Source organism: Neolewinella litorea, from assembly GCF_004803465.1.
GTDB lineage: Bacteria > Bacteroidota > Bacteroidia > Chitinophagales > Saprospiraceae > Neolewinella > Neolewinella litorea.
On record NZ_SRSF01000003.1, the window covers coordinates 401,465 to 459,135 of the forward strand.

At 61.2% G+C, this 57,671-nt stretch carries 47 protein-coding genes and 1 pseudogene (2 of these 48 running past the window's edge); 17 read left to right on the top strand and 31 right to left on the bottom strand.

Annotation, left to right across the window (positions count from 1 at the left end):
• The 3 genes from ileS to E4021_RS10135 form a co-directional block, all read right to left on the bottom strand.
• Positions 1-777, bottom strand: partial view of an isoleucine--tRNA ligase gene (gene ileS / locus E4021_RS10125; protein WP_136458999.1) — the 5' portion only. 2,496 nt of this gene lie to the left of the window's left edge; the window shows 777 of its 3,273 coding nt (coding positions 1-777); it begins with the start codon at positions 775-777; its stop codon lies off the left edge, out of view.
• 385 nt (positions 778-1,162) lie between these two features.
• On the bottom strand, positions 1,163-3,610 hold the full coding sequence (locus tag E4021_RS10130; RefSeq protein WP_136459001.1) for a helix-turn-helix domain-containing protein: 2,448 nt from the start codon (positions 3,608-3,610) through the stop codon (positions 1,163-1,165).
• Positions 3,611-3,803: 193 nt separating this feature from the next.
• A complete protein-coding gene (locus E4021_RS10135; RefSeq protein ID WP_246050270.1) occupies positions 3,804-4,283 on the bottom strand; it encodes an OsmC family protein in 480 nt (159 codons plus the stop codon).
• 153 nt (positions 4,284-4,436) lie between these two features.
• Between E4021_RS10135 and rsgA the strand changes: the two genes are divergently transcribed.
• The 3 genes from rsgA to E4021_RS10150 are packed head-to-tail and all read left to right on the top strand — an operon-like array spanning position 4,437 to position 7,883.
• Complete coding sequence (gene rsgA / locus E4021_RS10140) at positions 4,437-5,411, top strand: ribosome small subunit-dependent GTPase A (protein ID WP_211096998.1); 975 nt, start codon at positions 4,437-4,439, stop codon at positions 5,409-5,411.
• Positions 5,411-6,334: a class I SAM-dependent methyltransferase gene (locus tag E4021_RS10145; RefSeq protein ID WP_136459005.1), complete on the top strand. Its 924-nt coding sequence runs from the start codon at positions 5,411-5,413 to the stop codon at positions 6,332-6,334. Before rsgA ends, E4021_RS10145 begins: the two co-directional genes overlap by 1 nt.
• 49 nt (positions 6,335-6,383) lie before the next feature.
• Positions 6,384-7,883 (top strand): glycosyltransferase family 39 protein, encoded by a 1,500-nt coding sequence (locus E4021_RS10150; protein ID WP_136459007.1) that lies wholly within the window; start codon positions 6,384-6,386, stop codon positions 7,881-7,883.
• Here E4021_RS10150 and E4021_RS10155 read toward each other — a convergent pair.
• The gene (locus E4021_RS10155; protein ID WP_136459009.1) at positions 7,880-9,832 is read right to left on the bottom strand and encodes a Na+/H+ antiporter NhaC family protein; all 1,953 of its coding nucleotides are present in this window, start codon (positions 9,830-9,832) and stop codon (positions 7,880-7,882) included. The two genes, E4021_RS10150 and E4021_RS10155, sit on opposite strands and share 4 nt — an antisense overlap.
• 118 nt (positions 9,833-9,950) lie before the next feature.
• Here E4021_RS10155 and E4021_RS10160 point away from each other — a divergent pair, with 118 nt between their 5' ends.
• The gene (locus tag E4021_RS10160; protein WP_136459011.1) at positions 9,951-12,185 is read left to right on the top strand and encodes a T9SS type A sorting domain-containing protein; all 2,235 of its coding nucleotides are present in this window, start codon (positions 9,951-9,953) and stop codon (positions 12,183-12,185) included.
• A 71-nt stretch (positions 12,186-12,256) separates the two neighbouring features.
• On the top strand, positions 12,257-12,748 hold the full coding sequence (locus E4021_RS10165; RefSeq protein ID WP_136459013.1) for a DUF4112 domain-containing protein: 492 nt from the start codon (positions 12,257-12,259) through the stop codon (positions 12,746-12,748).
• Here E4021_RS10165 and cmk read toward each other — a convergent pair.
• From cmk to tesB, 6 genes are all read right to left on the bottom strand, one after another.
• Entirely contained in the window at positions 12,729-13,412 is a 684-nt protein-coding gene (gene cmk / locus E4021_RS10170) for a (d)CMP kinase (RefSeq protein WP_136459015.1), read from the bottom strand. The two genes, E4021_RS10165 and cmk, sit on opposite strands and share 20 nt — an antisense overlap.
• Positions 13,413-13,548: 136 nt before the next feature.
• Entirely contained in the window at positions 13,549-13,770 is a 222-nt protein-coding gene (locus E4021_RS10175; protein ID WP_068220307.1) for a DUF2795 domain-containing protein, read from the bottom strand.
• 136 nt (positions 13,771-13,906) lie between these two features.
• Positions 13,907-15,112 (bottom strand): hypothetical protein, encoded by a 1,206-nt coding sequence (locus E4021_RS10180; RefSeq protein WP_136459017.1) that lies wholly within the window; start codon positions 15,110-15,112, stop codon positions 13,907-13,909.
• 210 nt (positions 15,113-15,322) lie between these two features.
• Positions 15,323-17,236 carry an ABC-F family ATP-binding cassette domain-containing protein gene (locus E4021_RS10185; protein WP_136459019.1) on the bottom strand — a complete coding sequence of 638 codons (1,914 nt, stop codon included), beginning with the start codon at positions 17,234-17,236 and terminating at the stop codon, positions 15,323-15,325.
• A gap of 175 nt (positions 17,237-17,411) precedes the next feature.
• Positions 17,412-18,059, bottom strand: coding sequence for a hypothetical protein (locus E4021_RS10190; RefSeq protein ID WP_136459021.1), 648 nt, complete (start codon positions 18,057-18,059; stop codon positions 17,412-17,414).
• Between the two features lie 74 nt (positions 18,060-18,133).
• Positions 18,134-18,994, bottom strand: coding sequence for an acyl-CoA thioesterase II (gene tesB, locus E4021_RS10195; protein WP_136459023.1), 861 nt, complete (start codon positions 18,992-18,994; stop codon positions 18,134-18,136).
• A gap of 158 nt (positions 18,995-19,152) precedes the next feature.
• Between tesB and E4021_RS10200 the strand changes: the two genes are divergently transcribed.
• A complete protein-coding gene (locus E4021_RS10200) occupies positions 19,153-20,346 on the top strand; it encodes an acetyl-CoA C-acyltransferase (protein ID WP_136459025.1) in 1,194 nt (397 codons plus the stop codon).
• 221 nt (positions 20,347-20,567) lie between these two features.
• Positions 20,568-20,840, top strand: a pseudogene (locus E4021_RS18395) (GxxExxY protein).
• A gap of 147 nt (positions 20,841-20,987) precedes the next feature.
• On the opposite strand, the gene E4021_RS10210 reads toward E4021_RS18395, so the two are convergent.
• From E4021_RS10210 to E4021_RS10225, 4 genes are all read right to left on the bottom strand, one after another.
• Entirely contained in the window at positions 20,988-21,581 is a 594-nt protein-coding gene (locus tag E4021_RS10210) for a 1-acyl-sn-glycerol-3-phosphate acyltransferase (RefSeq protein WP_246050271.1), read from the bottom strand.
• Positions 21,582-21,593: 12 nt separating this feature from the next.
• Entirely contained in the window at positions 21,594-22,082 is a 489-nt protein-coding gene (locus tag E4021_RS10215) for an asparaginase domain-containing protein (RefSeq protein ID WP_136459027.1), read from the bottom strand.
• A gap of 126 nt (positions 22,083-22,208) precedes the next feature.
• Positions 22,209-23,486 carry an enoyl-CoA delta isomerase 1 gene (locus E4021_RS10220; protein WP_136459029.1) on the bottom strand — a complete coding sequence of 426 codons (1,278 nt, stop codon included), beginning with the start codon at positions 23,484-23,486 and terminating at the stop codon, positions 22,209-22,211.
• A 224-nt stretch (positions 23,487-23,710) separates the two neighbouring features.
• Positions 23,711-26,503, bottom strand: coding sequence for a T9SS type A sorting domain-containing protein (locus E4021_RS10225; RefSeq protein ID WP_136459031.1), 2,793 nt, complete (start codon positions 26,501-26,503; stop codon positions 23,711-23,713).
• A 205-nt stretch (positions 26,504-26,708) separates the two neighbouring features.
• Between E4021_RS10225 and dcd the strand changes: the two genes are divergently transcribed.
• Entirely contained in the window at positions 26,709-27,245 is a 537-nt protein-coding gene (gene dcd / locus E4021_RS10230) for a dCTP deaminase (protein ID WP_136459033.1), read from the top strand.
• 21 nt (positions 27,246-27,266) lie between these two features.
• The gene (gene prmC / locus E4021_RS10235; protein WP_136459035.1) at positions 27,267-28,124 is read left to right on the top strand and encodes a peptide chain release factor N(5)-glutamine methyltransferase; all 858 of its coding nucleotides are present in this window, start codon (positions 27,267-27,269) and stop codon (positions 28,122-28,124) included.
• Here prmC and E4021_RS10240 read toward each other — a convergent pair.
• The 7 genes from E4021_RS10240 to rsfS form a co-directional block, all read right to left on the bottom strand.
• Entirely contained in the window at positions 28,121-29,389 is a 1,269-nt protein-coding gene (locus E4021_RS10240; RefSeq protein ID WP_136459037.1) for a hypothetical protein, read from the bottom strand. The genes prmC and E4021_RS10240 overlap by 4 nt on opposite strands.
• A 230-nt stretch (positions 29,390-29,619) precedes the next feature.
• Positions 29,620-31,356, bottom strand: coding sequence for a bifunctional isocitrate dehydrogenase kinase/phosphatase (gene aceK / locus E4021_RS10245; RefSeq protein ID WP_136459039.1), 1,737 nt, complete (start codon positions 31,354-31,356; stop codon positions 29,620-29,622).
• A gap of 23 nt (positions 31,357-31,379) precedes the next feature.
• Entirely contained in the window at positions 31,380-32,225 is an 846-nt protein-coding gene (locus E4021_RS10250; RefSeq protein ID WP_136459041.1) for an MBL fold metallo-hydrolase, read from the bottom strand.
• 18 nt (positions 32,226-32,243) lie between these two features.
• Positions 32,244-33,587 (bottom strand): L-fucose:H+ symporter permease, encoded by a 1,344-nt coding sequence (gene fucP / locus E4021_RS10255; RefSeq protein ID WP_136459043.1) that lies wholly within the window; start codon positions 33,585-33,587, stop codon positions 32,244-32,246.
• A 40-nt stretch (positions 33,588-33,627) separates the two neighbouring features.
• The gene (locus E4021_RS10260) at positions 33,628-36,204 is read right to left on the bottom strand and encodes a sigma 54-interacting transcriptional regulator (protein ID WP_136459045.1); all 2,577 of its coding nucleotides are present in this window, start codon (positions 36,202-36,204) and stop codon (positions 33,628-33,630) included.
• 116 nt (positions 36,205-36,320) lie between these two features.
• Positions 36,321-38,315, bottom strand: coding sequence for an ATP-dependent zinc metalloprotease FtsH (gene ftsH / locus E4021_RS10265; protein ID WP_136459047.1), 1,995 nt, complete (start codon positions 38,313-38,315; stop codon positions 36,321-36,323).
• Between the two features lie 64 nt (positions 38,316-38,379).
• The gene (gene rsfS, locus E4021_RS10270; protein WP_246050272.1) at positions 38,380-38,772 is read right to left on the bottom strand and encodes a ribosome silencing factor; all 393 of its coding nucleotides are present in this window, start codon (positions 38,770-38,772) and stop codon (positions 38,380-38,382) included.
• An 83-nt stretch (positions 38,773-38,855) separates the two neighbouring features.
• On the opposite strand from rsfS, the gene E4021_RS10275 reads away from it, so the two are divergent.
• Complete coding sequence (locus E4021_RS10275; RefSeq protein WP_136459049.1) at positions 38,856-39,620, top strand: biotin--[acetyl-CoA-carboxylase] ligase; 765 nt, start codon at positions 38,856-38,858, stop codon at positions 39,618-39,620.
• A 3-nt stretch (positions 39,621-39,623) separates the two neighbouring features.
• On the opposite strand, the gene E4021_RS10280 is transcribed toward E4021_RS10275, so the two are convergent.
• Positions 39,624-42,368 carry a S9 family peptidase gene (locus E4021_RS10280; protein ID WP_136459051.1) on the bottom strand — a complete coding sequence of 915 codons (2,745 nt, stop codon included), beginning with the start codon at positions 42,366-42,368 and terminating at the stop codon, positions 39,624-39,626.
• A 77-nt stretch (positions 42,369-42,445) separates the two neighbouring features.
• On the opposite strand from E4021_RS10280, the gene E4021_RS10285 reads away from it, so the two are divergent.
• Positions 42,446-43,798 carry a gluconokinase gene (locus tag E4021_RS10285; RefSeq protein WP_168797552.1) on the top strand — a complete coding sequence of 451 codons (1,353 nt, stop codon included), beginning with the start codon at positions 42,446-42,448 and terminating at the stop codon, positions 43,796-43,798.
• Here E4021_RS10285 and E4021_RS10290 read toward each other — a convergent pair.
• The 3 genes from E4021_RS10290 to pyrE are packed head-to-tail and all read right to left on the bottom strand — an operon-like array spanning position 43,784 to position 46,375.
• Entirely contained in the window at positions 43,784-44,596 is an 813-nt protein-coding gene (locus tag E4021_RS10290; RefSeq protein ID WP_136459055.1) for a UbiA prenyltransferase family protein, read from the bottom strand. The genes E4021_RS10285 and E4021_RS10290 overlap by 15 nt on opposite strands.
• An 11-nt stretch (positions 44,597-44,607) precedes the next feature.
• Positions 44,608-45,693 carry a M28 family peptidase gene (locus E4021_RS10295; RefSeq protein WP_136459057.1) on the bottom strand — a complete coding sequence of 362 codons (1,086 nt, stop codon included), beginning with the start codon at positions 45,691-45,693 and terminating at the stop codon, positions 44,608-44,610.
• A 34-nt stretch (positions 45,694-45,727) separates the two neighbouring features.
• A complete protein-coding gene (gene pyrE, locus E4021_RS10300; protein WP_136459059.1) occupies positions 45,728-46,375 on the bottom strand; it encodes an orotate phosphoribosyltransferase in 648 nt (215 codons plus the stop codon).
• 20 nt (positions 46,376-46,395) lie between these two features.
• On the opposite strand from pyrE, the gene E4021_RS10305 reads away from it, so the two are divergent.
• The 3 genes from E4021_RS10305 (at position 46,396) to obgE (ending at position 48,745) form a co-directional block, all read left to right on the top strand.
• Positions 46,396-47,019 carry an NUDIX hydrolase gene (locus E4021_RS10305; protein ID WP_168797553.1) on the top strand — a complete coding sequence of 208 codons (624 nt, stop codon included), beginning with the start codon at positions 46,396-46,398 and terminating at the stop codon, positions 47,017-47,019.
• Between the two features lie 130 nt (positions 47,020-47,149).
• The gene (locus tag E4021_RS10310) at positions 47,150-47,671 is read left to right on the top strand and encodes an adenylate kinase (protein ID WP_246050273.1); all 522 of its coding nucleotides are present in this window, start codon (positions 47,150-47,152) and stop codon (positions 47,669-47,671) included.
• Positions 47,672-47,707: 36 nt separating this feature from the next.
• Positions 47,708-48,745 (top strand): GTPase ObgE, encoded by a 1,038-nt coding sequence (gene obgE, locus E4021_RS10315; protein WP_136459065.1) that lies wholly within the window; start codon positions 47,708-47,710, stop codon positions 48,743-48,745.
• Positions 48,746-48,762: 17 nt separating this feature from the next.
• On the opposite strand, the gene E4021_RS10320 is transcribed toward obgE, so the two are convergent.
• Complete coding sequence (locus E4021_RS10320; RefSeq protein ID WP_136459067.1) at positions 48,763-50,127, bottom strand: SPOR domain-containing protein; 1,365 nt, start codon at positions 50,125-50,127, stop codon at positions 48,763-48,765.
• Positions 50,128-50,407: 280 nt separating this feature from the next.
• Here E4021_RS10320 and E4021_RS10325 point away from each other — a divergent pair, with 280 nt between their 5' ends.
• A complete protein-coding gene (locus E4021_RS10325) occupies positions 50,408-51,823 on the top strand; it encodes a tetratricopeptide repeat protein (RefSeq protein WP_136459069.1) in 1,416 nt (471 codons plus the stop codon).
• On the opposite strand, the gene E4021_RS10330 is transcribed toward E4021_RS10325, so the two are convergent.
• Together E4021_RS10330 and E4021_RS10335 are read right to left on the bottom strand one after the other, a co-directional pair.
• On the bottom strand, positions 51,800-52,303 hold the full coding sequence (locus tag E4021_RS10330) for a TrmH family RNA methyltransferase (RefSeq protein WP_136459071.1): 504 nt from the start codon (positions 52,301-52,303) through the stop codon (positions 51,800-51,802). The genes E4021_RS10325 and E4021_RS10330 overlap by 24 nt on opposite strands.
• A gap of 10 nt (positions 52,304-52,313) precedes the next feature.
• Entirely contained in the window at positions 52,314-52,775 is a 462-nt protein-coding gene (locus tag E4021_RS10335; protein WP_136459073.1) for an FKBP-type peptidyl-prolyl cis-trans isomerase, read from the bottom strand.
• Between the two features lie 296 nt (positions 52,776-53,071).
• Between E4021_RS10335 and E4021_RS10340 the strand changes: the two genes are divergently transcribed.
• On the top strand, positions 53,072-54,439 hold the full coding sequence (locus E4021_RS10340; protein WP_136459075.1) for an ADP-ribosylglycohydrolase family protein: 1,368 nt from the start codon (positions 53,072-53,074) through the stop codon (positions 54,437-54,439).
• A 3-nt stretch (positions 54,440-54,442) separates the two neighbouring features.
• Here the strand turns inward: E4021_RS10340 and guaB are convergent, their stop codons facing one another.
• The gene (guaB, locus tag E4021_RS10345; RefSeq protein WP_136459077.1) at positions 54,443-55,924 is read right to left on the bottom strand and encodes an IMP dehydrogenase; all 1,482 of its coding nucleotides are present in this window, start codon (positions 55,922-55,924) and stop codon (positions 54,443-54,445) included.
• 200 nt (positions 55,925-56,124) lie between these two features.
• Between guaB and E4021_RS10350 the strand changes: the two genes are divergently transcribed.
• Complete coding sequence (locus E4021_RS10350) at positions 56,125-56,601, top strand: hypothetical protein (RefSeq protein ID WP_211097000.1); 477 nt, start codon at positions 56,125-56,127, stop codon at positions 56,599-56,601.
• Between the two features lie 6 nt (positions 56,602-56,607).
• On the opposite strand, the gene E4021_RS10355 is transcribed toward E4021_RS10350, so the two are convergent.
• A complete protein-coding gene (locus E4021_RS10355) occupies positions 56,608-57,306 on the bottom strand; it encodes a ComF family protein (RefSeq protein WP_136459079.1) in 699 nt (232 codons plus the stop codon).
• A gap of 1 nt (position 57,307) precedes the next feature.
• A protein-coding gene (locus E4021_RS10360; protein ID WP_136459081.1) for a hypothetical protein crosses the window boundary here: on the bottom strand, positions 57,308-57,671 show its 3' portion. Its footprint extends 407 nt past the window's final position; only the last 364 of its 771 coding nucleotides appear in the window; its start codon lies off the right edge, out of view — the gene reads right to left on this strand; the stop codon is at positions 57,308-57,310.

Here is a 57,671-nt window from a genome sequence, read left to right on the forward strand (position 1 = left end):
GGTTCTGACCCGGACATAATCGATGTCGGGACCCACGGCCAGGGCGGTATTGCTGGGCAGCGTCCAGGGGGTGGTCGTCCAGGCGATGAGGTAGAGGGGGGCGTCAGAGCTTACCACTTCCTTGCCGCTGCCGGCTACGACCTTGAACATGGCCACCACGGTGGTGTCCGTAACGTCCTGGTAGGCTCCCGGCATATTGAGCTCGTGGGAGCTCAGTCCGGTGCCCGCGGCGGGGCTGTAGGGCTGGATGGTGTAGCCTTTGTAGATGAGCCCCTTGTCGTAGATCTGCTTGAGGAGCCACCACACCGACTCCATGTATTCCCGCTCGTAGGTGATGTAGGGGTTGTCGAGGTCCACCCAGTAGCCCATCCTGCGGGTGATGTCATCCCAGCGGTCCTTATAGCGCATGACCGTTTCCCGGCAGGCCTGGTTGTAGTCGTCGACGCTGATCTTGGTGCCGATGTGATCCTTGGTGATGCCGAGTTCCGATTCCACCTTCAGTTCGATCGGTAGACCGTGGGTATCCCAGCCCCCCTTCCGCTCCACGCGCTTGCCCTGCAGGGTCTGATACCGGCAGAAGACGTCCTTGATGGTGCGGGCCATCACGTGGTGGATACCCGGCTGCCCGTTGGCGCTGGGCGGGCCTTCGTAGAAGACGAAGGTGTTGTCGGTGGGTCGCTCCTCGATACTGCGCCGGAAAATATCGTGTTCCTCCCAGAAGGCTAGGATGGCTTTGTCGATGGCGGGCAGGTCGAGATTTTTATACTCCTGGTACATAGGGAGGGAAGATTGCGGGGCAAAAATAGAAAAGCTCCGATGGTGGCGGTCCGTCGGAGCTTTTGGTACGTCAGTGACGACGGTATTCCTACGGACAGCCGGGGCCGTCGATCAGTATACCACCGATAATGCTGCGTACAAACATGGTTGCAAAGGTAACGAATTGACACCGGCCCCGGTTGCCCCCGCCAGGGGATGCAGATTATTGTGAGATAGGTGGAAAAAAACTTGTCCGTTTCCTTGGTAGTGATTAAATTTATTTTACCTTAACGGTAGTGAAAGGCGGTAGATTATCCTGCTGTCTTTCCAGAGAATTAGTTTTCATTTGGTTTTTTGGGGTTATTGGGAGGCAACTTGTTGCCTCTTTTTTTTGGCCCGAACCAATCTATCCCGGCCCCGCCACCTTCCCGGCGTCGCGGGCCGCCCGGGCAATCCGGATCTCTCCGTAGTCGAAGGCCTGCTCAAAGTGATCGTACACCTCCCGCATGGGTTGATCCTCCGGAGCCCCCGCCAGGTAGGTCACCAGCTGCTCCAGACGGTCTTCCGACACGACGGCCGCCGCAGGCAGCTCTCCCTCCTCGATCCAGTAGGCCAGGTGGCCGTAGATGGTGCCTTCCGACAACTTGCGGACGGCCGCAATTTCCGTGACCGATTTTCCTTCCCGGAACAGCCGCAGGGTCGTGTCCCGCGTGTGTTCTTTCGGCCCTGCCGGAAGCGGAGCCGCACCGCGGTCCGCCCCTTCCGGCAACTGGCTAACGTACCTTTCCACGATCTCCAGGATTTCGTCGCCGTAGGATTCCAGCGACAGCGGTCCGAAGCCGGGAACGGCCAGCAAGGCACGCTTGTCGGCCGGCAGGAAATTACTGATCCCGAGCAGCACGGTATTGTGCAGTACCCTGTAGGGGGGCAGGTCAGCGGACTGGGCAGTAGCGGACCGCCACGCGGCTAGTTGGCTGTACAGATCCGGGTGCGCCGTCTCGGTGATCGCCGGTGCCGCCGGCCGCCGGGTCTTTTGCTGCTTCTCGAAGTCGAGGGTGGCATCCGCCTTGGCGCGTAGGTAGCTTTCCGCCCGGAATCCATCCCGCGCTACCCCGAAGGCACGCAGCTTGACGGAGAGCTCGAGACCGGCCTCTTTAAGCCGGTCGGAAATGGCATCGTACACCTTCTGGTTGTCGGACATGAAGGAAAGCTGGCCTAGTTCGGCGTAGACGGATTCCAGGTGCGGAAGCAGGTATTCGCCTGCCTTGCGGAGGCGTTTGGCGAGCTCCTCATTGTCTGCGGGTAGTTCCTCCGCCTGTGCGTAGTTCTCCAGCTGGGCACTGAAGGTGCGGCACAACTGGGCCACTTCCCTTTCCAGTTGGGTACGCAGGGCGCGCAGTTGTGTCAGCCCTTCCCCCTGGATGGACCGCTCGTGCTCGAAGAGCCCCCGCTCCAGTTGGGCCAGCCGCTGGTCCATGCCCGTGAAGTCGAAGAGCTCGCGCAGGCAATTCAGTTGGTAACGGCGCCGGTCTTCCCGTAAATCCGCTTCGGTGGGGGCCTGCTCTTCGGCCCTGGTGGAGTAATCCTTCACCACGCGGTCGGTCTTCACGCTGTGGTCGCCGATCCGGCTGCGCAACACGATTCCCTCGAAGGTTTTGCACCGACTCAGTGCCACATAGACCTGTCCGTGGGCGAAGGCGTCCGCCGCGTCGATGATCACGCGCTCGAAGGTGAGTCCCTGGCTCTTGTGGATGGTGATGGCCCAGGCCAGCCGCAGGGGGTGCTGCGTGTAGGTGCCGATCACCTCGTCGTTTACCTCCTTGGTTTTGGTGTTGAGCTCGTACTTGCGGTTTTCCCAATCCACCGGCAATACGGTGATCGCCTCCTCGTCGTCCGGACACTGCACGGTAATGCGATCACCCTCGATGGCGGTGATGCGGCCGATCTTGCCGTTGAAGTAGCGGTGTTCGACGGTGTCGTTCTTGTTGAACATCACCTGGGCACCCACCCGAAAATGCAGGGTGGGGTCGTTGGGATACATCGAAGCCGGGAAGTTGCCCGATACTTCCGCTTCAAAGGTGTGGAGGGGCCAGGGCAGGGTGCCCAGCTGGCGATCGTTGATGGCGTTGGCCGTACGGTTGTGCGACGTTAGCGTGATGTAATCGTCGCCGGAAGCGGGGGCGAAGTCGGGGCCCCGGTAGCGGGAATTCAGTTGCGCCAGGGTCTCCTGGTCGAGGCGGTCGTGGCGTACCCGGTTCAACAGTTCGATGAAGACGGCGTCCGACTGCCGGTATATGTGCTTCAACTGGATGGTGACCACCCCCGCCCGACGCAGTTCGACGCTGCCGAAAAAGTAGGGCGTTTCGTAGTCAGTTCGCATCTGGTTCCATTCCTCGTCGCGCACTACGGGGGGCAGTTGGTGCAGGTCGCCGATCATAAGCAACTGCACACCACCGAAGGGGCGGGAGTCGGCCCGGTACTTCCGCAGTACCGCGCTCAGGGCATCCAGCACGTCCGCCCGCACCATACTGATCTCATCGATCACCAGCAGGTCCAGGCTCCGCAGCACATCAGCTTTTTTGCGGTTCAGGCGGTGGGTTCGCATTTCGGCCTCGATGCGGGCCGGCGTGAGCACCCCGAAAGGCAACTGAAACTGGCTGTGGATCGTGACGCCCCGGGCGTTGATGGCCGCTACGCCCGTAGGGGCTACCACGACCTTGCGCTTCGGCACCGAATCGCGTATGCCGTGCAGGAAAGTGGTCTTTCCCGTTCCGGCCTTGCCGGTGAGGAAAATGTGGCGGTCGGTTTGGCTGACGTACTGGTGGGCGAGTTCCAGCTCCGGATTGGTAGACATGGTTGAGGTAGGTTTGGCCCGCAAGTAAGGGCGGCGGAGCGCAGGTGCAGCGTCTATAAACGTATATACTCGAATATATACGTTTATAGACGGATAACTAGTTGCAAGATGCTGTAAATCAGCTACTTGTATTTTGCGCTGGAACCCGCAATTTACGATATTAGGGCGCGCCTGCATGGCCACCCTTCCGAATTTAATGGTCCGACGCCGTCGTTTCAGGCTCGTAGGTGAGGGGCACGCGAACCGAGTTGGCGATGTAGCACTTTGCGCCTACTTCCTGGTGCAGTCGGTTGGCCAGGTCGATCTTGGCGGAATCCGCGATGCGCACGCGCGGGCGCAGGGTCACCTGGGTGAATCGCCCCGGCCCTTCGTCCGTCTCCAGCATGGTACCCTCGGCGCGGTCTTCGTAGTCGAGCACCACCACGCCGTTCACCGAGGCCAAGTGGAGGTACCACAGCATATGGCAGGAAGAAAGACTGGATACGAACATCTCCTCGGGGTTGTAGCGCCGCTTGTCGCCCCGAAAGTTGGGGTCGCTGGACCCCTGGATCTCGGTAGCTTTCCCCGGGGCCAGGATCAGGTGGTCGCGGGAGTAGGCGCGGTAGTCCAGCGTGCCGCTGCCGCGGTTGCCGGTCCAGCGGGTGTTGATCGAATAGCGGTGCAGTTTACTCACGGAAGGAAATTGAAGGGGTGGACACATACCGCGAGGGGGGCGCGGAGCACCTAAGATAACGCCTGCGCGGCAAGCTGGGCGTCCAGCATGTCGCGGCTCCGAATTTGTGGCGGCAGGCAACTTTCCATTCTTTTCGCGACTTTTATCCTTCACATGATCGCAGGCACCGTCACCAAATCTACCGGCAGCTGGTACAACGTACGGCTAGACGCTCCGACCCCGGAAGGGGACCGCGAGTTGCGCTGCCGCGTGGCCGGCAAATTCCGCCTGGATGAGCTGAACCTGACCAACCCCATCGCCGTCGGCGACCGGGTACGCGTAGAAGTGGAAACCAATAACGACGAAGAGACGGGGGCCATCCGGGAGATCGACGATCGCCGCAACTACGTCGTCCGTCAGAGTCCCCGCCGCAAGCACGACCTGCACCTGATCGCCAGCAACGTCGACCAGGCCGTACTCATCACCACGATCATCGATCCCGGCGTGAAATTGGGGTTCATCGATCGCTTCCTGCTCATGACGGAGCCCTTCGGTATACCGACCATTATCGTGGTCAACAAGGCCGACATTTACGAAGCGGAAGATATGGAAACCTACGAGGTCATTCGCGACCTCTACACCGACATCGGCTACACGGTCGAACTGGTAAGTGCTACCACCGGACAGGGAATCGCCGAGCTGCGCGAGCGAATGGAGGGAAAGCGGAACCTGCTCAGCGGGCAAAGTGGGGTAGGGAAGTCCACCCTGGTCAATGCCATCGAACCCGGACTGGACCTGCGCACCGGCGAACTCTCGGACTATACCGGCAAGGGGCAGCATACGACCACCTTCGCCGAATTGTTCCAGCTCAGCTTCGGCGGCGAACTGATTGACACCCCCGGCATCAAGACCCTGGGCTTTAATTACTTGAAACCCCAGGACGTGGCCCACAACTTCCGTGAAATCTTCGCCACCAGCGAGGATTGCCGCTTTGGCGGGTCCTGCCTGCACCGCACCGAACCCGGTTGCGCGGTCAAGGAATCGGTGGAAGAGGGTGACGACCGCGTGACCGAGCTGCGGTACTATTCCTACCTCCAGATCCTGGAAGAAGTGGAAAGCCAGAACTACTGGGAAAGGCGCAAGGTATAATGGCGAAGTGGTGGATGAAGGCCGTGGTCCAGAAGGCAATCTCCTTTCTGCCGCAGCGCGAACGCGTTAATTTCTGGTTCCAACGCTACGTCACCCGCGGCGTCGACCTCACCGACGAGCACTTCGGTTACAAGCTGGACGCCGCCCGCGACCACCTGGCCTACTACCGAAAGTACGGTGCCGCACCGCCCGCACAAGCTACGGCCCTCGAACTCGGCACCGGCTGGTACCCCATCGTGCCTACCCTGCTTTTCCTGGCGGGTTTCTCCCGCATCGTGTCCCTCGACATCCGCAACTGGCTCAGCCGCGACCGCCAACACCTGGCCCTGACCCGCATCCTGGATTACCACGATCGCGGCCTGCTGGCCGACTACCTGGAAAGGGTGGAGCCCGGGCGACTGGCGGTGCTGCGGCAGATTGTCGCTTCACCCGACCGGCTGACGGTCGCCGAGGTCAACGACCGCCTGCACCTGGAAGCCCGCATCATGGACGCTACGCGGCTGGACTTTCCGGACGACAGCTTTGACCTCATTTGCTCCAACAACACCTTCGAACACATTTACCCCGACGTGTTGCGCAACATCCTGCGCGAGTTCAGGCGGGTGGTGAAGCCCGACGGCGTGATGAGCCACTTTATCGACCTCTCGGACCACTTCGCCCACCTCGACCCCGACATTACCATCTACAACTTTTTACAGTTCAGCCGCGAGAACTGGGCGCTGGTCGACAACGACATACAGCCCCAGAACCGCCTGCGGTGGCCGGACTACCGGCGGATGTACGCCGAGCTGGACATTCCCGTCCGCGAAGAAGCGGTGCGCCCCGGCGACCTCAGTGCCCTGGCGACCGTCAACGTTCACCCCGATATCGGAAACTACTCCCCCGAGCAACTCGCCATCAGTCACGGCTACCTCGTCAGCTGAACAGCTTCGCAACCTTCCGGGGCACCCGGGCCGGTGCTACCTTTACGCCATGCGTCTGCCCAAACGACCCGCGGTACTGGCCGGCTTTTTACTCAGTCTTCTGGTGAGTATCGGCCTGCACTGGACCATCTTCCCGCTCGAGATCCAGGGCCGGCACAACTGGCGCCAATCGCAGACGATGTGGAACGTGCGCAATTTCCTGCACTACGACAACGACATCCTGAATGCCCGCGTCAGCCACTTCAACGGGTCCCACGATAACCTCCTCCGCTATGAATTCCCCGTCATGCAGTGGAGCATGGCCCAGGTCCAGCGCCTCACCGGCGAAAGTGTACTGGTGGCGCGCACCACGGTCTGGCTCATTGGCGTATTCGGACTGGTCGGATTTTACCTGCTGCTACGGACCATGGCCTTTTCCGCCGGCCTTTCCCTGGTCGGCACCGTATTCCTGCAGTTCTGTCCCCTCTTCTATTTCTATACCCTCAACGTGCTTCCTGATTTGCTGGCCCTCTCGGCGGGCATCTGGTACCTCTACCTGACCTTTGCCTGGTTCCGAGACCGGCGGTGGCCGCAACTCCTCGGAGGGCTTGCGTTTCTTCTGCTGGCAACCCTGGCCAAGTTGCCCTACGCCATGTTCGGCATCATCGGCGTCATGTACACCCTCGGTAACCTCTGGCGGGCGGGTCGCTTCCAGCCGCGGGTCATTGGCCTTGCCGCCCTGCATCTGTTGTTTCTCCTGCCGGCCATGCTCTGGTACCGCTGGGTAATGCCCGGCTGGGGGAGCAACCCGGTCCTCTACGGCATCTTCGGCAGCGCGAACAGCCGGGCGGAAAACCTTAAGATCCTGGACCATTTCCTGGAGCAGTACATCCCCTACGACCTGCTTTCCCCCCCGGTCTGGGGCCTGCTCTTGCTCGGTATCTTTCTGCCGGCTACCCGGAGCGGTGGCGTGCCCTTCCTGCGGTACGTTTGGGGGCTCTGCGGGGTCACCCTGCTTTACGTGGCCCTGCAGTGGAACACCATTACCGTGGTACACGACTATTATCTGCTACCGCTATTACCCTGGCTGTACATTTTCATCACGGCCGGCGCGGCTCGTATCTGGCGGTGGACCGCGGGTGCCGGTTTTCGCCCCCTGGGTGCCGGGCTGATCGGGCTGGCGGTGCTGGCGTCCCCCTACTACGCGCATCAACTCAGGCAACCGTTGTGGGAGGCACCCACCGGCGCGTACTATAATGTGATGAAGGATGCCTACCGCTACCAGGAGGCCCTGCAGGAGGCGGTGGACGACGATGAGATCGTGATTGCCATTAACGACATTTCGGCCCATATTTTCACCTGGTTGATCCGTAAACGGGGTTACGTCTTCCACAGCAACGGACTGCAGCCGGAGTGGATCGACGACCTGCACGAGAACCACGGCGTGAACTACCTCTATTCGAATTCCCGCAAATTCGACCAGGACTCCGCCGTGCAAACCCGCTTTGATTCCCTGCTGCTGAAAGCCGGAGACATTCACGTGTACCGGATCGCGGATCTCGAGGACTAGAGATCCATCTCCATCGTTTTTCCGACCGTGCGGACCACGAACCAGAGCAGGATAAGGCCCGCAGCCATCAGCGACAGGCAGACGAACCAACCGCCGCCAAGCAGGGTAGATAGGAAACCGCAGGCCAGGGCCACCGAGCCGACGGTGAGGGCGTAGGGCAATTGCGTGCGCACGTGATCGATGTGGTTGCAGTCCGAAGCCAAGCTCGAAAGGATGGTGGTATCCGAGATCGGCGAGCAGTGGTCACCAAGTACGCTGGCCGCCAGTACGGTACTGATGACGTTGTAGAACAGGCCCGCCGCAGCCGGTTCGTCCCAGCCGGAAATCATGGCGACCGTCCACGTCAGCGGAATGGCGATCGGGTAAAGAATAGCCATGGTACTCCAGCTGGATCCCGTGGAGAAGCTGATCAGGGCCGCCAGCACGAAAATGACCGGCTGCAGGAAGTAGGGATTGAGGGCATCACCCAACAGTTCGACCAGGAAAGTGGCCGTGTGCAATTCCTCCGTGGTCAGGGCCAGGGCCCACGCCAGGGTAAGAATCATCACCGCCGAGAACATCGACTTGAAGCCGGAAGTAAGGGAGCCCACGGTCTGCTCCACGCTCATGATCTTCTGCCCGATAGTGAGCGCCATGGCGACCAGCACGCCGCTCATGCTGGCCCAGAGCAATGCCACATAGCTGTCGGCCGCGCCGATGATCAGGCCCAGCTTTACGAAGAAATTGCCATCCAGGGAGGCCCATACCGCGCCCCAGTCGCTCGTTCCCGGTGGGTTCTCCATGCCCTGGTGGAGGCTGGTCAGGCCCGTGTCCACCAGGCCGATGATCGTCATTACTACCACGGTCAGCACCGGGATGGCCGCGTTGCGGGCCCGCAGCGGCGCGCCGCGGACGGGCTCGAGATCCTCCTGTTCGCTGCCGGCGTCTTCCTCCGTGCTGGTGGCCTTTACCACGCCGGTGGTGCGTGCGCGCGTTTCGGCGGTGAGCATGGGGCCGAAGTCCCGGCGCTGGTAGATGAGGTACAGGATAAAGGCGAGCGTGAGCACCGGGTAGTAGCTGTACTTCAGCGATTCAATGAATACCGCATACGGCGTGCTGTCGGCGAAGTGTTCCACCTGCGCGATGCCGTCGCCGATGTAGCCCAACTCCGCTCCGATCCAGGTAGTAATGAAGGCCACCGAGGCGACCGGGGCGGCGGTCGAGTCGACGATGTAAGCCAGCTTTTCGCGGCTGATGCGGAACTTGTCGGTCACCGAGCGCATCGTATTGCCCACGATGAGGGTGTTGGCGTAGTCGTCGAAGAAGATGGCCACCCCCAGGAGCCACGTCACGAACTGCCCGCGGCGCGGATTGGTAGCGTACTTCGACATGCGGTGCACCACCCCGGCCATACCGCCGTTGCGGCTGATGATGGCGACCATGCCGCCGATCATGAGGCTGAACACGACCACCGAAAGGTGACCGCTGTCGTTCAGCGAGTCGATCAGGTAGGTATCGACGACCGCGAGCAGCGCCTTGATGATGCCCAGGAAAAACTCGAAACGGAGCCCACCGGCGATGAAGGCCCCCACCCAGATGCCCGCGAACAGCGAGATGATCACTTCCTTGAAGATGAGCGCCATCCCGATGGCGATCAGCGGGGGCAGGATCGACAGCCACAGCGGAATGCGCCGCAGCTGATCGGGACCCTCCTGTGCGCTCAGGTGGTAGAGTTCCGTCTGATCACCCGAGTGGAGGAGCTGAATCCCCGGTTCTACGGTCAGCAACAGACCGTCGCCGGCGGGAGTAGCCGACACCGCTTCGCCGTTCACCGTGAATACGGCACCCGCGTCCGCGCCCTGAACGAAAAGGCTGCCTTCCCGGGTACTTACGCGATACTGGGCGTCAAGGCCCGAAATGGTAAAACAGCACAACAGGAGTAAGGCAACAAGGCGGTTCGGGGCGGGCATACGGGGGTCTTGACGCGCCAATATACGCCGAGCGCCCCCTACCTCCGAAATCGGCCCCCGGGCCGCCGCCGGACAAACATTACCCGACCGCCGGCGTACCTTGGCTAACGCACTGCCCATGATCCGACCCCTGCTTTTTGCCGCCCTGCTTATCGGCTGCCTGCCGCTCACGGCCCAGTTTAGCCTGGAACCCGCCCAACCGGTCGTCTCCCGCGCCGACGGAACCCCGCTGCCGCTGGCCTGGCTGGGCGGCCTGAACGCCCCGCAGTGGATGACCACCGACCTGGACGGCGATGGCGTAGCTGATCTCTACCTCTTCGACCGGGCGGGCGACGCGCAGATCGCCCTGCGGGGCACCGGAGCCGGCCAGTACCGGCCCGCCCCGGAGCTGACCGGCGGCTTTCCCACCGACCTGAACGCCTGGGTCATTCTGCGCGACTACGACGGCGACGGCAACGACGACCTCTTCACGTATTCCGCCGCCTTCGGCGGATTGCGGATCTACCGCGGCCGGCGCTCCGCGGAAGGCCTGCTTACGTTCGACAACGCCCCAACCTATTCGGGTCTGCGCTACCCCTTCGGGAACGGAACGGTACCCATCTTCGTCACTTCCATTGATTATCCGGCAGTTGACGACCTGGACGGCGACGGCGACCTAGATATCCTGACCTTCAGCGTAGCGGGGGGCTACGTGGAGTACTTCCGCAACCAGAGCGTGGAGCGGGGATTCGGGCGGGATACGCTCCTCTTTACCCTGGAGGACGAATGCTGGGGCGGCTTCTTCGAAAGTGGCCTTACCTCAGCCCTGGACCTGGCCGCCCGCCCGGGCGAGTGCGCCCGCAGTCAGCTGCCCGGTATGCCGGTGGAGCCGCGCCACTCCGGTTCCACCATCCTTACGCTCGACTACGACGGCGACGGGCTCAAGGACATTATGCTCGGCGACATCTCCTTCGAATACCTCGTGCTCGGGCGAAACACGGGTACCCCCGAGGAGGCCTTCATCAGCAGCCAGGATCCGACCTGGAACTCCGACGGGACGGTGGCGAATATCCCCTTCTTCCCGGCCGCCTACCACCTGGATATCGATCAGGACGGGGTGCGCGACATCGTGGCCAGCCCGAGCCAGACGCTCAACGCCGAGGACGTCAATGTGGGCTGGTACTACCGTAACCGCGGCACCGACGCGGCCCCCGACTTCGCCTTTCAGGACAGCCAGTTGCTGGTCAGGGAAAGCCTGGATTTCGGCAGCGGGAGTCGGCCCGCCATATTCGACTACGACGCCGACGGGCGACCGGACCTGGTGGTCGGAAACACCGAGAATTACAGCTCCGACGGGCGCATCAACAGCCGCCTGCGGCTGATCCGCAACGTGACGCCCCCGGGCGGATCACCGGCGTTCATCCTGGCCGACGACGATTACCTGGGACTTAGCCGCTTTCAATCGACGACTTCCGCCTTTACTCCGGTCTTCGGCGACCTCGACGGCGACGGCGACGCGGACGCGATCATCGGCGAGCGCAGCGGACAACTCATTTACCTGGAAAATACGGCCGGTGCCGGACGGCCAGCGGCCTTTGCCGAGCCGGTATTTGGATACATGGAACTTGACGCCGGACAAGTGGCCGTGCCGGACATAGTTGACCTTGACCGCGACGGCCGGTCCGATCTGGTGGTGGGCGGCTACGACGGGCGCATCCGCTTTTACCGCAACGTCGGTACGCCCACCAACCCCTTTTTTGATCCCGATACCGGTGCCCCCGGTAATGCCCTGCAATTGGGAGGCGTAAATACAAACCGCCCCGGCTTCTCTACCGGTTATCCCAGTCCGCTCGTGCTAACCTACCCGGACCGCTTCCTGCTCGTGACGGGCAACCGGGCCGGCACCCTGGAGGCGTACAGTTTTACCGATTATACGCTTCCGTTCACACCCTTGAACGACACCGTGGCCGGATTGGACGTGGGCAGCTTTTCGGTGCCGGCGGCGGGCGACCTGGATGCCGACGGGTCTTTGGAGTTCATCCTCGGCAACGAGCGGGGCGGCCTTACTTACTACCGCTCCGACCTGCCGGCGGAGGCCCCCACGACCGGACTATTTACGCCGTTGGAACCCACTTTCACCTTCCGTGCTTTTCCTAATCCGGCTTCGGGTACGGTCCGGCTTGCGGATTTGCCGGGGGCGCGGGTGCAAAACTTGCTGGTACTGACCGCGACCGGCCGGATCGTGCTCCATGAGCGGATCGACGGGCGGCGCGAGCATCGCATGGACCTGACAGACTTGCCACCGGGGATTTACGCAGTCAGGCTGGAAACGGCGGGGGAAGTGGGCATAATTCGACTGGTGCTGACCTATTGAGCCGGTAGTCGGGCGAACCTCCGCAGGCCGATTGCACTTGATGTTGCAGACCAGTACCCCTCAAGCGGACCATGCACCAACCAGACCATCCCATCCTTACCGAAGCCCAACGCAGCGTACCCCAATTGCAGTGGGTGGATACCTTCAGCCGCGTACTTGACACCAAATTTCGCATTCCCGGAACGGGGGTGCGTTTCGGGCTCGACTTCATCCTGGGGCTGGTACCCGGGGCGGGCGATATCCTTTCGCTGGGCATGTCGGGTACGCTCGTCGCTACCATGGCGCGTCACGGTGCCAGTCCGCGACTGGTAGCCCGTATGCTCGTCAACGTGGTGCTGGATGCTTTCGTCGGCTCCGTGCCGGTACTCGGCAACATCTTCGACCTCTTCTATAAAGCCAATTACCGAAATGCGGAGTTGATGCGGGAGTACTACGAGGAGGGCCGCCACCGGGGCAGCGTGTGGCCGGTGGTGCTGGCGGTGATCGTGTCGATCCTGATTTTGATGATCCTTTTGGTGTGGGTAACCTTTAAGATCTTCGAATTTATCTTCTCGCTGTTCTGAGTTGCTGCACGAGTTCCTCGCCGCGTTCTACCAATTCTTCGAGGCCGAGGTGGGTATTGTCTAGCAAAACCGCGTCGTCGGCCATGCGCAACGGGCTGTCGGCACGGTGGCTGTCGATGTAGTCGCGTTCTTCCAGGTTGGCGGCTACTTCCTCGCGCTGCACTTCCTGCCCGTCCGCCAGCAACTCACTTAGGCGGCGATCGATGCGGGTTTCCAAATCGGCGGTGACGAACAGCTTGAGGTCGGCGTCGGGGAATACCACGGTTCCAATGTCGCGTCCGTCGAGAATCACCCCGCCATCGGCACCCATGCGGCGCTGTTGCTCGACCATCGCGCGGCGCACTTTGGACAGGGCGGCTACCTGGGAAACCATTTTGCTGACCGATAAGCCGCGGATCTGGTGCTCCACGTCTTCACCGTTCAACAGCACGTGATTGTCTTCCGGCCGGAAGGCGATGGTAATTTGCCGGAGGGCTTCCGTCACCGCCGCGTCGTCTTCCAGGTTGACCTCATCGCGCTGGAGGTGCAGGGTCACGGCGCGGTACATGGCACCGGTATCGATGTAGCTGTATCCGAGCCGGCGGGCGAGGGCGCGGGCCAGGGTGGATTTACCACAGGCGCTATAGCCGTCGATGGCGATGGTAAGGGGGGAAGAGTGGGCCACGGCAGGCAAATTTTAAACGTAACGGGCGATTGGGCGGGGCTATAATACACACGACGCCGGTAACCCTAGGTTGCCGGCGTCGTGTCGGTTGGAATCTGGAGCTTGGGCACCCACGCAGGGGCGGGCGGGCAGAGTCCTAGTATTCGTCCTCGTTAAAGAGAAAGTCGTCCTTCCGGGGGTAGTCGGGCCAGATGTCGTCGATGGCTTCGTAGCTCTCGCCCTCATCTTCCATCGCCTGCAGGTTTTCGATCACTTCGAGGGGGCTGCCGGAGCGAATGGCGTAGTCGATGAGTTCATCGCGGGTGGCGGGCCAGGGGGCATCTTCCAGGTGTGAGGCGAGTTCGAGGGTCCAATACATAACTGACTGTTGTTTAAGTACCTAAAAAAGCCTTCAGGTCGCGATTTGTTTCCGCAGATTCGGGCGGCAAATGTAGTTATTCGCGGAAACTATGCATCGCTTGCCGGAAATTAGTCAATCCGGGCCTGATTGTCAGTTACTTAGCCTGGTTGTAGGTGCCGATGACGGTGAAGCTTTTATCCTCGTAGCCCGGGGGCACCACACCGATCCGGCTGCTGTTGCGGGGGCCGGTGGGGTCGATGAAGATGTAGCGCTGGCCCTTGTAGTTGAAGGAGTCGCCGGGCATGTCACTGCCGACGGCTACTGTCAGGTGGTCGTCGTAGGCGATCACGGCCATGGGCAGGTCCAGCAAATCGCGCACCAGGGCGAAGAAGAGGGCCGAGCGGTCCTCGCAGTCGCTGTAGCTGTAGCCGAAGACCTCCTCTGGTACCATGGGCTTGGAACGGCCGAAGTACTCGTTGTCCTCCTTGTAAGCGAAGGCCGAACGGGTGAAGCTGGCCAGCAGTTCGAGTTGCTGCTGGGTGTCCATATGCTGCATGTAGCGCTCCAGTTGGGGCAGCAGGCTGCGGGAAAGGGTGGGGGAGAGTGGCGTGTCGAGGTAGCAGTACTCGTGGATGAAGGGGTAGTCGGTCATGATGTCGACCATGGTCTTGTCGAAGGTGACCTTGAGGTGCTGCGTGATGCCGTGAAAGTTGAACGACAGGGCTTTTTCCACCGGCTGTTCGGCCAGGGCGGGCCAGCTGGGCAATTGGAAGCCGAACGACTTGCCCCGGGGGTTGGGGTGATCGTTGAAGATGAACAGCCGCTGGCGCCCCTTGCAGTCGCCGTCCACGCAACTCAGGTTGGCGTAGGCCCGACCGTCGGCTTCGATGATGGGCACCTCAAAGAGGTCCTCGGTGGTGTAGACGTTGATGAATACCCGGTCGCCGCGAAAGGTCAGGCGGGCATCAAAGCCGGAGTCGATCAGCAATTTGTAGAGCGTGATCTCCTGGGCGCGGGGCGATTGCCCCTGGTAGATGGTGTTGAGGGTGGTACGCGCCAGCTTGAAAAACAGATAATCGTTGAGCTGGAACTGACCCTTGGCGGCCAACAGGTGGTTCAGGAGTACCTGGGTGGGGCGCCGTTCCAGTTGGTTGTAGGTCGCGCGAATCGAGGCGTTGGAGAGCGATGCGGGTTCCCGTACCACCATGGCGGGGTCGTAGGTGACGGCCACGGGTTGGGCGTAGAAGGGAAGGGAGAAACGCTGGTAGTTGGCTGGGTTGCCAAGGTTGGTAAGGTTCGTATTCGCAAAGGCCAGCAGGCAGAGCACGAGAGCCGTCAGCCGCGCGAGGACAATTTTCATGGAGGTTACTTTCAAGATCCGGGGTAGCAAGGGAGGTATATGAACACTGATCAAGCCAGATACGTAATATACGTTTGGCGCCTCCGAAAAGTATAGCTCCTTACGGGGAATTAGGAATTATTTAAGGGTAAATTTCACAATGGCAGAATTAATGTCGGGTGCCCGGCGGTTCTCGCATAGCCGGCCGACTTTTATTCTACCGCCCTTTTCCTACTCTCCCAGCTGAAAACTGGCCGTTTCCCAGGCCTCCATTACCTCGTCCAACTGCTCCTGCTTACGCTTCAACTCGGCGGTGGTTTTTTCCACGCGGCCGGTGTCCTCGTAGAATGTGGGGTCGGCCATTTTCAGGTGGATCTTCTCGATTTCCTGCTCCAGCCGCTCGATCTTCCGCTCGGCGGTGCCGACCTCCTTCTGCAACCTCCGCCGCTCGTCGTTGTCCAGGGGCGTGCGGGGCGCGGGTGCCGCGTCGGGGGTACCGTTCTTGGGCTTCTCCAGTTCGACGCTGCGCATATCTGTCAGCTGCCGTTTTTCCAGGAAGGTGTTGACGTCGCCGAGGTGCTCGTAGAGTTGGTGATCGCGGAATTCTACCGTACGGTCCGTAAGTCCGGCCAGGAACTCGCGGTCGTGGCTCACTACGAGCAGGGTGCCGTCGTATTCCATAAGGGCGGATTTGAGCATGTCCTTGCTGGCCATGTCCAGGTGGTTCGTGGGTTCGTCCAGTACCAGCAGATTGAAGGGGCGCAACAACATGCAGGCCAGGGCCAATCGCGCGCGCTCACCGCCGGAAAGGACCATCACCTTTTTGTCCTGGTCTTCCCCGGAAAAGAGGAAGGCACCGAGCACGCTGCGCAGCCGGGTGCGCATTTCGGGCGGACTGGCCTCCTCCATCGTTTCCAGCAGGGTCTTGTTACCGTCCAGGGCGTCGCTCTGGTTCTGGGCGTAGTACCCGACGCTCACGTTGTGGCCCAGCTCTACCTCTCCGGCGGTGGCGGGGATCTTGCCGATGAGGATTTTCGCCAGGGTGGTCTTACCCTGTCCGTTCTGCCCGACAAAGGCTACGCGGTCACCGCGGTCGACCTTCAGGTCCACGCCCCGCAGAACGTTCAGTTTGCCGTAGGTCTTGGTGATCCCGCGGGCCAGTAGCGTGATGGCGCCGGAGCGGGGGGCGGGCGGGAACCGCAGGTTCATCACCGCCGTATTGGTCTCGTCGAGTTCGATGCGCTCGATCTTGTCGAGCTGCTTCTGCATCGACTGGGCCATCTTGGTCTTGGTGGCCTTGGCCATGAAGCGGCTGATGGTGCGCTCCTTGTCGGCAATCACCTTCTGCTGGTTGAGGTAGGCTGCCTCCGCCTTCTCGCGCCGCTCGGCCTGCAGTTCCACGTACTTGCTGTAGCCGGCTTTGTAGTCGTACACCTTGCCGAGCTCGATCTCGAGGGTGCGGTTGGTAACGTTGTCGAGGAACTGCCGGTCGTGACTGATGGTGATCACCGCCCCGGAGTAGGAGCTGAGCCAGTTTTCCAGCCAGATGATGGACTCGATGTCCAGGTGGTTCGTCGGTTCGTCCAGCAGAAGGTAGTCGGGGCGCTGTAGCAACATTTTGGCCAGTTCGATGCGCATCTGCCAGCCGCCGGAGAATTCGGTGGTCTGCCGCGCGAAGTCCTTCTGCTGAAACCCGAGCCCCTTCAGTACCCGCTCGGCTTCGGCCTCCATGGTGATGCCGCCCACCAGGGCGAAGCGCTCGGTAAGGTGGGTGAACTCCTCCAGCATGGAGGCGTAGGAATCGGAAGTGTAATCGGTGCGCACCTCCATTTCCCGGTTGAGTTCTTCGAGCCGATCTTCCATCTCCTGGATGTGGGCGAAGGCCGTCAGGGTTTCTTCCATGACGGTGTGACCGCTGGGCAGGTCCATCTCCTGGTGCAGAAAACCCAGGGTGGAGCCGCTCTCGCGATGCACCTTGCCTTCGTCGGGACTGACGTCGCCGGCGATGATCTTCAGCATGGTGGACTTGCCGGCGCCGTTACGGCCTACCAGACCGACCTTGTCGCGGGTTCCGATCGTGAAGGTTACGCGGTCGAAAAGGATACGGTCACCGTACTGTTGGTAGATACCTGTGGCGGAAAGCATAGGGGAATAAATTGAAAACGGCTGCGGAAACGAGCGGGCGGGGTTGTGGGCCGGGAAGCACTACGGCCTCGTCAAAAGCCGAAGCGCCACCTTAGCGGCCGCAAAGGTACGAATTGCTGATTTGGCTGGCTAAGCTCCTCAAGCGCAGGAAATAATGATGAGGGGCCGGGGGTGCCTACACGATAAAATTATCGTTGCGCAGAATCTCGCGCAGTTCCAGGTTGTCGCGACCGGCGCGCTGCCGGAAAGCTTCGGGCTGGCTGCGGTAGGGCTCCTGGAGGACGTAGGTGCGCTGGCTCTGCTTGCCGTAACCGGCGGAGAGATACAGGGTATCGATTACCCCCTCCTTCGCGAAGTAATCCATTTCCCGCCGGATCATTCGCAGGGGTAGACCGGTGGCCATGATCAGATCCTGGTCGCGCGGCCGGTATCCATAACGCTCGAACAGCAGCAGCAAATCCTCCACCGTCAGAAACGGCATGGGGGAAAGCGTGGGCCTATCGTCCTCCTCCCCCAGGGGATGGCGAAGCGTGTAATGACTGACCAGCCGTTTGTTGTACCCCTGGTCGAGTATCCCAGCCATGGACAGGCGCATCAAGCGGGAGCGCGCCTCGCCCTTGGTGAGCTGGGTCGTCTTGGAAAGCCGGTCGGGGGTCAGGAAGCCGTCGGGTTCCCGCGACAGCCGCAGGAGTAAATCCCGGTCGCTGATCTTGGATGGATGTTCCGAACTGCTACGCCGTCGCCACACCAGGTAAATGACCAGGGCCAGGATCACCAGGGCCAAGAACGCCAGCAACAGGATCAGAAAAACGGTTTTGGTCATAATTTCACCTATCCAGAGGAGTAAACATACCAAAAACCCGGCGCAGGGACCGCCACGGGCGGGATCGGAATAGCTTAGTCCTTTTTCTCCCGCAGCAGTCCTTCCTGCACAACGCTCGCTACCAGGTGGCCTGCAGCATCGAAGATGTTGCCGCGTGTAAACCCGCGGGCGCCGCTGGCGCTGGGGCTGTCCATGCTGTACAGCAACCACTCATCGGCGCGGAAGGGGCGGTGAAACCACATAGCGTGGTCGAGACTGGCCATCTGCAGGTTGCGGTAGTCGGTCGCGCGCCCGTGGGGGAGGAGCGCCGTGGTGAGCAGATTGTAATCACTGGCGTAGGCCAGCACGAGGGCTTGCAGGCGGCGGTCATCGGGCATGGTGCCCCGGGTGCGCAGCCAGACGTTGCGGGTGGGAGCGTACTTCTCGCGGTCGAAGGGATTGTGGAATTCCACGGGTCGGAATTCCAGTGGCCGCTCGATGCTGAGCATCTTGCGGATGTTGCCGGGTAGCTGGTCGCCGAACTGCTTGGCCATTCCTTCGTAGCTGACCAGTTCTTCCGCCGGGAGCACGTCCGGCATCGGGATCTGGTGGTCGAATCCCTGCTGATCCAGCTGAAAGCTTGCCGTCAGGTGGAAGATGGCCTGTCCGTTCTGAATCGCCTTCACCGCCCGGGTAGTAAAACTGCCACCGTCGCGGATACGGTCGACTTCAAAGACGATCGGAATGTCGAGGTCACCCGGCAGCACGAAGTAACCGTGCAGGCTGTGCACGTAGCGGTCTTCGGGCACCGTCTGCACGGCGGCGGCCAGCGACTGGGCCAGTACCTGCCCGCCGAATACCCGGGCACTGCCTACGGTGCGGCTTTCCCCGCGGAAGAGATTCACTTCCAGTCGTTCGAGATTGAGCAGGCTGAGCAGTTCGGTGATTTGTTTCATGCCGCAAACCTAGTGCGCAGCGCTCAATTGCCCTGCCGGACCGACACCGCCCGCAGGCGTACCCGCCCCGGCACCCGCGCCCCGCCGCCACGGCCGAAACCTTTTGTGGCTACCAGACTGTTGACAGGACAACTATCTTTACGGAAAATTAATCGATCATGCCCCAACACCACCACCCCCCCGTCTACATCGTCTCCGCAGTCCGCACGCCCATCGGTTCTTTCGGCGGCGTGCTTGCCTCCCTTTCCGCTACCCAACTCGGAAGCGCGGCGATCAAGGGAGCCCTCGAACGTGCCGGCGTTCCGGCCGACCGTGTCCAGGAAGTCTTTATGGGTAACGTGGTGAGCGCCAATCTCGGACAGGCCCCCGCCCGCCAGGCCGCCCTCGGCGCCGGTATCCCCAATACCGTCCCCTGTACCACGGTGAACAAGGTCTGCAGCAGCGGCATGAAGAGCGTAATGTTCGGCGCCCAGACCATTATGCTCGGGCACCACGACGTGGTCGTTGCCGGCGGCATGGAAAGCATGTCCAACATCCCTTACTACGTGGCCGACGCCCGCTGGGGTGCCAAATTCGGCGACCGCAAGCTCATCGACGGACTGACCAAGGACGGCCTGACCGACGCCTACGACCAGAACGCCATGGGTACCTGCGCCGACGCCACCGCCAAGAAATACGGCTTCAGCCGCGAGGAGCAGGACGAGTACGCCACCAACTCCTACAAGCGCAGCGCCGAGGCCACCAGCAACGGAACCTTCAAACGCGAGATCGTGCCCGTCAATGTGCCCCAGCGCCGGGGCGACGACCTGATCATCGACGAAGACGAGGAGTACAAAAAGGTGAAGTTCGAGAAGATGGCCAGCCTGCGCCCCGCCTTCTCCAAGGACGGCACCGTAACAGCCGCCAACGCCAGCACGATTAACGACGGGGCCGCGGCCCTGGTGCTGGTGAGCCAGCGGGTAGTCGATGAACTCGGCCTGAAGCCGCTGGCCAAGATCGTCTCCTTCGCCGATGCCGCCCACGAACCCCAGTGGTTCACCACCGCCCCGACCAAAGCCGCCCCCCTGGCCGTCGAACGGGCCGGACTGAAACTGGAGGACATGGACTTCCTGGAGGTCAATGAGGCCTTCTCCGTAGTGCCCATGGCCTTCGCCAAGGAGCTCGGACTGAAGGGCGATAACATGAACGTAACCGGCGGCGGCGTGTCCCTCGGTCACCCGCTAGGTACTTCCGGTGCCCGTATCCTCGTAACGCTGATCAACGTGCTCCACTCCCGGGAGGGTAAGTACGGACTGGCTACCCTCTGCAACGGGGGAGGTGGTGCTTCCGCGGTGGTGGTGGAGGCTGTTTAGGGGTCGGTTACCACAGAGGACGCTGAGGGCTTCACAGAGGGCTCACGGAGAAATTTTGTAAAACAATTCGTTTTAATTAACGGTTGGCTTTACATTGGTTCCCCACTTAGAGACCACTTAGGATATCCTTGAATGAACTGACTTACGCGGTGCGCGGTGCGAGGTTCAGGGTACACACTGCGCTCGGGCCGGGTTTGCTTAAGTCTACTTAGGAACGGTGCCTGGCCATAGAGCTCAGACACGCCGGACTTGCTTTCCGGCGGCAGTGCATGCTCCCCCTCACCTACCGGGATAAGATTATCGAAAATGCCTACTGGGTTGATTTTCTCGTAGAGGGCAACCTGATCGTTGAGGTTAAATCCGTCTCTGCGCTGACACCCATTGACACCGCTTAGTTGCTGACATATTTAAAACTGGGCGACCTCCGGCTCGGACTACTGATGAATTTCAACGTTGCCCACCTACGCGACGGAATCAAACGCCTGATCCGCTAACCTCTGCGCAACCTCCATGAAAGGCTCTGTTCCCTCTGTGGTGAACGCAAACTCTGTCGTGAACGAAGCCTCTGTGCAACCTCTGTGAATCCCTCCCTTACCTCGGTGGTGAACTAAGCTAAGTGGTGACCGCAACCTCGATAAACCCTACCCCTCGGCGGCCGGCAATTCATCCAGAACAGCGGGGTCGTACCGGAAGCTGTTTTCCGGCACCAGTCCCTGTACGCCGTCGAAGTAGCGGTAGATAAAATCGAAGTCGGCCCGTACGTCGTCGGTAGGGTAGAAGGGTTCGGAGAATTCGATGACGCGGTTTCCGAAGTCGAATTTGGCGAAGACCAGGGGCACCCCGGCCTCCTTGGCGATCCAGTAGAAGCCGGTCTTGAAGCGGTCGACCTTCTTGCGGGTGCCCTCCATGGCGATGCAGAGGTAAAATTCATCCCGCTCCCGGAAGATCTTGGCCACGGCCTGGGTAAAATTGGTGCGTTTCTCCCGTACCACGGGCACCCCGCCCATCCACTGCATGGCCGCACCCATGGGGCCTTTGAAGAGGTCGGACTTGGCGACGAATTGAATGTACTTACCCACCACGGCCCGGGAGTACAGTCCGTAGGGGAAGTCGCGGTTGCTGGTGTGCGGACCCGTAGGCACCACGCATTTTTTCGGCCAGTTGCCGTTATTATGGTCGATTACGCGCATCCGGTTGAGGCGCAGCATAAGAAGGGCCAGCCAGGCGGGCATCATAGCGGATGGGGGTTAAACAGCTTCAAAAAAACCCGTTGCGCGGTTCTTTCGTACGCCGTCCCAGGTGAAGTACCGACCGTTCATGACGATGTACACCCCCGCGGAAAGCGACTGTACGAAGGCCAGCGCACTGCCCAAGTTAAAGAATCCATCGGAAGAACTCCCAAAAGCATAAGGGATCATGGCCCCCGTGATTACGATGGTCTTGCCGCGGATGTCGGCCTTGGCCAGGTGCTCGGCCGTTTCGGTCATGGTATCGGTACCGTGGGTGATCAGGATCTGGTCGGTATCCGTCGATCGGCAGTTGTGGGCGATGTTCTCGCGGTCCTGGGGCGTGATGTCGAGGCTGTCAACCATCATCAGCGTGCGGATGCTGACGTCAAGGGTGGACCGGCCGACCTCCAGCATTTTGGGCAAACTGCTGTCGCGGAAAAAGAGGCGTCCGGTCACGAAGTCGTATTCCTTGTCGAAGGTTCCGCCGGTTACGAAGATCTGGATCAAGGGCTGTAAATTGGGTTGCTGCAGGCGGCCTGGCGAGTTATACAATGGCGCAAAGGTAGAACAGACGGTCCAAACCCGATCACCAACCTGACAACAGCCTGCGCATCCGAAAGCCCGTGCGGCGTGCTAGGTCTTCCGCTCCTTCTTCTTGGCTGCGGGGAATAGGATGTTGTTGAGGATCAGGCGGTATCCCGGACTGTTGGGGTGCAGGCTCAGGTCGGTTTCCGGGTCGTTGACCAGATGGCGGTAGTCGGCCGGATCGTGGCCGCCGTAAAAAGTGAAGAAACCTTCGCCGAACTGCCCGTGCAGGTAGCGGGCTTCGCTGGCGGGCTTGTTCTCCCCGAGGACCAGTACGCTGCTTTTGAGGTGCGCATTGGTGAAGGCGGTGGTCTGCCCCATGAAGCCCTTGACCGTTCGGACGTGATTCTGGGTGAGCATCGTGGGTACGGGATCCCACTTGGCACTGAAGTCGAAGAGGGTGAAGTAGTCCTGCTCCTGGGTCACGGGGCGGGGGTTGTGGTCGATGTTGCTGAATTCGTATTCCAGTGGGTTGCGCTCCAGCTGGAAGTTCTCGAAGGCGAAGGTCTTGCTGAAATCGAGTTTCGACTGGGCCTCGGGGTCGATCGGGTCACCGTCGTAGTAGGGTGCGCAGATATCCACGCCGTCGGCCGCCAGGGCGATATCGTAGCTGTCGGTAGCCGAGCACATGGCAAACATGAAGCCGCCGCCACCTACGTACTCACGCACTTTTTTGACGACGCCCAACTTCAGCTGACTCACCTTCTGGTAACCGTTCTGGGCGGCCAGCTCTTCCTGGTAGGCCACCTGGCGACGGTACCACGGCGCGGTGTGGTAGCTGCGGTAGAAGCGACCAAACTGGCCGGTAAAGTCCTCGTGGTGGAGGTGCAGCCAATCATACTGGGCCAGCTCGTCATTCAGTACCTCGGTGTCGTAAACCGTCTCGTAGGGGATCTCCGCGTAGGTGAGCACCATGGTCACGGCGTCGTCCCAGGGCTGGACCTCAGTGCCCTCCCGGAAGTTGTAGTCGGGGGTATAGACGGCGATCTTCGGTGCTTTCTCCAGCTTCATCGCATCCATGTTCCGCTCGGGGTCGGCGATCTCCTCCAGGATACCATTGAAGCGGGCGTCGGGGATGACCTCGTACTTGACCCCCCGCGTAAGGCACTCCCGTTCGAAGGCCCGGCTGTGCTGGAAGGCGAAACTTCCACCCCGGTAATTGAGTAGCCACCAGGCTTCGATGTTGTTGTTCAGTACCCAGTAGGTGATTCCGTAAGCCTTCAGGTGGTCGGTCTGGGAGTCGTCCATCGGGATAAGGATGGTCGAGGCGCGGGCCGCGGTGGTCAACACCAACAGCAGGAACAGGAGAGTTAGTTTACGGGCCATAGCGGAAGCTTTCGTTTCTCTAACGATTCAAGGCCGCAATTAGGTGTAAAATTTTGGCAAAGGGCACCGGTACGTCGTGCGGCAGAAGCGCTGACGGCAGATTGGGGTTTGACCGGACTCTTCGAGAAAAGCGCAGAACAGTCATTATCGGCCCGGTAAAAACAGGCCGTCCCGCCCGATCATTGATCGGGCGGGACGGCCGAAAGTTGGGAAGCAAGGGACGGCTAGCGTCGGATGAACGACGCGGTGGTACTATGGGTACCCTCGACCACACGCAGCCGGTACATTCCGGCGGGCAGCGATCGGAGGGCCAGCTTAGCGGTGAGGAACTCCCCGTCCTTTTGCAGGACCCGATGCCTCACCCGGCGCCCGTTCAGGTCGAATACAGTGAGGTCAACCGCGCCGGAGTACCCACTGGTCAGCTCCAGGGTGAGGTGGTTTACCGCCGGGTTGGGATAGAGCGAAACGGTGGCTTCGGTCAGGGGAGCCATAGTAAGAGTCTCCTGGGTGGACGCTGCGGCCATGGTGCTCTGCGCGCTCGCGGCAGCACAGTCGGCATCGTCGGGGCCGAAGCCGTCGGGTGCCGTGTTCGTGCGCGTCAGGACCAGTTTATCGACACCCGTCCCGGGTTCGCGGTTCGCCACGCGGATGGTATGCGCACCGGCATCCAGTTGGAGGGTGCGTGCCACACCGTCGTGATTAACCCTGCGCCACTCAAAGCCGTTCGTGAGCAGTTGGTCGCCGTTGGTCTCTCGCCAGAACTTCATCCAGGGCTGGTCGTCCACCTTGACCCAGACGCTGTTGCGGGAGGGGTCCGGGGCATCGACCCGCATGAACAGGTGGTAGGCTCCGGCTTCGGAAGTTGCGAGATTGTAACGCAGTTCCTGACTGGTGTTGGTCGTTGTAGGCACCTCCATATTTCGGTCCCCGGTGAAGACCATGTACGATCCACCCGCCGCGGCGGAGGAAGACTGCCGGTTCCAATCGCCGCTGTCGTCGGCGCATTCGGCTTCGGCCGCTCCGTTCGAGGTGCCCGGATTACTGCTGCCCGTGCTTTCGGTGGTACCACAGTTTTCGGCGTCCGCACCGAGTCCGCCGGGCAGGGCACCTTCCAGCGTGAGGTACAGTTTGTCGAGTTGGGTATTGGGTTCCCGGAAGGCAAAGTCGATGGTGTTCTCACCCGCGCGCAGGGAAAGTCCGATGGGCAACTGGTTCCAGCGATAGCCCCTGCCGTGAAGGATCCGGCTGTACCACTTGTACCATGACCCGCCGTTGACGCGGACGTAGTAGGAATCCTCGAGATTCGAAGGGGCATTGATGCGGGCAAAGAGCTTGTAGTTGCCGGCGGTAGCGTTCGAAATGGAGAAACGAACGCGGTTGGCGTCCAGGTCGGCGGGTGCCTCGGACATGGACCGTTCGTTTGGCCCAACGACGTACTTGCCTTCGGAGGCGTCCGGGGAAGTCTTGGTACTCCAGCGGCTGCCCACCGTACCGCATTCCGCCTCCAGCCAAAAATCAGAGCTTGCGGTGTTGCTCGAGGTAGGCGTGCCTGCATTGAACCGGAGTACCGTCAGGGAGGTAGGTGGCAGGGTGAGCGTCAGTTGGTCGCCCTGCACGGCTGCGTCCGGCGCGTCGGTCAGTTCCACGATCGAGCTGGCGGGGTGGTCGCCCGTGAAAATGGTCCGCTCCGCGGAGGAGGCACTGGCGAAGCCTTCCACCCGCAGGTCGGTGGTTGTCGCCACTTTGTCCTTATTGAGGAGGAATACGGTCAGTTGGTCGCGCGACCGGTTCGCCGTAGCGAAGGTGCGTACGACGCCGTCGGAGGTCGTGGCAACCATGTCGTCGAGCAGTTCTTCGGTCATCAAGGCGATCATCTTGCCGCTGGCGTTTAGCTCATTGGTAGCGGTGAAGAGGTCGTATGGGTGAGAATTGCCCGTATCCGGCCGGATCCAACGGGAGTTCCAGAACTGGGTAAAGCGCACGCGGGAATCCTGGATCATCTGCATCAGGATATCGAAGTTGGCCAGCGCCTGCCCCAGGTTATTGCCGGCGTCCCACTCCGAACTCAGCTGATAGCCCGTAGCGGAGGTCTCGGTCATGACGATGAACAACTTGTCGCGCACGGCGGCATCCGGGACGGCATCGATGGCCTGCTGCGCGACGTTCACGATACTGTTGGGATTCAGCTGGTTAGATATGTACTGGTCGTAGGAGGTGAAGCCGTACGCCGGGTAGGTATGCACGTCGAGGAAGTCTACTTCAGCGGCGCATTCCTTCAGCGCCAGGTCGAAGTCGCTGAAGGTAGCCCCGTTGATCCCGATCAGGATGCTGGGGTCGACGGCCTTCATCGCGCGGGCAAATTCCGCGGCGTCCCGCCCGTAGGTGCTGAAACCGGGGTGGCGTCCGGCGTAAGTCGTACCGTTCCAGGTTTCGTTGCCGAGTTCCCAGTACTTCACGTTGTATCCCTTGGTCACGTTGGCGTAGCGTACCCAGGCCACGGCCATTTCCAGGGCTTGTTCGCGGGTCAGGGAAGTGCCGCCGTTGTTGGCCGGCAGGTACATTCCGTCGAAGGCCACCACCACGACAGGCTCTGCGCCGGTGGCCCGGCAATCGGCCATGAACTGGTCAAAATTGTAGTTGTTGTTGGCCCATTTCCCGGCGGAAAGGTCCCAGAAGTCAGGGTCGTTAGACGGCCAGTCCCGCTCGCTCTGCCGCAGCAGGTACGAAGTGGAAGGGTCGTTGTAGGGCGGGGCCGCCCAGGCGTAGATATCCGATTTCTCGCCGCCCGGAAAACGCAGGTAGCGCACGCCGGTACGGTTGATCGCGGCGGCCAGCGGTTCGGCATCGGCGGGTCGGTTACCCTGCGCATCGGTCAGGGTATTCAGGTTGAGTCCCAGCGGGAGGTCGGTCACATCGTTGAGCACGGCGTCGGTGCGTACGGTGACGGCCGCCTGTCCATTCAGTTGCAGGGACAGGACGGTAAGGAGCAGGGTGCTCCAGAACAAGTTGTAATTCATGAGAAACGCATTAATGGCTAGAGGGGCTCAGCTCAAAGAATGCGCGAAGATACTTGTGTTAACGCACAATACCAACTCGGGCGGCGGCGCGCAGGTTCGATGGGTGCCTGAAAGCCAGGCTTTTAGGTGGCGGGCCCGGCACCCGCGACCGCGCCCGATCCTTGCAACGGTGCGCTCCTGCCGGCCCTTACTTACCTTTGGGCGCATGATTTGGAGCGATAAAAAAATATTGGCCGCGATGGACCGCGGGGAAATCGTGATCCGCCCCTTCGACCGGGCCAATTTGGGAACCAACAGCTACGACGTCCACCTGGGCAAGCACCTGGCCCGCTACAAGGACCACATTCTGGATGCTCGCAAACACAACGCCATCGAGGAGATGGAAATCGGCGAGGAAGGCTACGTACTGCACCCCAATACCCTCTACCTGGGGGTGACGCTGGAGTACACCGAAACCCACAGCAGTGTCCCCTTCCTGGAAGGCAAAAGCAGTGTGGGCCGCCTCGGTATCGACATCCACGCTACGGCCGGTAAGGGCGACGTGGGTTTCTGCAACCACTGGACCCTGGAAATTTCCTGCACCCACCCCGTACGTGTCTACGCCGGTATGCCCATCGGACAGCTCATCTACTTTGCCGTGGAGGGCGACATCGAGAATTACTACAATAAGAAACCGAACGCCAAGTACAATACCGTCAGCGACCGCCCCATGGAGTCGATGATGTGGAAGAACGAATTCTAGCCCCGAATACCGAGTCCTGCCTTGAGAACCGACGACCTCACCAAGCACATCGCCCGTGAACTGCGCCCCCTGCTGGGCCGCGGCGAATCCGCCTCCGTAACCCGGCTGGTAATGGAGGATATCTTCGGGTACCGATCCGGCAACCGGCCCCGCAAACTGACCCAGGAGGAGCAAATCCTGGCCTGGACCACCATCAACCGGCTTAAGGCCGGCGAACCGGTGCAGTATGTCACCGGGATTGCGGATTTTTTTGGTCTGCAACTCAAGGTCACCCCCGACGTCCTGATCCCCCGACCGGAAACCGAGGAACTGGTGGAGTGGATCCTCGAGGACCATCCACCCGGTACGGTTCACTCCGTAATCGACCTCGGCACCGGCTCGGGCTGCATCCCCCTGGCACTGCAAGTCCGGCGGCCGAGCTGGAACTGCCGCGGCGTCGACCTGAGCGAGGCCGCCCTGGAGATCGCCCGCGAGAACGCCCGAAAACTAGGGGTGTCCGTGACCTTCCACCACGGCGACGTGCTGGAGGAGAGTATGTCACAGGGCCGCTACGACGTCGTGGTTTCCAACCCGCCCTATATCCCGCCTTCGGAGCGGTCCAGGATGGACGCCTCCACTCTGGAGCATGAGCCCGAACTCGCACTTTTCGTACCCGAGGAAAATCCGCTCCTGTTCTACCGGCGGCTGGCCGAGCTGGGCCACGTAGGACTCAAACCCGGTGGTCGGCTCTACTGCGAAACCAATGAGTTCAACAGTGAAGAAGTAATGAAGCTTTTCCGGGAGGCTGGATACGCTGATGTGGTCCGCCGCAAGGACCTGCAGAAAAAGTGGCGCATGGTCCGCGTCACCCTCCCCGAATCGGACCTGGACTCGGCCTAGGCTTCGGCGAGTCCGAGCTGGGTAAGCAGGCTTAGGGGCCTCAGTTGGTACCCATCAAATTCCGCGAAGAGGGATAGCGGCCCGCCCCCGCTCACCGCCAGCAAACGGTAGAAACCGGTGTGGTCGGCGCTTACGGGGAGTGCCCTCCCCTGAGCGTCCACCAACTTCATCCGCTCGCCTTCCTTGACGGGGCGCACGTCGTCCAGGTAGACCGGATAATAAAGCAGCCAGGGATTCACGCCGAGGGCGCGGCGGTAATTGGCGAGCATGTCCTGAAAGGAGGGGTAGCCCTTCAGTCCGTCGTAGGGGCGTCCCCCCGGCCGCGGCTCGGGGAACACCGCCCGCTGCGGATAGCTGCCCGGGTAGTAGTGTACGCCACCGGCGAAGGAGGCCGACAGGGGCCACGACTGTTCGAACGGAAAGTCCCCGAAGGCATAGTCGAGCAGGAGCGCGTAGCGGCGACTCCGTTCGCCCCGCAGCCACACGCGACGGTAGCGCAGCCGATCCTCGGTGCCGGACACGGATCCCAGCACCAGCCAGTGGTCCTCCTTTGCGGGCAGGCCCAGCAGTTCGTCCTTCTTTGTGGTGATGCCCGCCAACTGGTAGAGTTCTTCTCGCCGGTCGGGGGGGAACTCGTCGCGGATGCGCCAGGCACGGACGAAGAGGTACAGGTCGCCCAACGTGCGGGCAATCTCCCCTTCGGTACCCTCCGCGCCGAGGCCGGCCAGCCGGCGTACCCGTCCGGCCAGGCCGGGCAGTTTGGCGTCCGTGAGGCGGGTAGCCATGGACAACCAACTCTCTTCCCCCTGGCCCTGGGTATCGGCAATGCCCCGGCGGGCCACGTCGAGGAGGCGCAGTTCCAGTTCGTCCACTCCGGAAGTCATTAGCTCCAGGCGGGCGGAAAGCCGGTCTTCGGCCTGCTCCGTATCCTTGATGGTTTTTGGGGCGCGACCGGACTGGTGCTGCACGGAACGTACCCAGTCGGGGGGCTGACCTACCGTGAAGCGGTCGGGGTTGTTTTTGAGGAGCAGTACGAGGGCCAGGTTGTGGGCGCAGGGCCGGGCCCGCGCGCGGCAGCTACAACTGAACTTGCCCCGCACCACCTGCACGGCCGAAGTGATGGGGCGCTTGCCACCGACGTCGAATTCGCCCCAGATCCATTCACCGTCGCCACCCAGCAGTCGCCACCTGCGGCTGTAGAACAGCCGGCGTCCGGCCTCGAGCGTTTTGGCGTCGGGGGCAAGCTGGATCAGGTGGTCGATCATGAACGGCCAAGATAGCGGCCCGTCGGCACAAAAGGCATCCCCCCACCGCCGGGCGGCGGGGGATGCGATACGAAATATTGCATCAGAACAATCAAAGGAGTGGATGCGGAGTACACGGCAGGGGCAAATCGGAGTATCGGACCCACCGTGTTTGCTCTCTATGCGCTGGTTAAAGCCGGTGTTACGGCAAAAGCCCGTTTATCCGGCTTTCGAAGGCGCCGTGTAAGGTGCTACTGCAGAAACCGGCAGCCGGTGCGGTACGGGAACACATCCATGATCTCGCCCGCCAGCAGTCGTCGCTTCAGGTCGTTCCAGAAGTTGGCGTCGAAGATCTCACCGTGCTGCTGCCGCAGGTAGGTCAGGTGGGGACCGGCCCGCAGCAGGAACCCGGGAAACTCCTCGGGAAAGATGTCGCGCGGCCCCACGTAGTACCAGGGCTGGCTGGACATCTCATCCTCCGGCGTTCGTGGCTCGGGGATGTGGCGGAAGTTGCAGTCGGTAACCAGTTCGATCTCGTCGTAATCGTAGAAAACCACCCGGTTGACGCGGGTGACGCCGAAGTTCTTGAGCAGCAGGTCGCCGGGAAAGATATTGGCGGCGGCCAACTGCTTGATGGCCCGGCCGTAGTCACGCAGGGCCTTCTGGGCCATGGCCTCGTCGGCCGTCTGCAGGTAGAGGTTCAAGGGCGTCATTTTCTTTTCCACGTAGACGTGGGAAAGCATCACGCAGTCCTGCGTGACTGTCACCCGGGACGTGGCGGTCGACCGCAGTTCCTCGAGGCATTCGGCGCTGAAGCGGTCCAGCGGCAGTTCCAGTTTCTCGAACAGGTAGCTGTCGGCCATTCGGCCCACGCGGTCGTGGCGCTTGACCAGGTCGTACTTTTCCTTGACGGTTTCGGCGGTCACCTGCTTGGGCGGCGCAAAGGTGTCTCGGATGACTTTAAATACCATATTAAGCTGCGGCATTGTAAAGACGTACATCACCATCCCGGCGATCCCCGGGGCACTGACGAAGCGCTCCGTCGGGTCCGACTCCGTGTGCCGGATATGGCGCAGCAGCTCGCGGTAGAAAACGGTCTTGCCGTGCTTCTCGAATCCGATTGCGTTGTACAATTCGCTGATCTGCTTGCTGGGCATGAAGGTGGCCAGGAAGTCCACCATATCACTGGGCACGCTGATGTCGGCGAGAAAATAAGAGCGGTGATAACTGAAGATGGACACCACCTGATCCGATTCCAGCAGTAGAGCGTCAACCAGAATGCCGCGTCCGTCGGGGTGCAGCAGCGGAAGGATAAACGGGTGTACGCGATCATGGTCCAGCAGTCGGCCCACGATGTAGGCTACCTTGTTGCGGTAGAATACCGACTGGAGTATTTCCAAGCGCTGCGACCGGCTAGCGGGGTGCGCGCCCCAGCGCTCGGCCACCAGTAGTACGTCGCGCTCGCGGTCCTCCCAGGCTACCTCAAAAGGAAAGAAATCCAGGACCTCACGGACGATATCGGTCAGCGGGCGCCGGCCGATCGTGAAGTCATAACTGATGGAGGAAAGACCCTGATGCTCTCGGTAACTGCCCGTCCGCAGCACGAACATGACCCGGCGGTCGGCCCCGATCCCGTAGGTGTAGCGATACACGGAATTAAAGAACGTTTCGGCGATGTTGCGGGTGTTGAAGTGGGCAATTTCCTCGGCAAAGGCGTCGCGGACCTTCCCCCAGAACCGCGCGTCGCCGGCGATGCCCTCCATCAGTTCGTTCAGTTGCTCGGTAGTGCGCGCCACCTCCTCGCGGTACAGCGTGATTCGGCTGCGGGCGTCGGCCTGCGTCCCGTGCCAGTCGCGGGCCTCAAACCGCAGGCGTGCCCGCTTGGTGATCAGCTTGAAACGGTAGTAGTAGTCCATGTACCCCATCAGGATCCGGTGGGCCACCTCGTAGTGCAGCAGGGCGGGGAACGCGGGTGCGGGGCGCTTCATAGTCAGCTAAGGTAGGTGGCGGTTCACGATTGGTCGGGGGCTTTCAGTTCTTCTTCCGCTACGTGTTGCTTCATGAGGGCCAGGTTGTCGGCGTGGTACTTTCGCATGATGCCGGGAAAACGGTAGCGGGTGAACAGCCGGTCCAGGTCGAAAGTCCGGTCGTGGCGCACCGCCGCTTCGAGTTCATCCAGGTATTCGCGGGATTCCCGGACGCGCTCCAGCATCTCCGAGGGCAAGGTAGCATGATCCCCGTGTCCGCTGACCAGTACCCTGATTTCATGATCGCGGATGATCCCCTCCAAGCGGTCGAGCGTGGCCCGGTAAGCCGATACGGAGTGGTAGACGTAGGGGAACTCGATGTTACTCAGGTAGTCGCCCACGATGAGAATTCCCCGTTGCCGGTTCAGGGCGATGATACCGTCCGGGTTGTGCCCCGGCGCCCGAAAGAAGAGGTACTCTTCTGAGCCCAGCAACCGGCTCACACCATTTCCCGCCAGGGAAGTATCGATCCGTGGGTACCGGACTGGATAGCCACGGGTGATGTAATATGCATCGTCGAAGTCCAGTATTTGCCTGATCGGTTCGTCCGGGTCCGCAATCCCGACGAAAGCTTCGGAAGCCAGGGTATGCCAATCCTCGAACCGTCCGAACCCGATGATGTGATCGTAATCCGAATGCGTGAACAAGAGGTAGCATGTGCGACCTCTCCGCAATTCCTCTACCCGCGCATGCAGGACCTCAATCTCCTGCGGCAGCCAGGTCGGGTCGACCAGCAGCAGGTGATCCTTTCCGATGATCAGCGTGCTCACCGTCCGAAAGAGTGCACTCTCGTAGAGTTGTAGGTCGGGGCGATCGAATTGAACGGGCATGGGTGGGGCGTTGCTTGATCAGGGACGGGGTGGGGGAGGGACCACTTCGCTTTCGGGTAGTGGATAGTACGTGAAAACCTGGTAGCCGTACCAGCCCACGACTACGAAGCACAGCAGGGGCAGAAAAAAACTAAAATTGATTTCCGGGACGCCCAGCAGGCGTAGGTCGGTGTACCCGCTGCCCCCCAGATCCAGCAGCAGGCCCTGCAGGGTGGGCATCAGTGCCCCGCCCACGATGGCCATAACCAGAAAGGCCGCCCCAAATTTCGCGTCTTCCCCTTGCCCTTCCAGGGCAATCCCGTAGATCGTCGGGAACATGATTGACATGAAAAAACTGATCCCCACCAACGCATACAGCCCAGCCATACCCACCAGGAAGATGGTCAAAAGCGTCATGGCCGTCGCGCCGATCGCGAAGCCCAACAGCAATTTGCCGCCGGGGAGGAACCGCAGGAGGTAAGTGCCTACCCACCGTCCGATCAGGAAGACAACCAGGGCGGAAATGCCATACGGTACCGCGTCGGCGTTGGAAATGCCGATCGATTCGGCGTACTGGTAGATGTAGGTCCAGCACATAATCTGCGCGCCCACGTAAAAGGCCTGCGCCACCACCGCCCAGCGGTAACGGGGCTGAACCCAAAGGCGGCGGACGGCGGCCCGGATTTCAAGGCGGCCGTAAGTGGTTTCCTTTTCGGGCATGTTCAGGACGAGAAAAAGAACCAGCATGACCAGCACCATGGCCCCAAGCAGCAGGTACGGATCGCGGATGACCTCCAGGTCGGCGGTTCGGATGGCCGCCTTCCGCGCCGGGTCCAGGGCGGCGTAGGCGTGTACCCCCATTTCATCGGCGCGCAGCCGGGAAAGGATGAATTCCTTGGCGACGATCAGTCCGCCCAACGCGCCCACCGGGTTGAAGGCCTGGGCCAGGTTCAGTCGGCGCGTGGCCGTTTCTGCCGGTCCCAGCGACATGATGTACGGACTGGCGGTGGTTTCCAGAAAGGCCAGTCCGAAGGTGAGCACGTACAGGGCCAGGAGGAAGAAGGGGTAACTCTCCCACGACGCAGCCGGGTAAAATAGCAAAGCCCCGCCAGCGTACAGGGCCAGTCCCAGGATAATACTCTTCTTGTAGGAATACCGCTTGGCGAAGATGGCCGCCGGCAGGGCCATCGTGAAGTAGCCAAAGTAAAAGGCGAACTGCACCCAGCTGGCCTGAAAGTTGTCTAGCTCCAGCACCTTCTTGAAGGCCGACACCATTGGGTTGGTGATGTCGTTGGCGAAACCCCACAGGGCAAACAGGGAGGTTACCAGAATGAAGGGGGGAAGCAGCGAACGGGAAACCAGCGGGGGCAACGAGTGGGGCATGAAGCAACGGGATCAGGGAAGCCGCCCAAAAGATAGGACCTTAACCCGTGAACTTGTTGCGGTCAATCCCGAGCTTGTTCATCTTGGACATGAGGGTCCGGCCGTTCAGGTCCAGAAGTTCCGCGGCACCGCCGGGGCCGGTCACCTTGCCCTTGGTGCGTTTGAGGGCCTCTATGATGTACTGCTTCTGCATCGTTTCGAAGGGAACGATCTTGTCGCTGCGGAACGACAGGTTCTCGTCGTTGCGGTCATTGCGACGCAGCGCGCGCAGGCTGGCCGAGAGGTTCAGGGTAGAGGATTGCGAAGTGATGACCGCGCGTTCCACGAGGTTAATCAGTTCCCTCACGTTGCCCGGGAATTCGTACTTCACCAGCACGTCCAGGTCCTTGGGGTTGATGTGGGTGATGTTGCGGCCCATCCGGTCCGAGTACACCTTGGCGAAGTGCTTGACCAGTACGGGGATGTCCTCCGTGCGTTCCCGCAGCGGCGGGTTGTGGATCGGGAAGACATTGAGTCGGTAGAAAAGGTCTTCCCGGAAGGTGCCCTGGGAAATCATATCCTCCAGGTCCCGGTTCGTGGCGGCCACCACGCGTACGTCCACGTGGATTGAACTGGTTGACCCAATACGCTGAATTTCCCCTTCCTGCAATACGCGCAGCAGTTTAGCCTGCATGTCCAGGGGGAGTTCGCCAATCTCATCCAGGAAGATGGTTCCGCCGTCGGCCAGTTCGAATTTCCCCTTTTTCTGGGCGAATGCCCCGGTAAAGGCCCCGCGCTCGTGGCCGAAGAGTTCGCTCTCGATCAGGTTTTCGGGCAGGGCGGCGCAGTTAACGCTCACCAGGGGCTTGCGTCCGCGGTTGCTGAATTTATGGATGGACTGCGCCAGCAGTTCCTTGCCGGTACCGGTTTCCCCGGTTACGAGCACGGTGGCGTCCGTATCGGCAACCTGTGCGATCTGGGCGAGAATGCGCTGGTACTTCTTGGAAACCGTGATGATGGCCCCCCCGGTATTTACCTGCTCGATCTGCTCCCGCAGGGTCTCGTTCTCGCTCTGGAGTTGCTTGGTGAGCTCGTCGACCCGCCGCTTAGTCTTCATCAGCTTGCGGCGATTATTGTACTGCACGGTTACGTCGCGGCAGATGAGGCACAGGAAACGCTGGTTGCCGGCCTCCACCTGGGCGAAACGGACTTGCAGGGTCCGGTCATCGCCGCTGGTGGTCGTGTAGATGTAGTCGGTCGCCGAACGGCTTCTGCCATCTATCTTATCCTGCCGGATATCGGCCAGCGCGGGGATGTCCAGGTCGGGCATCAAATCTTCGATCGGCATGCCTTCCAACTCCAGGCTGGTCTTTCGGCTGAGTTTGCGGCGTGCCGCCTCGTTGACCAGCACCACGCCGTTGTTGGCGTCCAGCCAGATCACCCACTCGTCAAGGGCATCCAAAGTGGTAGCATGCAGTTGGAGGTTTTCGGAGTACTGTTCGTGTCGGCTGTTGTCCTGATTGATGGCGATCATATACTCCTCCTCTCCCCTGCGGTAATAGTGGAGGCGCGCCAGGGTGCGCAGCGTGCTGCCGTCCTTGCGACGTATCTGCGTTGGAAACTCCAGGTACCGTTGATCGCGCAGCTTCGGGTAAAGACGACCGAACTCCTCTACCCGTTCCGGATCGGCAATTTTGGAGGTGGGGGCATCCAACAGTTCGCGTTTCGAAAATCCGGTCATTTCGGCGGCGCGATCGTTGGCGTATAGGATCTTGCGCTCCGAATACGAGATCAGGAATACACTTTCGGATTGTTGATCCAGCGCCAGCCGCAACAGGTCCTCCTGCAGCGGTCGCTTGACGGGTTGCGCGTTGTTTTCCCCGGCGCGGACCAGCGTTCCGTAGATCTTATAGACTTCCAGTTCATTTTCCACCGAACGGGCGCGGACGATATAGTCGGTGGGTGCCGTCTGTTGGTCGGTGCCCGGCGCACGCAGGGCCAGGGGCACTTCCTCTACACCGCTGGTCACCTTCAGCCGCTTGTAGAGCGCACGGACGTCATCGTAGATGTCACCGACAACGTGCTCGCGGAAGATGCCCAGGAATTCGGCTGCGGGGTAGAAGCGGCGCTCCTCGGCCAGGCCCAGCCAGCGGCTGATCGGGGGCGACAGGTAAACCTGGTTGGTCGTGAAGTTGATCTCCCAGCCGCCCATATTGGCATCTTCCTGGACGGCCTCCAGCAAATCGGCATCCCGCTTGCCGGCCTCAGTGGCCGTAAAGACGATGAGGCAGAGTTCCGGATCAATGCTGTAGATGTCAAAACCGGCGCGGCCGCGGACGCTGAACAGCTTACCATCGCCGTTGACGAATTCAGTATCAAAGTACTCTGAGGTACTATCCTGCAGCCGGTTCCAGAAACGCTTCCACCCCAGCATGCTGAAGTGCGGGTTGATCTCGAAATAGCTGGTTCGCTGCAGCGCCTTGGAGGTGTAGCCGAGGATCTTGGCGGCACTTTCATTGCCGTAATGCACCTTGCCGGTCATGTCGACCCACAGGGCACCCTCGGTCACCATATTAAAGGCGTCCTGATGCATTTGCAACAGGGCGTCAACGGGGGGAGCTTGGTCGGCCAGATTCAAGGATTGGAGAGTGCGGTGTTACTAAGCTTGGTGAAGATAAGAAATTCGTCAAGCAAAATGGCCCCAGAACTATCGTTTTGGGGCCATTCGAATCCGGAAACCGCAAGGATTCCGGTCTAGGGCATCACTTTACCGTTGTTGTTGGGATCGTGGGAGTTGTCGATTACTCCCGCCCATTCCTGGTAGCCTTCTTCGGCATCGGCGGGGCGCGGCCCGATGAGTTCCTCAAGGTCCTTGCGACTGAGCACTTCTTTTTCCAGCAGGGCTTCGGCCAACTTGCCGACCTCTTCGCGCTTCACCTGGAGCAGCTTCTTCGCCCGCTCGTACTGACCGGTAAGCAGGGCGCGTACCTGGTCGTCGATGAGTGTGGCGGTGTCGTCGGAGTAAGGACGCTGGTAACTGTCGCGGCTCATGCCGTAGAAGCTAACCTGACCTACGGTCGGGTCCATGCCGTAAACGGTGATCATGTCGTAGGCCATCTTGGTCACCTTGTCCAGGTCGTTCTGGGCACCGGTACTGATCTTGTTGAAGACCACTTCCTCAGCGGCACGACCACCAAGGGTCATGCACATCATGTCGAGCATTTGGTCAGAGCGGGTGATGTACTGTTCCTTGGGCAGGTACTGTGCGTAACCCAGTGCAGCTACGCCACGGGGAACGATGGTCACCTTGACCAGTGGCATGGCGTGCTCCAGGAACCAGCCGCAGATGGCGTGTCCGGCTTCGTGGTAGGCAATGATCTTCTTCTCATCGGGGTTGATGAGCTTGTTCTTCTTTTCCAGGCCACCAATCACCTTGTCGAGGGCGTAGTTGAAGTCGTCCAGACCGATCGAATCCTGGTTGCGGCGGGCCGCGATCAGGGCTGCTTCATTACAGATGTTCGCGATCTCGGCACCGGCGAATCCGGGGGTCATTTCCGACAGGATGAGGGCATTGACGGTATCGTTGACCTTAATGGTCTTGAGGTGGACCTTGAAAATGGCTTCGCGACCCTGGAGGTCGGGCCGGTCGATACCGATCTGCCGGTCGAATCGGCCGGGGCGGAGGAGGGCCGAATCCAGTACGTCGGGCCGGTTGGTGGCGGCCATGAGAATAACACCCTTGTCGGTGCTGAAACCGTCCATCTCGACCAGCAACTGGTTGAGCGTATTCTCCCGCTCGTCGTTACCGCCCTGCATATTGGCGCGGCCACGGGCGCGGCCGATGGCGTCGATCTCGTCGATGAAGATGATACACGGCGCCTTTTCGCGGGCCTGCTTGAAGAGGTCGCGGACGCGGGATGCACCCACTCCGACGAACATTTCGACGAAGTCGGATCCCGACATGGTAAAGAAGGGTACGCCGGCTTCCCCCGCCACGGCCTTGGCCAGCAGGGTTTTACCCGTACCGGGAGGGCCTACGAGCAGTACGCCCTTCGGGATCTTTCCGCCCAGGGCGGTGTATTTTTTCGGGTTCTTGAGGAAGTCTACGACCTCCATCACCTCTTCCTTGGCTTCGTCAAGACCGGCCACGTCGGCAAAGGTGATGTTCACCTTGCTGTTCTGGTCGAAGAGGGTGGCCTTGGATTTGCCGATATTGAAAATCTGGCCGCCGGGACCGCCGCCCCCGCTGCCGAGCCGGCGCATGAGGATGATCCAGATGAACGCGATCACCGCCAGGGGCAGCAACCATTGCAGGGCGGTACCGAGGTAATCGGCCCGCCGCTCGGCGTTTACCCGCACCCGTTCGGAGAAGGGCACGCCGTGCTCTTCATAGGCTCGGGAAACGAAATCGTTGAAAGAAGCGGGATCCGCTACCTCGAGGTAATAGTCGTAGCGCGTGCCACCCATACCCTCGGGGGCCGAATCTTCGTAGCGCGGCAGCGACTTCTTGTCTTCCTTGAGGTAGATTTCGGCCCGTTCGCTGTTGACCAGGGTGATGGATTGTACCGCATCGTCCTTGATGATCTCATTCAGGCGATCCAGGTCAATCTCGCTCGAAGCCCCCGTGCCCCAGTTGGTCAGCACCAGGGCGAGCAACACTACGGACATGATGGCGTAGATCCAGTAACTCTGGAACTTTGGTCCGCCTCCGTCACCGTCGGGCTTATTATTCTGATTGTTTGCGCTCATATGTATTGGCTAACGTGCGTACCGGCTTTTCGTTGGCTGGTGCCGCATATTTTGGGTTGGCCGGCTAGAGGGTTTCGTATTGTGTCGCAATGCCGTCGCTCCACAAATCTTCGATTTGGTAAAAGGCCCGCGTCTCGGGGTAGAAAACGTGGACCACGGTATCGAAGTAGTCGAGGCAGACCCAATTGGCCGGGCGGCTGCCGGTTGTATTCTTGGTGTACTCACCAAGTTCCTGTTTCATGCGTTTCTGCACGTTCTCGGCGATGGCCCTCACCTGGGTGGTAGACTCGCCCTCGCAGATGAAGAAGAACTCGGCCGGTCGATCGTCCAACTTGCGAAGGTCAAGGCGAACGATGTTTTTACCTTTGATGTCCCGGATACTGTCCAGGATGACGTCGAGCCGCTCCTCCATCTTGGGAGCAATGGCCTTGCGTACTGACTCTGTGGATGTATTCAAATCACGCTTTTAGTACAATGAAAGTAGCAAAAACCGTTCCGGAATGGTCGTGGGCCCTGCTACGGATTTGCAAATGAAACAATGTGCTGCTACCTAAAGTTGCCCGCTACTTTTCCCGCGTTGATTCCACGAATGCCGCCCTGCTGAAAGCCCTGGAAAACGGGGATGCCCTGGCTTCCGGAGCCGTATTCCTTAGCGACGAACAGACGGCCGGCCGCGGGCAGGGGACCAACGCCTGGCACGCTAGCCGGGGCGACAATCTGACCCTCAGTATGCTGTTTCGGCCTGCCCATTTGTCAGTCGACGGAGTTTTCTCCCTGACGGAAGCCGCGGCCCTGGCCGTGGCCGGTACCGTCCGCAGCCTGCTTCCCCCGGACCGACGCCCGGAAGTGCGCGTCAAATGGCCCAACGACGTCTACGTAGGGCACCGGAAGATCGCCGGCATCCTGATCCAGAATGCCCTGCGAGGGAGTCAGGTAGTGTCCGCGGTAGTAGGCATCGGGCTTAACGTCAACGAACGGGAGTTTCCCGGCCCATTGTCAGCCTCGGCGGTTTCCCTGCGCCAGCTGACCGGCGGGAACGTCGAACGCGAGACGGTGCTCGCCACGCTTTTCGGCGAACTCGCTTACTGGTTCTCCCGCCTTGACGAGGGCCGGTTGGACGACCTGCGCGGGCAATACCTGAGCCTGCTTTACCTGAAAGGCCAAGTCAGAACCTTCCGGCGTACTGAGGACAAACTGGACTTCCGGGCTACCATTGTCGGGGTCGACCCCGCGGGCCGCCTGCTGCTCCACCTGGCCGACGGGCACACGGAGGCTTTCGCCCAGCGCAGTCTGCAGTACCGGTAGGTACTATTCCCGCATCAGTTCCAGGTTCTGTTCGATGCCGCGTTCCAGGGGGCTTACGCCTACCTTCATCCACTTCGGCATGGGGGCGTCCTGCAGGTAATAGTCGAAGAACTGACTCATGCGGGTCTGGAAATCGGCCCGGTTCGGGACCTTCACCGGCCAGTGGGGTTCGCCCCGGTAGTTGAGGAACCAGGCCGGCTTACCCAGCCGCCGCAGGGCCGTGAACCATTCTATACCCTGGTACCAGGGTACCGCGCCGTCTTCGTCGTTGTGCAGGATCAAGATCGGGGTATTGATCTTGTCGGTGAAGAAGAGTGGCGAGTTTTCCAGGTACCGCAGGGGGTATTCCCAGATGGTGCCGCCGATCCGGCTTTGGGTGCGCTCGTACTGGAACTGCCGGCTGCGGCCGCTGCCCCAACGAATGCCACCGTAGGCGGAGTACATATTCACCACCGGGGCACCGGCCTCGATGGCGGCGAACAAATCCGTCTTGGTCGCCAGGTAAGCCGCCTGGTACCCGCCCCAGCTGTGGCCCTGCAGGCCGATATTTTCCTTGTCGATAAACCCGTCCATCAATAGCGAGCTCACGCCGCTCATGACGCAGTTGTAGGCACTCTCCCCGGGGTAACCCTCGCGGTAGATCACGTCCGGGTTGAAGATTACGTAGCCACGGCTGGCGTAGTGCGGGTAATTGATCGAGGAGCGCCCCGGCACGGGGGTACGGTGGCGGTACAGTCCTTCGCTGCTGCGCTCGTAAAAGTTGACGATCAGGGGGTAGCGCTTGTTCGGGTCAAATCCGGCGGGCTTGACGAGCAGTCCCTTCAGTTCCCGCCCCTCGTGGTCGATCCAGTTGTACTGCTCCACCGTACCCCAGTTGAACTGCGATTGCTGCGGATTGGCGTCGGATACTACCGTAGCCTCCGCACCGAGGTCCTCCGTAATGCGCAAATTCGGAAAATCCGTGTAGCTCTCCCGGGTATAGAGGTAGCGGTCCGCCAGGCGGGCCTTGCGGAAGTCATCGTATACGTAGGGCCCGACGGCCAGTTCTTCCACCGTTCCGCCTTGTGGCAGGCGGGCGAAGCCGCCGTAATAGTCGCGGTCACGCTGGAAGGTCAGCACCAGGGGAAAACGCACGGCCGCCTCCTCGGGGTCCAGGTCCGCGTAGCGGTAGGCGGTGCTGTCCTCCCGACCGCGGGTGAGTCGTTCCGGGGCCCCACCCCGGGGGTCAAGCCGCCAGAGGTCGTAACGGTCGTACACGATCAAGGCTCCGTCGTTCTCCGTCCATCCGGCTGTGCCGTAAGGGTAGGGGTCCATCGGCCGGTCGTTGAGTTCGTCGTAGAAGGTGCCAAGTTTGTTTGAGGTCAGGTCGCGGACCTGGTTGTTCGCCACGTCGTACACGCGGTAGGCCGTATCCACGGGATTGTACCAACTGATGTACTTGCCCTCGGGCGACCATTCGAAGAATCCGGGCTCGCCCTCCACTACCGGCGTGCGCTTGCCGGTCCGCAGGTCCACCACGCTGGCGTCGCGGCCGGCGGGTCCGCCCGTCCACATGGTTTCGCGGCTGTAGGGGGTCTCGGTGTAGAGTAGTACGTGGTTGCCCCGGCCATCTTCCGGCCGACTGGTCTCGGGCAGCTCTGGCGTGGCCAGTTGCTGGAATTGGTCCTCCCCGGTGCGGTACACGGCTAGGTAGGTAAATTTCCGGTCCTGCTCCAGGTTGTTGTTCTGCCGGGTGTAGAGCAGGGGGTCTTCCGTGGTCCACACTTCCACGTCGGCAACTTCGCTGGCCAGGCCGTTGCTGTCGAGCTCGGGGCGCCGCGGGGTGGTGCCGAAAAAGAGGTACTTGCCGTCCGCGCTGAACTCCGGGCGGCGGTCGTCGCTGATCCGGTAGCCCTGGGGCAGCCAGGAGCGGTCACGACCGGTGACCATGTAGGCGCTGTCGCTGCCCTCCGACCAGTAGTGCAGGTGAAAGGGCGGCTGCTTCATCTCCTCCTTGTCCTTCTCACTACTCAGGAAGGCGACGTGCTTTCCATCGTAGCTGACGTTGAGGCCGGAAAAGTAGGCAGGACCCTCACTCAGGGTCTGCCACTCGAGTTCGCTGGGATTGATCCGGAAGATTCCCGCCGACCAGGTACTGTCCTTCGCCGTGCGCCGGGCCACCACGATCGGGGCATCGCGCGCGATCCGGAAGTCCATCACGCCCTCCAGGTAAAAGCTGTCCGGACGGGCAAAGCGGCGCACCACCAGCCGGCGGGCGTCCTTGTCCAGGTCCTTGCGCAGGCTGTCGGCCAGGGTGGAGCCGGTAGTGTAGGCGAACACATCCGAAGAGCGCTCACTGAGCTTCACCTCGTACACCTCCGGGTACCGGCGGGCTTCCCCCCGCTCCAGGTCGTACACCAGCAGGGTATCCAATTTTTTCAGGGCATCGCCCTCTTCCCGCCGCTTGTAGTGCAGCACCGTATCGCGGGAGGGTTTCAGGGTCCCTACCAGGTAGCGCCCGTCGTAGCTGAAGCGCGCGTCGTGGAGGCGGGGGAACCGGCGCTCGCCTTGTTCGCGGACGTTGTAGAGCACGGCTTCCGGGTCGCCCAGGTCGGGCGTCAGGGTGTAGAGTACATGCGCGCCGTCGGCGCTGAGTGCCTCGCCCCGGATTTGCTTCCAGGCCTGCATATCTTCCACCGTGATGGGTTTTTGGGCGCGTACGCAGGTGCAGAGCAAGGACAGAAGGGCTAGGATAAGTGGTAATCGCACGGCGGTCAATTTGGTGGCCGGTAAATATACACAGGCTCGCTGCCATGCCGTCGGGCACCCGCTGTACCTTTAAGCCCATGCCCGACAATCCCCTTTACCTCGGACTCGACCTCGGTACCACCTCCGCCAAAATCTGTGCCTTTGACGCTACGGGCAGACTGATCAGGGAACGCAGTGGCGATTATGAATTGCTCCACCCCGAGCCGGGTGCCGCGGTGCAGGACGTGCGGGCCATCGCCGAAGTGGCCGAACGCATCCTGGCGGAAATCCTCGCTGACCTGCCCGGACCGCCGGCCGGCCTCGGCATCAGCTGCCCCATGCATGGCGTATTGCTGCTCGACGCCGCGGGCGAACCCACCGGCCCCGTCATCACCTGGGCCGACGTTCGGGCGCAGGCCGTAATGGACCGCTTTGACGCGTCCCAGCGTAAAAAGTTGCTACACCGCACGGGAACGCCGGTACATCCGATGTCGCCGTTGGTCAAACTCCGCTGGCTAACCGCCTCTCATCCCGACCGGTTAGCCGGTGCCACCCGGCTCGGGGACCTCAAATCGTACCTGGTCGACCGCTGGACCATCGACGGTCCACTCATCGACGAGCAACTCGCGAGCGCCACCGGCCTGCTGAATCTGGAAACGCGTGATTGGGACAAAGCAGCCCTTAAACTCGCCGGCAACGGGCAGGCCCTGCCCCTGGAACTGCCCCGCGTGGTGCCGGCCAACCACCGACTGCAATGGCGGCCCGAAGTCGCCCGGCAGCTCGGTACCAGCGATGTACCGCTCTTCATCGGTGGATCCGACGGCTGCCTAGCCAACCTCGGCAGCGGACTCCTGGAACCCGGCAAAATCTCCCTCACCATCGGAACGAGCGGAGCCGTCCGGGCCACCCACCGGGGGCTCAGCGGCACGACCGACCACCAGTTGTTCAACTACCTGTTGTACGACGATTACTACGTCCTGGGCGGGGCCACCAACAACGGCGGCAAGGTCCTGGAATGGACCTATGAGTTGCTCTGCGGCCACTTTTCCGGCATTGGGCCCATGATCGAGGCGGCCGCCGCCGCCCCGGATACGAACCTGGTCTTCCGGCCCTACCTCAACGGGGAGCGAGCACCCGTCTGGGATGCCCTGGCCACCGCTGCTTTCGTAGGGCTGCGGGGGTCCCATACGCCCACCGATCTGGCCCGCGCCGTGCTGCTGGGGGTGACGGACAACATAATTGCTATTCTGCGACAAGTGGAGGCAGCTACCTGTCCGGCCGAGGTGATCTATGCCAGCGGGGGGTTCACCCGCTCGGAAGCCTGGGTAAAGTTGATGGCCGAACGCTGCGGGCGGCGGGTTGAGATCGCCCAGACCCCCCAGGCCAGCGCCTACGGCGCGGCCCGGATCGCGGAGAAGGCCCTCGCGCGCCCTTCCTCAGCCCAACAGTAGCAGACCGAGAGGGGGCAGGAGCAATATGCCATTGACGATCGTGGCGAAGAAATCCTCACCCCTTCCCGCGGAGGTCCACCGGGCGATACCCATGGCCATTCCGTAGGCAATTGCCAGCCCCAGGCCGGTAGCCGGTTGGTAGCGGAGAAAGGAAACCAGGGCACAAATCAACAGCAGGATCATGGCCAGGGCACGGTTGCGGCCGGGGTGCGCCCCCGCCAGTGTCCGCACGCCCTGCCGGCGGTCGAGGTCCACGTCTCGCAGGTCGAACAGCAGGGCCACCGAAAGGGTAAAAAAGAAGCGCAGTACCGGTTCAACGGGCCTGGCGTGGATGGAAAATGCCGGAAAAAGGTCGGTCATGAAAGTCCAGGCCAGGGCTACCCACACCACTTTCAGGTAGGGCAGGTCGCGCAGGCGCCGCCCACCGGGATACAGGGGGATCAGGTAGAAAAAGGTAAAGGGTAGCGCAAGCACCACCGGCCAGAAAGCCCGCAGCGGAAAAGAGAAGGCCAGACTGATCGCGACCAGCAAACTGCCCGCCCCGATCATGAGGGAGATGCCGGGGTGCAGCGCCACCACCCGGTAGCGGCGCCCGTCGGGCTGCCCCCCGGCCCGGCGGTAGCTCAGCAAGCGGTGCAGGGTATAGACGCCCAGGGTAGCAAAAAAGACAAAATAATGCGAGGCGTGAACGGTCGCATCCCCACTACTGAGGAAGGTTGATTGCCAACTCAGACCCGCCGCCGCCAGCGCAATCCAGATGTGCCCGTAAAAGAGCCAGTTCAACAGCGGATTGCGCATGGATGGCAGACTTACACCTCGAAATAGTTAAAGCTCATACCGTCTTCGATGCTCAGGAGGGTTTGGAGGATGAGCTCAATAACCCCCTCCACGTCGCTCTTGGCAGCCATCTCCACCGTTGTATGCATGTACTTCAGCGGCAGGCTGATCAGGGCCGAGGCCACCCCGCCGTTGGAGTAGGCGAAAGCGTCAGTGTCGGTGCCGGTGGCCCGGCTGCTCGCTTCCCGCTGGAAGTCGATGTCGTTCTTTTTCGCGGCGTCGATGATGAGTTGCAGCAGCTTGTTGTGGACGGCCGGTGCCGTAGTGACGCTGGGGCCTTTTCCCGCCTGGACGTCGCCGACTTTCTTCTTGTCGAGCATGGGCGTTGTGGTGTCGTGGGTCACGTCCGTAACGATGGCCACCTGCGGCTTGATCCGGTCGGTGATCATCTGGGCGCCGCGCAGGCCCACTTCTTCCTGTACGGAGTTGACGATGTAGAGGGAGTAGGGGAGTTCGATCTCGCGCTCCCGCAGCAGGCGGGCCACCTGCGCGATGCAGAAGCCACCCAGCCGGTTGTCCAAGGCCCGCCCGCAGTAATAGCGGTCGTTCATCACCTCCAGTTCGTCGGGGTAGGTGATCACGCTGCCCACGTGGACGCCCATCTCCAGTACCTCTTCCTTGTCCTTCGCGCCAATGTCGATGAAGATGTTCTCAAGTTTGGGCTGCAACTTGGCGTCGTCGCCGCGCCGCGTATGGATCGCCGGCCAGCCGAAGACGCCCCGCACGATGCCCTTGTCGCCGTGGATGTTCACGCGTTTGGAGGGGGCAATGGTGTGGTCGCTGCCCCCATTGCGGACGACGTAGAGGTAGCCGCTGTCGGAAATGTAGTTGACGAACCAGCTGATCTCGTCGGCGTGACCTTCGATGACCACGCGGTAGTCCTTTCCGGGATTAATGACGCCGTAAGCGGTGCCGTAGGTGTCCAGACCGATCTCGTCCACGAAGGGGCGGATGTATTCGATCCAGCGTTTTTGCCCTTCGCTTTCGAAGCCAGTAGGGGAGGCGTTATTAAGGTATTCGTGAAGGAAGGTTTCTGCGGTTTCGGTTAGGATAGACATTCGTGTTGTTCAGTGAAAATTAAAAAGGGAGCCCCTATTGGGCCGCTGCCTCATAGGCGTTGCTCCAGGCCCGGGGGTCTTGCCGCCAATCGGCCAGAGCAGCTGCGTCCGCTTCGGTGATGTGGCCGGCGGCGGTTGCTTCTTCAAGCAAGGTAGCGTAATCGCTAACAGTGTATAGTGGGACCTGCGCATTTTGAAAGGCCCGTTCGGCGGAGGGGAACTGATAGGTGAAGATCGCCAGGGTGGCGGCTACTTCTCCGCCCGCGGCCCGCATCACATCCACGGCCTTCAGGCTGCTGCCCCCGGTAGAAATGAGGTCTTCGACGACCAGGTAACGCTTGCCCGTTTCCAGACGGCCTTCGATCTGGTTGCGGCGGCCGTGTTCCTTGGCCGAGCTCCGGACGTAGATGAATGGCAGGTCGAGCCGGTCGGCCAACAGGGCCCCGTGGGGGATTCCCGCGGTAGCCACGCCCGCAATGCCTTGCACGTCGGATACGGCACCCGCGGCCGCGCCCAGCGCCTCAACGACCTCAGTACGGATGGCGGGAAACGACAGCAGGACTCGGTTGTCGCAGTAAATCGGAGAACGCAGGCCACTGGCCCAGGTGTAAGGCTCGTGGGGGTTCAACTTCACCGCGCCGACCTCCAGGAGGCGACGGGCGATTTGCCGGGATGTGTCCATGCGTCGTAAATTTCGCGCCAATGTACGTAATCTATATCAACGACCGGCCGCTGGTCCTGCGCGACACGGCTACGGCGAGCCCCTACGGCGACGGCGCCCCCGACACCCACCTGGTGGCCCGTTACTCCGGCAAACGCAAGAGCCTCCTCAATTACGCCGACACCCTGGAGAAGGGCAGCCAGAAAGTATTTTCCATTGAGCTGGTGGCCGACGACCTCAACGACCTCTGGCAGGACTTCCAGTCGCACTACCGCTGGGTGGAGGCCGCCGGCGGACTGGTGACCCACGCCCGCAAGCAGCAGCAACTGTTCATCTTCCGGCGCGGCTACTGGGATCTGCCCAAAGGCAAACTCGACGAAGGCGAAGACCGGGCCGCCGCCGCCCTGCGCGAGGTCGAGGAAGAGACGGGACTGCGACAGCTATCGCTAGGCGAGGCCCTGCCCACCACCTACCATACCTACCGCACTTCTAAACACCGCATCCTCAAGCCTACCTACTGGTTCCGGATGACGACCGAGCAGAACGAACTCATTCCGGAGACCGCCGAAGACATCGAGCGGGCCGAATGGCGGTCGGTGGAATCGGTGCTGGAAGGCGAGGGTCCCATCTACGAAAACCTGCGCGCGCTGCTGCTGACGGTCTGACCGGCGAGGGCTCCGGGACGGGGCATCGCAATTTGTCTATATTTGCGCCCCACTCACGACCGTCTCTATGTACAATTTGATCCTTTTTGGCCCCCCGGGATCCGGTAAAGGGACCCAGGCACAGCTATTGGTGGACAAACACGACTTCCTCCACATCAGCACGGGCGACATGTTCCGGGAGGAGCTGAGCCGCAATACCCCCCTGGGCCAGGAGGCGCGCTCCTACATGGATGCCGGCCATCTGGTGCCCGACGAGGTGACCATCGCCATGCTGCGCAAGAGGGTCGACCAGCACCCCGACGTTACGGGCATCATCTTCGACGGGTTCCCCCGCACCGACCCTCAGGCGGCCGCCCTCAACGAACTGATGGAGGAAAAGAACAGCCAGATCAACGCCCTCATCCTGCTGGACGTCGATGCCGACACCATCGTCAAGCGCATTCTGGGCCGCGCCGCCACCAGTGGGCGGGCCGACGACCTGAAGGAGGAAGTCATCCGTACGCGCTACGAGAATTTTGTCAACTACACCTCGCCGGTCTTCGACTTTTACGACAATCTGGGACTGGCGCGCCGGGTAGACGGTACGCTCACGCCTGAGGCCGTCTCCGCCGAGATCGACGCCATCATCAGCAACGGTCTGGACGCCGATTAGTGCACACCACGGCCGCTGAGCCGTTGGATAAATAGTATGGCAAAAGCAAACTTCGTTGACTACGTCAAGATCAACCTGACCTCCGGCGACGGGGGTGCGGGATCCCGTCACTTTTACCGCGCCAAGGGCATCCCCAAGGGTGGGCCCGACGGCGGCGACGGCGGCCGGGGCGGGCACATCATCCTGCGCGGCAACCGTAACCTGTGGACCCTGCTCCAATTCAAGTACAAGAAGCACATCCGCGCCGAGCACGGCCAGCGCGGCAGCGAGAACAACAAGACAGGTTCCACCGGCGCCGACGTGGTGCTGGACGTGCCCCTCGGAACGATCGCCCGCGACGCGGAGACCCAGGAAATACTGTTCGAAATTACCCGGCACGGGGAGCAACAGGTTATCCTCGAAGGAGGCCGCGGCGGATTGGGCAATAGCCACTTCAAGTCCAGCACCAACCAAAGTCCGGACTACGCCCAGCCCGGGGAGCCGGGCACGGAAGGCTGGTACATACTGGAGCTGAAGGTGCTGGCCGACGTAGGGCTGGTGGGCCTGCCGAACGTAGGCAAGAGCACCCTGCTGTCGGTAGTAACGGCCGCCAAGCCCGAAATCGCCAATTACGCCTTCACGACCCTGGTGCCCAACATCGGCATGGTACAGTACCGCGACGGAAAGTCGTTTGCCATGGCCGATATTCCGGGAATCATCAAGGGAGCCCACGAAGGAAAGGGACTCGGACATCGGTTCCTGCGCCACATCGAGCGCAACGCCACCCTGCTGTTCTGCATTCCGGCCGATGCCGACGATATCCGCGGACAGTACCGCATCCTGCTGAGCGAGTTGCGGAACTACAATCCGGAACTGCTCGACAAGCCCCGCGTACTGGCACTCACGCGGGCCGATATGGTGGATGAAGAACTGAAGCGCCTACGGGCCGGAGAAATTCCCGACGACCTACCGCACCTGTACGTGTCGGCCATCACCGGGGAGGGCATCACCCACCTCAAGGACCTGCTTTACAAGATGATCATCGAAGAGCGGGAATACTACGACGGCGTACAGCTCTCCATGGAGGAGGAATAAGCCTTCTGCGCCCCCTTCTAGAGAAAGCGGTAAAGGTCAGGTCCCAATAGATTTTCCAGCGCGGCGGTAGCCAGGTCGCGCGCTTCGATCGGTCCCAGTCCGCGGGATTGATACAGGGCTTCCAGTCGGGCCTGCGACTGGTAGTAGCCTACCCGCAGGGCGCTTACGATGGCCGCGTGCAGGGGATCTTCTTTGGCCCAGGAGTCCAGGTTCTTCCACACGGTCGTTTCCCAGCCACGGGCGCGGGCGGCGGTGGCCGCATCAAGGGGTTTGGATGCCTTGAGCAGTTGACCGCGCTGGTCGGCGATCTCGCCGGCGCGCTCCTGACTCCGTTGTCCGGCTGCCAGCTCCTCGGTGATCGTGGCGGTCAGCCGCAGTTCCGGCCAGTCGAGTCCGGCGCCGGCTTCGGCCATGTTACGGGCTTCGGAGAGGATGCGGTACTTACGCAGGCCGTCCATCTTTTCCCAGGCCTGCCGGTAGGCGGCCGTGGTGCCCGGACCGTAATACCCATCGATGCTTCCATCGTAAAAGCCCTTTTCCTTCAGTACGCGCTGCAGTTCAGCGGCGGAATGGCGTTTGGTCTTTCCGTCGATCTCCGGCAGCCGGGTAACGGGGGGAGTCAGGGGTGCAGTGGCACTGCCGCCAGTCGGTTCTTCACCCCGCGTTTCGGTGGCTGGAGGAGTTGGGGTTGGCGTTGTCGCGGCGGAGGACTGGGTATCTGCCACGACCGGGACGCCGGGCTGGCTCGTCGGCTTTGCGTCCGCGCTGGAATCAGTAGCGGCTTCAGCAGCGGGTGCCGTAGGCGGTACCTGGCGCAATTCTATGGGGATCAGAGGCTTCTTGATGCCGGTTTCGAAAGTGCCGACGGGGATGAGCGTTGAACGCCGGATGGAACGCACGAAGGCGTCTCCGTAGCCGAGCCCGCGGATGTCAGACAGGGCCTGGTTAGCGGCTTCGGGGTTGGGGTAGGGGCCCGTGACCACCTTGGTCACGCCGTCCGTGGCATCCACGAACAGCTTGCCGGCTTTTTCCAGCGCGCGCCAGTCGAGGGAACGATTGCGGCTCCGCAGGGCGACCTGGATAAAGGTGGCCTCCTCAGCAGGCTGCTCGGCCAGAGGGGCTACGGCGGCATTCCGGAAGCCGCGATCGCGAAGCTGGCTCGTGATCGTTTCCGCCTTCTCCCGGCTGGTGTAGTTGCCGAGGTAGACGTCCGTCAGCTGTCCCTCCCGGGGTTGCCCGTAGACGAAGCCCAGTTCCCGCAGGTCGATGAAGTCGTCCGCCTTGACGTCCTGAAAGGTGCCGACCCGAACGTTGAACAGGGTCTGGGCGGTAAGCAGCCCGGAAAAACAGGGCAGGAAGAACAGGAGTAAAAGGCGGTACATAGTGCGTCGGCTTGGTGGAAAATTCAGTGTGGCCGCACCCTAAACGGTCGGGGAACCGAAATGGTATAGTCGGCGGCGTGCTGCTGTAACGCGGAGAGTCCAAGGTAAGGTTTGGTGCAGCGGCCGCGGGGGATAACAATGCTCGCAAACCGGAACGACCGCCGCTTGTCAAGAGACCGTTAAGCGACGGGCGGATTGCAACTTTCTGCCCCATTAACCGTATTTTTACCACGATCCCCAGCCAATGGCCCAGGTGGCTAAGCCGGGGGCACTATACGGTATGAATAGAAAGAGCAACGACCAGCGCGAAAAAGCGTTGATGGCCCTCGTGGCCAGGTATGAAAAAGGGGCTCACAGCGGGGAGACCGTATTTTTGGCCGAGGAGGAATTTGAGGAATTACTGGTGCACTACTTTGGTCACCACGACTACGATCAAACGCTCGAAGTCGCGGACCTGGCCATCAGCCAGCACCATTATACCCCCGATTTCTACAAATGGAAGGCCCTGATCCACAAGATCAACCTGGAAGAGGAAGAGGCCCTTTCCACCCTGGAGCAACTCAACATCTACGCCCCCAACGACGAGGAGGTGATGATGCTTCGTTTGGAGGTCTTCGTTCACTTCGAACACCGGGAGGCCGCCCGCGCCGCCCTCGACCAGCTGTACAACGTAGTGGACGAGGACGAGAAACTGAGCCTGCTGGCATTCTTCGACGGACTCCTGTGCATGCAGGAAGACCGTTACCGGGAAAGCTTCGCGGCCCTCTCGGAAGCTATCCGGCTCGACCCCTACCAGGAACCGGCCTACGACGAATTGCTCAACGCACCCGAGCTCTCCGCCTTCCGCAGTGAAATTGGCACCCTACTGCAGCAGCAGGCCAATGCCGACCCCTTCAACGACGTCACCTGGTTCTACCTGGGCCTGTGGCACGACGACGGCGGCGACGATCTGGAAGCCCTGGAAGCTTTCGCCAACGCGCGGTCCCTCAACGAGTCGCGGAGCAATTACGACCTGGAATACGCCGACAAGCTGTTCGATCTTGAGATGTACGAGCCCGCCTTGCGCGCCTACAACGCCTATTTCGAATCCGACGAAGCGGAGGAGAGCTACGAGACCTGCATGCGTATCGGACGCAGCTACCAGATGCTGGACGAGCTCGGGCCCGCCAAAAAGGCCTACTTCCGTGCTCTCGAGCTTGATCCCGAGATGTACGACATCTACCAGTACATCGCCGAGTGCTGCGTGGCCGAGGAGAAATGGGGGGTAGCCGCCTACAACTACGGCCGCGCCGTAGAGCTGCCCAACCATACCGCCGACTGCTGGCTCGGACTCGCCCTGTGCAGTTCCGCCACCAATGCCCCCTTGGAAGCCGAACAGGCCTTTCTGAAGGCCATTGAAATGGATGAGGATTTCAGCGACGCCTACGTGTCTTACGCGCTCTTCCTGGTCGAAAACGGTCGGGAGCCCGAGGCGCTGGATATGCTGCGCGATATCTCCCTTTCGCTGGACGATCCAGCACTGGCTTACGGCCGGGTCGCAATTCTGATTCTCTGCGGACGACGCAAGGAAGCGCTTGCGCTCCTTAACGAGACGCTATCGGAGTACTACGAGGACCACGACCTGCTGTTCAACTGGCACCCGGAACTCAAAAACGATGCCGACGTGCAGTCGCTACTGCAACTTCATAAGGAGTAGATACACGGCCGCCCCGAGCGCTACGGCCACGTTCATGGAAGTATTGCGCCCGTACATGGGCAGGTGCACCGCGGCGTCGCAGCATGCGAGCAAGGCCGGTGGTACGCCACCCGCCTCGTTGCCCGCGATCAGTACCACCTCCCGCGCGAGAGGCGTATAATCGAATAGGGAAACGCTGGCATCGGTGATCTCCAGGGCAAGTATGACCGCGCCGCGATCGCGGGCCGCGGCCACATAGGTTACGGCATCATCCACGCATTCGTACGCTACGGCCCCTTCCGTTGCCCGGGCGGTCTTCCGGATCTTCGGGTGGGGCGGGCGCGGGGTGGTTCCGGACAGAATAAGACGTTCCAGACCGGCCGAGTCGGCCAGACGGAAGGCTGACCCCACGTTTCGGGGATCGGTCCAGTCGGCGCAGAGCAGGGTGATGGGCCAGGTCCTGGCTCCGGACGGGATCTCGTGGTGTTCCAGTTGTCTGATACGGAAGACTTTACTGAACGCTTACCAATTCGATATCGAAGATGAGGTCGGAATTCGGGCAGATATCCCCGGCCTGACTGGCGCCGTAGGCCAGCCGCGAAGGGACGAACAGCCGAATACGCCCGCCCTGGCCAATTAGGGGTATGCCCAGTTCCCAACCGCGGATCAGGTTATCCAGGACAAAAGTGCGCGGGGAAGACCCCGTCTGGTCGAAGATGTCTCCGTTGGTGGTCATCCCGGAGTAGAATACCGTCACGGAATTGGACAGGGTGGGCTGCACCGTATCGCCCTCTTCTTGGATGATGTAGTAGAGACCCGTTGGACTGTTGTCCAGGAACAGCTCCACGGCCGGAATACTGTCCGACAAGTATTCTTCAATGCTGGCGTCGCTCGACAGGCAGTCCTCGGAGTTGCAGCCCAGGGCGGTGAGCAGGATCAGGGTCAGGGCGACCAGTATATGGTTAGTCTTCATCGGCAGTTCGCGTTTGGGCGGCAAAAGTACCGTGCCGGCGCTATAGAACAAAGGAGTACGTGGACTTGTGGCATTCGTTCACAATCCGGACGGATCGCGGGTGCTGTATTTCGACTTTGGCCCACCGCCGACGATATTATCAGTAAGCAGAAATTATTTTCACAAAATTGAACACCCGTCCAGAGGCTGGGTTACAACAACAAACGAACTAAGCGTATAAGATAAGGTGAGTGTATGTAAGCGGTCCGTCGGTTATCCGGCGGGCCTTTTTTTATCTTAGGCCAAACTTTAACCACTTGAAATCAGGCCTCCCGGCGCTGCTGTCGCTGTTGCTGATCACCATCCTGCACTGCCGTGAGGCCGATCCTTCGCAACCCACGGTACCCCCAACTTCCCCCTCCACCGTGGATTACAGTGAATCCGATTACCAGGACGTGCGCCTGCCCGACAGCCTGCTGTACGACAAGATTCTCGGCCTCCTTGTCGGGTCCGCAATCGGCGACGCCATGGGGGCACCAACGGAGATGTGGAGCCAGCCCGCCATCAGCGACGAGTACGGCCACGTAGACAGCCTGGACATGGTGCTCCGCGAACCGAGCCCGGAAGGGCCCTGGGCCTTCAACCTGCCGCCGGGCGCGGGCACCGACGATACCCGCTGGAAAAACCTGATGGTCGACTACAGCCTCACCGAGCACGACGCACGCAGTAACTCCCGGCCGCTGACGTTCAGCGGGCAACGGTTCGCTCATTACCTGAACGAACGGTATCGCAGGAGGGTAGAGGCGTTAAAGGACGTATCGGGACTGGAACCGGAACCCCTGGAGGACGCTATGCGACGCGTGGCGTGGCTGCAAGAGTGGGCCACGGTAGCCAGGGCGTACGCCGAGGGGGACGTCGACGACTACCGTAATGCCCTTTCGCGCTTTTACGGGGGAGAAATGTCCTGCGCGGGCATGCTGTACAGTCCGGTTTTCGGGGCAGTTTATCCCGGTCGGCCGGAAGCGGCCTACCGCGCCGCCTACGAAACCTCTCTGTTCGACCTGGGCTACGCCAGGGATATCTCCGGACTTACTGCCGCCTTGACCGCGATCGCCTTTCAACCCGACGTTACGCCGGATGACTTTCTCAAGGTGGTGCGGGAAGTGGACCCCGAGAACTTTTTCCGGTCCCGACTGATCGGCCGGGTAGCCTACCGACTGTTCCAGCAAGCTCGAAGCATCGTAAGGGTGGCGGAACGCCTTACGCCGGAAGAAGCACGAGCAATGGATTTCCGGTTGCCGGATCGCTACCCCTACGACAGTCTCACTTATGCCCGGACGCTTAAGGCGTACGCCCTGCTCGACGAGGCCAAGCAGGATGTCCCCTTTCACGCCGCCGAGATCTACCTCATTACGATCACCTCCCTGCTTTTTACGGAATACCAGTTTCAGCCCGCCATGGAATTCATCGTCAATTACGGCAGGGATAACGACACCGTAGCGGCCGTGGCCGGATCCATCATCGGAGCCCTGCGGGGCTACGGTCAGCTCCCCGCGGAGCAGCGCGCAACGGTTATCCGGGTGAACCGGGAGTTGCTCGACATCGACCTGGAACAACAGGCCCAACGGCTGACCCAAGCCGTGCTGGACCGCCGACAATTGGAAACGAATGATGCGCTGCAGTAGGCTTTACCGCCGGCTGTAGTTGGGTGCCTCCTTCGTAATCGTGATATTGTGTGGGTGGCTCTCGGTCATACCCGCACCGGTGATGCGGACGAACTCCGCCCGCTGCAGATCGGCAATGGTGGCCGCGCCGCAGTATCCCATTCCCGCGCGAAGTCCGCCGAGGTATTGATTAACCACCTCAGCCAGGCTGCCCTTATAGGGGATGCGGCCTTCGATGCCTTCGGGCACCAGTTTTTTGACGTCGTCCTCCACGTCCTGAAAGTAGCGGTCCTTGCTTCCTTTATTCATGGCCCCCAGCGATCCCATGCCACGGTAAACCTTGAATTTGCGGCCGTCGTAAAGGATGGTCTCCCCCGGGCTTTCGTCCACACCGGCAAAAAGGCTGCCGGCCATGATGGTGGAAGCGCCGGCCGCCAGGGCCTTGACGATATCGCCGGAGTACCGGATCCCTCCGTCGCCGATCACCGGAATTCCCGTGCCTTTCAGGGCGGCGGCGGCGTTGGCGATCGCGGTGAGTTGCGGTACACCCACGCCGGCCACGATGCGGGTGGTGCAGATCGAACCCGGTCCGACGCCGACCTTGACGCCGTCAGCCCCCGCATCCGCCAGGGCCTTGGCCGCCGCACCGGTGGCCACGTTGCCGCCGATGATCTGCAAATCCGGGAAGGTATCGCGGGTCTTGCGCACGGCGTCCAGTACGCCGCGGCTATGGCCGTGGGCCGTATCGATGGTGATCACGTCGACGTTCACGTCCACCAGTGCCTGTACGCGGTCAAGCATGTCGGGGGTTACGCCGATTGCGCCGCCGACCACCAGGCGACCGAAGCTGTCCTTGCAGGCGTTGGGGTAATTCTGGACCTTCAGAATGTCCTTGTAGGTGATCAGGCCGACCAGCTTGCCGCTGTCGTCGACCACGGGCAGCTTCTCGATCTTGTAGCCCTGCAGGATCTGCTTGGCCTGTTCCAGGTTGGTGCCGACGGGTGCCGTGATCAGGTTGTCGGTCGTCATCCGCTCGCTGATCGGCCGGGAAGAGGCCGTTTCGAAGCGCAGGTCGCGATTGGTGAGGATACCCACCAGTTCGAAAGTGTCGTTGACGATTGGGATTCCGCCGATGCGGTGGCGGGCCATCAGGTTCTTGGCGTCGGCTACCGTGGCATCGTGCTTGAGTGTAACGGGGTCGACGATCATGCCGGACTCCGAGCGCTTCACCATGCGGACCTGTTCGGCCTGCTGTTGAATGCTCATATTTTTGTGGACGATACCAATTCCCCCCTGGCGGGCGATCGCAATAGCAAGACGTCCGTCGGTCACCGTATCCATGGCGGCGGAAACGATAGGCGCGTTCAGACGGAGGCCACGGGTGAGTTGGCTGGAAAGGTCGACCTCGCGCGGCAATACCTCGGAATACGCGGGCAGCAGCAGTACATCGTCGAAGGTCAGGCCTTGTTCGGCGAAGCGGTCGGGGATACTTTTGTTGTCTTCCATGCGCAAAGGTATGTAAAATGTGCCGGCTTACGGTGCAGAATCGCGGGTCATCCTGCCGTAAAACGAGGTGATCGTCGTCTTCCCGCCCCCCGGGCCCCAGGTTGGTGCCGTGCCCCAGCTGCTCTTGAATACTGCGACTAAGCAGGCAACCAAAACATATCGCCAAACGGGCTGGTTTTGGAAAAATCAACCCGCACGCCATGGATACGCAATATCAACCCCTGGAGCACCAACCCTCCGGCCTAGTAAGTGACCAATCCTCTCCGGAGGCCAACCGGCAGATTGGGGAAGAGATCCTTTCCCGGGTGGAGCAGTTGGCCGGACATCCGGATGCCATCGCCACCCGCCTGCGGGAATTGTCGGAAGAATGGGACGTCGAGCGCATGCTGGAAACCAACGCCTCCACCCTGACCCTGGCCGGACTGGTCCTCGGATATACCATCGACCGCCGGTGGTTGCTTTTGTCGGCCGGCGTGGCCACCTTTCTCTTACAGCACGGTATCCAGGGCTGGTGCCCCCCGCTGGTGGCCCTGCGTAAAATGGGTTTTCGGACCCGGCAGGAGATCGACTGGGAGCGTACCGCCCTCAAGGCTGTCCGGGGCGATTTCGCGCCGCTGAACGACATTAAGAATCCTCGGGAGCGCGCCCACGCCGCCCTTGCTTTCGCGGGGGATTAGCGCACGCTACCTCTCGGCTACGGCCAGGACCGCCACACTCAGCCTGACATCCGGAAACGCTTCCAGCAGCACGTTGCCGCAGAAGTCAAGGGTGGCACCGGTCGTCAGCACGTCGTCGACCAGCATAAGGTGCCGGCCCGAAAAATCCCCCGACCCCAGCGCGAACGAATCGCGCACGTTCTCAAGCCGCTCCAGTTTCCCGCGTTTGGTCTGTGACCCCTGGAAAGACCGGCGCCGCAGTGCTTTCGCCAGGGTAGGGGCGCCCAGGGCTCCGGACAGCCCCTCGGCGATGGCTTCCGCCTGGTTGTAGCCCCGCTGGTGTCGCCGGCGGCGGTGGATGGGTACCGGCACAATCCCTGAAAGGTCATCGAGCGCAGGAAGTTGGCTTAGGCGCTCCCCGAACCGTCGGCCCAGTTTCCGTCCCACGTCCGGCCGGTGGTGATATTTAAGGTCGTGAATGAGCCGCTGACACACCGTTCCCTCCCGGAAGGTGTAGGCCGCCGCCCCGAAGACCAGCGGAAGGCGGCCGGCCAGCCGGTCCGTGACTTCATTCTCCGGGTAACGGTAACTGTCGTTGGGGGGTAGGCCCGCCTCGCAGGCCACGCAAAGCAGTTGATCCCACCGGTCTACGGCCCTGCGGCAACCCAGGCAGAGGGCGGGAAAGAACAGGTGGCTAAGTCCGCGAAAGTAGGAGCCCAAAGACATGTCAGTCGATATAGCGCCATTTTCTAAGGAACCGCAGACCGATGGAAAGCTCCACGGTAAAATTGCGGATGGCCCTCTCGCCAATCGTGGTATTGCCCCCGCCGTATGGATCGATTACGTTGTTGATCGGTCCCTGATTGTACTGAAAGCTCAGATCGGGATGGGCGGTCACTTCCAAGAAGCCTCCGATGCCGTCGGTAAGCGCCACTATCGCGCCACCCCCTACGCTGGCACCGTAGGTAAAGCGGTTGATGAATTCGTAGGAATCGAAAGGGTAGACGTTGCGCACGACACTGCCGTATGAGGTCAGTTGGTCGTAGTCGCCCAGGTTGGTGCTCAGGTTGTACTCCGCCCGCACGCCAATG

Excerpts from the sequence above, each read along its gene's own strand:
- E4021_RS10160 (WP_136459011.1), top strand. The coding sequence starts at position 9,951 with ATGATCCGACCCCTGCTTTTTGCCGCCCTGCTTATCGGCTGCCTGCCG.
- E4021_RS10290 (WP_136459055.1), bottom strand. The coding sequence starts at position 44,596 with ATGCGCAATCCGCTGTTGAACTGGCTCTTTTACGGGCACATCTGGATT.
- E4021_RS10305 (WP_168797553.1), top strand. The coding sequence starts at position 46,396 with ATGTACGTAATCTATATCAACGACCGGCCGCTGGTCCTGCGCGACACG.
- E4021_RS10130 (WP_136459001.1), bottom strand. The coding sequence starts at position 3,610 with ATGTCTACCAATCCGGAGCTGGAACTCGCCCACCAGTACGTCAGCCAA.
- E4021_RS10225 (WP_136459031.1), bottom strand. The coding sequence starts at position 26,503 with ATGAATTACAACTTGTTCTGGAGCACCCTGCTCCTTACCGTCCTGTCC.
- E4021_RS10285 (WP_168797552.1), top strand. The coding sequence starts at position 42,446 with ATGCCCGACAATCCCCTTTACCTCGGACTCGACCTCGGTACCACCTCC.
- rsgA (WP_211096998.1), top strand. The coding sequence starts at position 4,437 with ATGATCGCAGGCACCGTCACCAAATCTACCGGCAGCTGGTACAACGTA.
- E4021_RS10155 (WP_136459009.1), bottom strand. The coding sequence starts at position 9,832 with ATGCCCGCCCCGAACCGCCTTGTTGCCTTACTCCTGTTGTGCTGTTTT.
- guaB (WP_136459077.1), bottom strand. The coding sequence starts at position 55,924 with ATGGAAGACAACAAAAGTATCCCCGACCGCTTCGCCGAACAAGGCCTG.
- tesB (WP_136459023.1), bottom strand. The coding sequence starts at position 18,994 with ATGAAACAAATCACCGAACTGCTCAGCCTGCTCAATCTCGAACGACTG.
- E4021_RS10320 (WP_136459067.1), bottom strand. The coding sequence starts at position 50,127 with ATGTACCGCCTTTTACTCCTGTTCTTCCTGCCCTGTTTTTCCGGGCTG.
- E4021_RS10250 (WP_136459041.1), bottom strand. The coding sequence starts at position 32,225 with ATGCCCGTTCAATTCGATCGCCCCGACCTACAACTCTACGAGAGTGCA.
- aceK (WP_136459039.1), bottom strand. The coding sequence starts at position 31,356 with ATGAAGCGCCCCGCACCCGCGTTCCCCGCCCTGCTGCACTACGAGGTG.
- E4021_RS10240 (WP_136459037.1), bottom strand. The coding sequence starts at position 29,389 with ATGATCGACCACCTGATCCAGCTTGCCCCCGACGCCAAAACGCTCGAG.
- dcd (WP_136459033.1), top strand. The coding sequence starts at position 26,709 with ATGATTTGGAGCGATAAAAAAATATTGGCCGCGATGGACCGCGGGGAA.
- fucP (WP_136459043.1), bottom strand. The coding sequence starts at position 33,587 with ATGCCCCACTCGTTGCCCCCGCTGGTTTCCCGTTCGCTGCTTCCCCCC.
- E4021_RS10200 (WP_136459025.1), top strand. The coding sequence starts at position 19,153 with ATGCCCCAACACCACCACCCCCCCGTCTACATCGTCTCCGCAGTCCGC.
- ftsH (WP_136459047.1), bottom strand. The coding sequence starts at position 38,315 with ATGAGCGCAAACAATCAGAATAATAAGCCCGACGGTGACGGAGGCGGA.
- obgE (WP_136459065.1), top strand. The coding sequence starts at position 47,708 with ATGGCAAAAGCAAACTTCGTTGACTACGTCAAGATCAACCTGACCTCC.
- E4021_RS10165 (WP_136459013.1), top strand. The coding sequence starts at position 12,257 with ATGCACCAACCAGACCATCCCATCCTTACCGAAGCCCAACGCAGCGTA.
- E4021_RS10185 (WP_136459019.1), bottom strand. The coding sequence starts at position 17,236 with ATGCTTTCCGCCACAGGTATCTACCAACAGTACGGTGACCGTATCCTT.
- E4021_RS10325 (WP_136459069.1), top strand. The coding sequence starts at position 50,408 with ATGAATAGAAAGAGCAACGACCAGCGCGAAAAAGCGTTGATGGCCCTC.
- E4021_RS10175 (WP_068220307.1), bottom strand. The coding sequence starts at position 13,770 with ATGTATTGGACCCTCGAACTCGCCTCACACCTGGAAGATGCCCCCTGG.
- pyrE (WP_136459059.1), bottom strand. The coding sequence starts at position 46,375 with ATGGACACATCCCGGCAAATCGCCCGTCGCCTCCTGGAGGTCGGCGCG.
- E4021_RS10350 (WP_211097000.1), top strand. The coding sequence starts at position 56,125 with ATGGATACGCAATATCAACCCCTGGAGCACCAACCCTCCGGCCTAGTA.
- E4021_RS10220 (WP_136459029.1), bottom strand. The coding sequence starts at position 23,486 with ATGGCCCGTAAACTAACTCTCCTGTTCCTGCTGTTGGTGTTGACCACC.
- E4021_RS10150 (WP_136459007.1), top strand. The coding sequence starts at position 6,384 with ATGCGTCTGCCCAAACGACCCGCGGTACTGGCCGGCTTTTTACTCAGT.
- E4021_RS10335 (WP_136459073.1), bottom strand. The coding sequence starts at position 52,775 with ATGAAGACTAACCATATACTGGTCGCCCTGACCCTGATCCTGCTCACC.
- E4021_RS10180 (WP_136459017.1), bottom strand. The coding sequence starts at position 15,112 with ATGAAAATTGTCCTCGCGCGGCTGACGGCTCTCGTGCTCTGCCTGCTG.
- E4021_RS10145 (WP_136459005.1), top strand. The coding sequence starts at position 5,411 with ATGGCGAAGTGGTGGATGAAGGCCGTGGTCCAGAAGGCAATCTCCTTT.
- E4021_RS10355 (WP_136459079.1), bottom strand. The coding sequence starts at position 57,306 with ATGTCTTTGGGCTCCTACTTTCGCGGACTTAGCCACCTGTTCTTTCCC.
- E4021_RS10295 (WP_136459057.1), bottom strand. The coding sequence starts at position 45,693 with ATGTCTATCCTAACCGAAACCGCAGAAACCTTCCTTCACGAATACCTT.
- E4021_RS10190 (WP_136459021.1), bottom strand. The coding sequence starts at position 18,059 with ATGACCAAAACCGTTTTTCTGATCCTGTTGCTGGCGTTCTTGGCCCTG.
- E4021_RS10210 (WP_246050271.1), bottom strand. The coding sequence starts at position 21,581 with ATGATGCCCGCCTGGCTGGCCCTTCTTATGCTGCGCCTCAACCGGATG.